The sequence below is a fragment of the Prochlorococcus sp. G4PB17 genome (genome assembly GCF_059772445.1).
Map to the genome: position 1 here is coordinate 1,803,597 of NZ_CM186288.1, position 54,840 is coordinate 1,858,436.

Below are 54,840 nucleotides of genomic sequence, written 5' to 3' on the forward strand. Positions count from 1 at the left end.
GCGAACGTGGATTCAAAATGGATCCTTTCAGCATATTTTGAAGTAATAATAGTAAGATACTAATCAAGTTAAAACAAATGGAAATAGTTTTCCAAGGTCGCTGCATTATTGGTAGTTGTTTCAGGTGGACTTTGTTTATTAGTTTTTTACAACTACTACGAAGTTAAAGAGATAATAAATTCATAAGGCCAACTAATACCCGAAAACCCTACCTTTGAGGAGCTATATTTTTGAGTTTTTGCTTTAGATTTATATTCCATTTGCGAAACATGATCAAATGACTCAACGAATCAATATTGCATTAAATTCAATTCCATCAGCATGTAGAGATTTTGCTGAATTTGCTTTCTTTTGTGGAGTTGGTTTTACGGCTGGGAGTTTGGGATTAATATGACTTCTATATTCTTTTTGATTTCTGCTGCTGGTTTTGTATATGTAATGGCTTGTTTGTGGAGAGACTTAAAAAGTAATCCAAGGTATTATTTTCTAAAAAACTGAGCATATTAGATCGAAAAGTTGACTCAACCCTTTTACTGAACTTTTTATTAGTTCTAAGTTTCAAAGTTTGTTGTAGATAGTTCGTTCTTATTTCTTGAATATGAGGTTGCTTTTCAGCTCGATTAACGGGCATTTTTCTTGAAACTTTTACTAGTTCGAAGGGATACCTATGTGTTTCTTTATTAGAATCCATAGTCGAAGTAAGGATTTATATAAATATTCTGACAATTTGGATCAGATTTTGTCTATTTAGAAAAAAAATGAGTATTAGCTCTGTTTGTTTGTCCTAGCTTATCGATTTGATATGTACGATTTATATCGTATATATCAACTATCTTTTCAGGCTTCATCTATAGCTTCAAAAACCTCTACGTAATGAATTTTTTATCTGTCTTATAACTGCTGCAATACTAGAGACCCATCTGCCGATGCGAGATGAAGAGGTAAGAGATTTAGTTAAGAGTTCTATTTGTTCTTGCCTTTCTTTGTGTTTAAGTTCCAGTTCGTTTTTTGCAATTTTAAGATTCTTGTGGTGAATAGAGCTATCCTTCTTTTCTTCCCAATTGTCTATATTTGACTTTAATTCTTCAATATCCATGGTCCTACACTGACTGATAAACATCTGTAGATCATCAGGTTCGGGACGCATGAAAAGTGATTGATTGACGTACGAAATCTAACGTACAATTAAAATATCAAAGATGGGTAAACCCACTCGTATTCCGGTTATTTGTACTTATAAGAGTTATTAATAGATCTAATAATTGGATGAATATCTTTCTAAAGAATTGCTGTATTTAGGTTTTGAGGCTTAAAGCTATTAAGGATTAGAAGAAGCCGTACCCGACCGTATCTATGCTCTATCAACTTAGTACTTTACATTACTTCACATAAATGCAATTCCATTCATGACAAGTTCTTCTTCTACTTCTCAGGTAATTACTGAGTACGGTAAGCAAAACATTTTTGGCCGTGAAACCCAGCCCCAGCTTGTCGAGGATTACACAAGTTATCCAGAAGAAGCAGAAAAAACAAATGGTCGTTGGGCGATGATTGGCTTTTTCAGTCTTCTAGTTTCTTACTTCACAACAGGTCAAATCATTCCTGGAATTTTCTAAACCAGTAACCACTAAAACAATGCAACCATCCAACAAAACAATCCTAGAAAGAAGCATCGGCAGACCAGCCATGATGGCATTCGTTCTGCTAACAGGTATCTACCTAACAACCGGTCAACTTATCCCAGGTGTCGTTTAATGAAAACTCCAACTACTGAAACTCCAAGAGTAGAAGAAGGCAAAGTAATTGCTGAAAGACTCAACGGCTACGCAGCATTTTTTGGATGCTGGGCACTTATCGGTGCATACATAACAACAGGTCAAATCATTCCAGGTGTTGTGTGATGAACAATAAAATTAGCTATTTTAAAATAGCAGAACAAATGAATGGTCGTCTTGCGATGATCGGTTTCTTTGCTGCAGTCATTAACTACGGATTCACTGGTTGGATTGTTCCGGGGATTGTTTAAGAGTCAAATATATACAATGTTTCTTTAACCTCTACCATTTCATGTCAAGGGAAGAGGTTTTTGATTTACCAAATTAAATAATTATTTTTAAGACATGATCGTCTACTTAAAAACGAATCTTTGTTTCTATTGTCAATCTTTTAATGTCTAGGAAATATTTAAACAATTTTAAAATCTTTCTTACAAAGTGGTTTAAGTCTGCGTAATTAGCCACAACACTATAGCTTTCTAGTACTGCAGTCATCCTCATTGGAGTTAATTATGCCTCTTCTGACGACTTATTCATGTCAATGAGTTGACTTTGACCTGGGGTTTAAGAGAAAAGGCTTTCATGACTTAGGTGTAGGTAGTCATTTGTTTCAGTAAAACTTTGGTATGACGACTTCTACTTTTTCTTTTTGTACCTAGATAGACGTTATGAGGCTTCAGAAATTTCTATTAAAAATTTTTGCCTTAATGTAATAATTAAGAATTAAGTTCGAGAATTAATCCGAGGTGTGTTTTTAGACTTTTGACTTGCTATTTGATGCCATAAAAGATTGGCTTCTTTCGCTAAATCAATATATTCATTTCTGCCTTCAGCCCTTTTCATTTTTAATAATGTGAATGCGTATCGATAGGTGAGTTTTTGGTCATAACCATCATTGTCGACTGACAAAAGGATCTATCAAGATACGAAACCAGAGTGTATTCGATGTCACAAGATGAACATTTTCTCCTGAAAAGCATTTAATAGTCTGATTGTTTATCCGTGCGTAGCTGGTTTGAGCTTTTGTCGAAACAGGATTAAGGCGAATGATTAAGCTTATTCTCTTTGGGTTTAGTTCAATCATCAATCTGAGTGAATATCAATATTTTCGCAGATTACTTGAATTGTCTTCTCCTCCTCCATTCTCCAAGGCGGGATTTAACTTAGCAACAACAAGGTTATATTCCAGATCGTTCCTCAAAAGGTTGTCTTTTTTGTTGGTTGGTTTCTCCATATTCATTTACAAGCTATAACCACAGTCCTTGAGGGTTTATTTAAGTTAAATATATGAATCTAAGTCAACGTATTACTATTCCATGGGCGGCTCAGAGGGTTCCTTATCTCGATAGCCTGAAGACATATCAAGACAGCTACGCTTTTAGCCAAGATTCTTTGAATGGACTACCTGTTTGAATGTCTATGCAGAGGCACTTAAGACTTCAACGCTAAAAGTTCCAGATCTCAAAAAGGAAAACCGTACTAGACAATCAACGCAATCCTAAAATCACTTAGCCAAAATACCAAAGGTTGGAATTAGCACCAACGAGAGAGAGGGAGACTGTACTAAAAGTAGCTAATCTTCCCCTTATCGCTAAGTAGTTATTGAAATTTAGAACAATGAGTCACCACAATGCCACCATTAACTTCTCCCATGCACCATATAAGCAGAAGACGTCTTTAAGTGAATTAGACCGAGAAATAGAAATGGGAGAACTAAGATTGAGATATATACAGCTAATGAGGGATGTTCATAAGACTCTTGGAAAGGAAGATGCTAACGAATTGATTAAAGAATTAGAGGGTATTTGGGAAAAATTCAATTCCTGACTAGGTTGTATTCCAAGTGACACATATGTGTTTTTTAATCTTAATTTTAACCATAACAGTCTTTCTTCGCCCTTTGAGTCCATGATCGATTCCCGTTAGCTCATTCGATTTTCTACCAATGTATAAGTTTGCGTAATAAGCATACTGAAATACTTTGTCCCACAAGCTTGGCTACGTCATAAATATCCTAACTTTGCAAAATCAAATTACAAATGTAAGTGCTTCCTATTCCCTGGGATTGGTTAAGGGTATAAGAAAATATCAGGAGCTCATGTGAAAGCCAAGACAACGTCTTTGCCTCCGAAAACTTTAGATTTCTCTGCAATATACGGCATGAAAAAAACTCTTGCCATACTGAAAGTAGCTTAGCAAGAGTTTGACTGAGGCCAAGAAAAGCTAGTAAGAGAAAAGTTCTAAACTTTTCTTGAGTAATACTCAACAACTAACAATTCATTTATTTCAATAGCAACCCATTCCCTATCTGTCTTTGCTGATATCTTTGCCGAGAGTTTGGTTTTATCAAGTTCAAGATGTGGAGGAACATTCGCAAGACCTGGGAATTCTAAGTTGGCTTGAGCCAATTGCTTACTAGCTTTGTTATCTCTTATGGCAATAACATCTCCAGCCTTGCATTGATAACTTGCAATGTCAGTTATCCTGCCATTAACAGTTACATGGCCATGGTTTACTAGTTGCCTTGCGCCTGGGATGGTAGGTCCAAATCCAAGCCTAAAACAAACATTATCAAGCCTATTTTCCAAAAGCTTTAAGAGATTTGTTCCTGTGGAACCCTCCTGAGCACGAGCTTTCTTTACGTAGCGAACAAGCTGGCGTTCGGAAATACCATAGTTGAATCGAAGTTTTTGCTTTTCTTCGAGTCGGATCGCGTATTCAGAGCGCTTGCGACGGGCTTGGCCGTGCTGACCTGGGGGATGAGACCTTTTTGCGGCCTTCCGGGTGAGACCAGGTAGGTCTCCCAAGCGTCGCGTGATCCTCAAGCGAGGTCCGCGGTATCTAGACATAGGGTTAACTTAGAAAATGTTTACTGGTAAGGGTAATCTGGACGTAAATCCATTTGCCCCTTATTCACCAGTCCATTATTCTATCTAAACATGCTTACAAAGATCAATAAAGCCATTGCTCTTGTTTTTGTTGGTTTAATTTCCTTTTATCAGAAGTGGGTTTCACCTTTGTTTGGACCTAGTTGCCGATTTATCCCTAGTTGCAGTGCTTATGGGATAGAAGCCGTTAATAAGCATGGCCCTTGGAGAGGTGGCTGGCTGACTTTGAAAAGGTTAAGTAAATGTCATCCTTTTACTCCTTGTGGGTGTGACCCCGTTCCCGAAAAATGAACTCAGAAGAATTGATTTTATATTCACGTAAAGGTTGCTGTTTGTGCCAAACACTGGAAAAAAAATTGTCTAATATATGTCTAAAAAATTTAAAACCTTCTATTGTACTTTCCATTATCGATATAGATAGCAAAAATGTGTCATTAGATATTCAAATGAAGTATACAAATGAAGTTCCAGTAATAATTCTCGACTCAACTAGATTATTAAAAAAGATTGAATTACCCCGGGTTCCTCCGCGTTTAAAAGAAGAGATGCTTTTGTCTTGGATACAAAAAAATTTGAATATTTTGTACAAAACATCTTAAGAAAATAATCATTAGCTCTTTTTATTTAATTACTTAATTGAATTCAAAGTGAAAAACATAATTTATTTATTTTCATTAATTAAAATCCTTTTTAATTGCTCAATAGTAAGTAGATTTATTTTGTGGTGAAAATTATGTGGGTCTTTTTATACTTGAAATGATCCTTAATTGATTTTTCATTATCAGAGGTTTATTTTGTCGCGTTATCTACACACTTTATTGAAAGCAATTGATTTTCAAGTCCCTTCAGGGTTAGCGAATCCAGAAATAAAAAATCTTTCATGCGATTCTAGAGAAATCCAAAAAGGTGATTTGTTCTTAGGTTTAGAAGGTGAAAAAGTTGATGGAGGGATTTATTGGGCAAACGCAATTGATAGAGGTGCTTGTGCGGCGATTATTAGTAAAAATGCTTCTCTTTTAAATCCACCAACTAATGATGACCCCGTAGTTATTATTTCGGATTCAGTATCACTATTTATGGGCAAATTAGCTGCCGATTTTTGGGGTAAACCCTCTAGTGAGATTTGTTTGATAGGTGTTACTGGTACTAACGGTAAAACGACTACATCATTTTTAATTGAATTTTTGATTGCTTCGCTTGGCCATCCATCGGCTTTGTTTGGAACATTAATTAATCGCTGGCCTAATTATGAGGAAACTTCAAAATATACAACTACTTTTGCGGCCCCTTTGCAGGCAAAACTTCGTCAAGCAGTTCAGGCAGGAGTTGAATATGCAGCAATGGAAGTAAGTTCACATGCTTTGTCTCAGAATAGAGTTGCTGGTTGTGATTTTAGTGGCGCAATATTTACAAATCTTTCAAGAGATCATTTAGATTATCACGATTCAATGGAATCTTATTTTGAGGCTAAAGCTAGTTTGTTCCGATCACATTTAATAGAAGATGATGGGCCTAGATCAGTAGTTAACATAGATGATGAATGGGGAGAATTATTAGCAAAAGAGCTCAACCAAAAATGTTGGACATGCTCCCTAAAAGAGATCTCTCAAACCAGGGAAAAACCAGATTTATATATTAGTAATATTCAAATTATGCAAGATGGGTGTAAGGGAAAATTGCATACGCCATTTGGGGCCGAAAACTTTTTTTCTCCACTAATAGGTGAATTTAATTTAATGAATATATTGCAAGCAGTAGGAATTTTAGTTCAAAGAGGATTTCCCTTAAATGATCTTTTGGCTGCGTTGAACAAGTTTCCTGGAGTGCCAGGAAGAATGCAACTGATAAACATGGATGGATTTAAAGTCAAAGACGGCTATCCACTAGTGATAGTAGATTATGCTCATACACCGGATGGCTTGCAAAATGCTTTGATTGCTTCGAGATCATTGACGAAAAAACAATTAATTTGTGTCTTTGGTTGTGGAGGTAATAGAGATAAAGGTAAAAGATCTAAAATGGGAGAAGTTGCTGCTAAGCATGCAGATTATGTGGTTGTGACATCTGATAACCCTCGGCAAGAAAACCCAATTGAGATTATTAAAGATATTAAAAAAGGTATGACTTTTGATTCTGAAATCTCTGTTGAGCCAGAGAGATCGATAGCTATTCAGCTTGCCATAGCAAAAGCCAAGAAAAATGATGTTGTTTTAATCGCAGGTAAAGGTCACGAAGATTATCAAATTTTAAAAGATCAGACAATTTATTTTGACGATCGTGAACAAGCTAGAAAAGCATTATCTTTAAAAAAGACTATCTTATAGACTCTTTATTCGAGATGAAATTTTTTAGACCAATAACAAGATTATCTATTTCGTTTAAATCTGTAGTTATATGAACGCAAGCACGAAGCCATTTAGGATCTTCGAGAACTCTTATCCATAAATTCTTTTGACCAAGATAGTTGACAACTTCTTCAGGAGAATTAATTCCATTAATTGTAAAACTAATAATTCCTGCAGGTGGAGGACTCTTTAAAACAAGTTCAATGTTTTTGATTTGGTTTAGTTTTTCCCAAAGAATAGAGCTGAGGCTTTTAATCTTACAAAAGCGCTCAGTGTCTTGACCTTCATTATTTAGCATTATTAGAGAGCTCCTGAGACCAGCTAAAAGAGGGACACAAGAAGTCGCTATCTCAAAACGTCTGCCATCAGAATGAAAAGGAGTTTTATTGTTGACATATATGCCTTCTTCAGCTTTTAAGCTTTTCCAGCCAATTAATGTTGGGCTTGACTCTTCTAGAACTCTTGTTGAAAGAGCAACAGCTCCGAGTCCCTCAGGCCCGTATGCCCATTTATGTCCTGTAAACGCATATATATCCGCATGATCACAAGCCCCTTTAATTGGTATGTGACAAAAACTTTGAGCAGCATCAACTAATAAATAAGGTTTACTTGAATGCTTTTTAAGTTTTTTGGAAATAAGTTCAATTGGCATAATTTGTCCTGTGTTCCAAAGGAGATGTGAGAGAACAACGAGCTTTGTATTGTTTTTTAGATTTTCATCTATCAATTTAAGTACTTCTTTATATGTCTCATCTTTCTTGCCGTTACAATTGCATAATTTTGATACGGGAAGTATGGCGATTGTTAGATTCTTTTTTTGAGCTAACTCTTTACATGCTGCGACTATCCCTGGATGTTCACAATCGCTAATTAATAAATTATCTCCATCAGAAAATGGCAAGCCCAGCAAAGGTAAGATACAACCGGAGGTGACATTTTCGGTAAAGGCAATTCTCTTAGGATTAATAGCGCAAATCTCTGCTATAAGATTTTTCGTGGTTATGAATTCTTTAGTAATGTATGGCCAAACGTTATTTGTGAATGGACCTAGGCTTTGAATTGTTTGCCAACTCGAAGTTATTGCATTTAAAGATTGAATTGGGAGTGGACCTTGACCTCCATAATTAAAATAGTCTTTATTTTGTAGAGCTGGCATATTGTCTTTGAACAATATTGGTGACATACCTTTTATCTTGTGGTGTGGAAATTAAGAATATCTTTTTTTATAGCAACTTACCAATTTAATTATGTCTTTTAGTTATATGAACCTAAACGTCTACCATTTTTATTGTATTCAGGGGTATTTAAAATCATTAAGCGCGCAACTAAAGTATAGTGGTTTTAATTTTAAATTGGTTTATGAATATCAAAAAAGAACAAAAAATCAAAGCTCAAGAATGGGTGGTCATGTTCGATGGGCAAATAAAAAAAAGTGAGAAAGAAATTGATGCTTATGAGCATCATTTGGAAATTAACAATCAAAAGAGTGAATAGTGATTAGACTTTGGTCCCGTCGGACAAATTAGTGACAATCATATTTCTGTTGAACTTTTCAATTACTTCCTAGTTAATCTGCTTCACTTTTTTCGGCTTTTTATATTAAGATGAAACTCCTAATTAGGTCTTAAGATGAAAATTGATTTTGGTCCTGTAACTTTTAGCAGGATTGCTAGCATCCTATTGATACTGGGTTTCTTTGGGCTTTTAGCTTATAACTCTACTCTCTAATAATTTTCTAATTATAAAACAATTTCATCTTATAACTAGAAATTAAATTGTTTCGTATGATTAGTTATCAATTTATCTTTAAAATATTTATCATTCAACAATTAGTTAAATATAGATTCTTTTGATTTTTTGATTAATGAAAATAAAAATTAATAGGACAATTTAATTAGTTTCCATTTTCAGCTCTCGTTGTCTTTATTCATAGAGTAGAATTATTTGCATCAAGTTTATTGCTAATGGAAACCTCAACTACTGATCCAACATTATTGATGCTCATAGGAGGAATAGTTGTTTTACTAGCTGGCTCAGTAGCCTATGGAGTTTATTCAACATTTGGTTCTGGCTCAAAGGAGCTCAGAGATACTATTGATGAACACGCAAAAATGAATGAATTAGGTATCGCTCATGGGCATGGTGGAAGTTCAGAGGCCTATGAGATGTCTGGAAAACTTCAAAAGGATCAAATATCCTAAAAACTAAGAAGTACTTATCAAATTTTGATAAAAATTTATGCATTTATTTGTGCATATAATTTCCTATCAAGATAATTAAACCTCTGGGATATAATAAAAGGTATTAATTAGGTTCGAGAATTGATCCCTATAGATGAAAACAATATCTATTTTTTTAAAAATACTTGTTCTGACCAGCGATCATGTTGATTAGTGTACTAACTGGTTTTGCTGCTGGGGCGGTACATGTGGTTAGCGGAGCAGATCATATGGTAGCAATGGCTCCCTCCTCTATCCGTGAGCCCAAAATTGCTTTAATTGATGGTTTGGCATGGGGGATTGGACACTCAACAGGGGTTTTGATTCTTTCAATATTAGGAATTTTAGCTAAAGATTTGATAAATATTGAATTAATGTCTTCCTATGCAGAGTTTCTTGTTGGTATTAGTCTTTTGATTGTGGGGTTCCTAGCTATTAGAACTTCTTTAAAAGTAAACATTCACATGCATCAGCATATGCATGGAGAAGAAAAGCCTCATAAACATTTTCATTTCCATTCGCCTGGAAATAAACTTCATAGAAGTCATACTCATGCCGCAACTGGATTAGGAGTTTTGCATGGGTTTGCTGGAGCTAGTCATTTGGTTGCAGTTATTCCTGCATTAGCATTGCCTTTGTTTGGAGCGTTGGCTTATCTTTTTGCATATTTACTTGGATCAGTCTTCGCAATGGGATGCGTTGTTTTAGGTATATCTTTTGCAACGAGTAAAGCGAATAAAATGTTTTATCCTTTCTTGATGCGATCAATAGGAGCATTATCAATTGTGATAGGAATATTTTGGCTTCAAAAGACTTCGATTCTAACTTTTTAAAAATCTTGCTTCATGGATTACACAGTTAGCCTTCTTGCTTTGGGTGGCTTCTTTTTATGGGTTGTAATTGCGACACTGATTTGGGCAAGAAGAATGAGAAAACTTAAAAAAGAATATTCTCTAAATAAATCAAAATTCAAAAATTAATTGATACATCATTTTTCATCTTTAGATACATATTCATCAGTGAAAATGATTAAAGATTATGTATGATCATTCAACTATAAATAAGATTGATGAAAGGTGTTTTGTTTTTCTTAGGTTCCATCTTTAGATGGCCAGTTCAAAATACTAAAGAATTTATGATTCTGCATGTTTATCTTTTAGGTATATATGGAATAACTTTTTTGCTAAGAAACTTAGGTTTAGAATTATCTAACCTTATTTTTACAGTTGGTCTAATAGCTCCAATCGGTTATCTCATTTATAATGGACTACCTTTAGATTGTCTTAACTATAAGTCTGCAATTAAAAGGGAATTAAGTTCTCTAAATTAAATAAAAAGGTTAATTTATAAAACTTGTATTACTTCGCTAACCTCTGGAATCATTTCCCTTAGCTTTCTTTCAATGCCCATTTTTAGAGTCATTGTGCTACTAGGGCAACTTCCGCAAGCTCCCTGAAGTCTAACTTTGACGATTGGTCCATCTATTTCAGCTATCTCTACATTTCCTCCATCAGCCATGAGGAATGGTCTTAATTCATCAAGGACCTTTTCAACGTTTTCTGTAGTAAGTGCAAGAGTTTCGTCGCTCATTTCGGTTTACTTGATTTAATTTTGCTTAGCTTAGTTAATTGCAGGATAGTCTGTATGTAATCTTGATAAAGATTTTGTTTAATACCAGTGCCTCAGAGTCAGAAAATACTTATGACGCAATATTAGTAGGTGCAGGAATTATGAGCTCAACTCTTGCAGTACTTTTGCATGAGCTTGAACCAGATTTACGGTTGCTGGTTGTTGAAAGATTATCTTCTGCTGGTTTGGAAAGTAGTTCCGCCAAGAATAATGCTGGAACAGGACATGCTGCTAACTGTGAGCTTAATTACACTCCAATCCAAGAGGATGGCTCTCTAAGTACCACTAAAGCTTTTGAAATAAATAAATCTTTTGAGCAAAGCTTAGAGTTTTGGGCATCGTTGGCAGAAAAAGGGAAATTGATACCAAAAATTTTTTTAAATAAGTTGCCACACATCAGTCTTGTCTTTGGAGATAAAGATATTTCTTTGCTTGAAAAAAGGTTTTCTGAACTTACTTCTCATGCCGCTTTTGCTCAAATGGAATTCAGCAAGGATCATGGTGAATTAAAAGATTGGATTCCATTAATTATGGATGGCAGGAAAAAGAGTGAAAAGATTGCTGCGACAAGAATTCAAAGAGGAACTGATATTGATTTTGGTAATTTAACTCGCTCATATATCAATCAAATTGAAGATTCAAAATCTATTGAGATTAATTACTCTACTAATGTTGAAAATCTTGAACAAGATAGAGAAGGAGATTGGTATTTATCTTTAAAAGGAGCAAAAAAAGATAGAGTTGTTAGATCAAAGTTCGTGTTCCTAGGTGCAGGAGGAGGAGCTTTATCCCTTTTGCAAAAATCGGGAATTCCAGAAGGATTGTCATATGCAGGGTTTCCTGTCAGCGGCAAATGGTTGATTTGTGATGAGGAGAAATCAACAAAAACACATAATGCAAAGGTTTATGGAAATGCAGCAGTTGGAGCACCACCAATGTCTGTCCCACACTTAGACACAAGATGGATAGATGGAAAAAGATCTCTTTTGTTTGGTCCTTTTGCAGGATTTAGTTCAAATTTTTTAAAACAAGGCTCAAAACTGGATTTGTTTAGATCTATCAAAACAACTAATCTTTTTTTTATGTTGCAAGCAGGATTAGACAATATAGATCTAGGGAAATACTTATTAGGTCAATTAATACAAACAAATGAGGATCGAATAGAAACTTTAAAAAGATTTCTACCGAAGGTTTCACCTAATGATTGGAAGCTTTCAATTGCAGGGCAGCGGGTTCAAATAATTAAACAAACATCTAAAGGCGGTATTTTGAAAATGGGGACAGAAGTTGTTACTGCATCAGATGGATCTTTAGCTGCTTTGCTTGGGGCTTCTCCTGGCGCAAGCACAGCAGTAACAATTATGATTGAAGTTTTAAATCGGTGCTGGCAGGAAAAAATGAAATCAAGTAAATGGAAAAATAAAATGTTAGAGCTTTTTCCAAGTATTGGGACTGATATTAATTCAAACCAAGAAGCTCTTTTGGCAATTCGCAAAAGAAACGATTTCTTACTTAAATTAATTTAAAACTTTAGGAATGTTGAGCTATATTTAATCTTTACTCAGAGTTGAATTGATAAAAGAAGATCTTTCTCCTTTGATTGCTTTCGTATGACTAATGTGTCCATTTCTCGTCTGAGGAACTTCTGCATAATTGCTCATATTGACCATGGTAAATCAACCTTGGCAGACAGACTTCTTCAGGACACTGGCACTGTCTCTTCTAGAGACATGCAAGAACAATTCTTGGACAATATGGACCTTGAGAGAGAGAGGGGAATAACTATAAAATTACAGGCTGCGCGAATGAATTATCAAGCGGATGATGGAGAGGAATATGTCCTGAACTTGATTGATACTCCTGGCCATGTTGACTTTTCTTATGAGGTGAGCAGATCATTGCAGGCTTGTGAAGGTGCCTTGCTGGTTGTTGATGCTAGTCAAGGAGTTGAAGCTCAAACTTTGGCTAATGTTTATCTTGCCTTGGAAAATGATTTAGAAATTATTCCTGTTCTTAATAAAGTTGATTTACCTGGTGCTGATCCTGAGAAAATCAAAAATGAAATTGAATCAATTATTGGTTTAGATACATCTAATGCAATTTCCTGTTCTGCTAAAACAGGGGTTGGTATCCCAGAAATACTTCAAGCAGTAGTAGATAGAATACCTTCTCCGAAAGATAATGCTGATCAAGCTACAAAAGCACTTATTTTTGATTCTTATTACGACCCTTACAGAGGGGTGATTGTCTATTTCAGAATCATGAGTGGTGGCATAAGTAAGAAAGACAAGGTTTTACTTATGGCTAGTAAAAAAAGTTATGAGTTAGATGAAATAGGTGTTATGGCTCCGGATCAAGTAAAAGTAAATTCTCTTCATGCAGGTGAAGTGGGATATTTAGCGGCATCAATTAAAGCAGTTGCTGATGCAAGAGTCGGGGATACTATCACGTTGCAGGATAGACCCGCTGAAGAAGCTTTACCAGGTTATACAGAAGCCAAGCCAATGGTTTTTTGTGGGTTGTTTCCAACTGATGCAGATCAATATCCAGATTTAAGAGAGGCTCTAGATAAATTACAGCTATCCGATGCTGCATTGAAATATGAACCTGAAACAAGTAGTGCAATGGGATTTGGCTTCCGTTGTGGATTTTTAGGTTTATTACATATGGAAATTGTTCAAGAGCGTTTAGAACGCGAATATGACTTGGATTTAATTGTTACTGCACCCTCAGTTATTTATAAAGTGAAAATGACTGATGGAGAAGTTTTGATGATAGATAATCCCGCTACACTTCCAGACCCTCAAAAACGTGAAACCATAGAAGAACCTTACGTCAGAATGGAAATTTATGCTCCTAATGATTACAACGGCACTTTGATGGGACTTTGTCAGGACAGAAGAGGAGACTTTATTGATATGAAGTACATAACAACTGATCGAGTCACTCTTATTTATGAAATACCTTTAGCAGAAGTAGTCACCGATTTCTTTGACCAGATGAAAAGTAGAACTAAGGGATATGCTTCTATGGAATATCACTTGATTGGTTATAGAGAAAATGATTTAGTCAGATTGGACGTTTTAATCAATTCAGAGCGAGCAGATCCTTTAACGACAATCGTTCATAAAGATAATGCTTACAGTGTCGGAAAAGGGCTTGTTGAGAAATTAAAAGAACTTATTCCAAAACAGCAATTTAAGATTCCTTTACAGGCTTCAATTGGGAGTCGGATTATTGCAAGTGAGGGTATTAGTGCCTTACGAAAAGATGTGTTGTCCAAATGTTACGGAGGCGATATCTCTAGAAAAAAGAAATTATTGAAGAAACAGGCAAAAGGAAAAAAACGAATGAAGTCTATGGGGAAAGTAGATGTTCCCCAAGAGGCTTTTATGGCTGTCTTGAAATTAAATAATGACTAAATGATATTTTTATGATCTGAGTTTGTTTGGATAGCTTATTTCACTTGCGTTATGTAAAAATATTGAGACTTCTTGATTCCCTTTCTCTTTGGTTAGGTTTGTCCATACAAAACCTATAATTATTAATGCTGCAATAGCTATTGAGAGCTCTCCTACAGTGAGACCATCATTTTTAAAATGCATCTTAAATTGTATGTATTCATTTATTTAAGCAATTTTTTTTTTAATTTCTACCTTTTATAGCTAAATTTAATTAGGTCTTATTATTTGATCATTGAATCTGAGAAATTTTTTAAGACGAAAGAATTTGTCGACACGGTTATTAATGGCTGGACTGATAATTTTATCCGTATACATAGGCATCTCTATTTTTATTCCACTACTAATATCTTTAAAGATTATACCTAATGGTGAATTTGGGCTAGGGAATCCTATTTTTTCAGGTCCCTCTATTGATCACTGGTGTGGGACAGATAGACTAGGAAGAGATGTTTGTATTAGAACTTTAGCTGCGAGTGGAGTTGCATTACAGGTTGTTTTTGTTGCGGTATCTCTTGCTGTTTTAATAGGAATACCTTTGGGACTTTTAAGTGGCTACATTGGAGGTTTTTTGGATAGGGTTTTGGTTCTTTTTATGGATACTCTCTATACCATTCCTGTCCTACTCCTGTCTGTTGTGATGGCCTTTTTATTGGGGAGAGGTATATTGAATGCTTCAATAGCATTGTGCGTTGTCTATATCCCTCAATATTTTCGACTTGTTAGAAATCAGACTTCACAGGTTAAATCAGAACTTTATATAGAAGCAGCTATATCAATGGGTGCTTCCCCTTTATGGATAATAAGAAAGTACCTCCTTAAAAATGTTCTTACTTCTGTTCCAGTGGTCTTAACACTTAATGCTGCAGATGCTGTTTTAGTTCTTGGGGGATTGGGATTTCTTGGACTGGGTCTTCCTGAGAATATTCCAGAATGGGGAAGTGATTTAAATATGGCATTAGTTGCATTGCCTACTGGCATTTGGTGGACAGCGATATATCCAGGGATGGCTATGTTTGTTTTAGTGTTGGGGCTATCTTTTATTGGAGAAGGCTTAGAGAAATTTATAAGTGAAATTAGTCTGCATGACTAAATCATTTGTGATATTTGTAATTTAGTACTTCATTTTTTTTGTTCTTGGGAGATCATCTATTATTTCACCTTTTTTATTAAGTTCTGGATATTTTCTTCCTTCGCTTTTGCACCATTGAGCAACTTCTGGGTAAGCCCACTCGAAGATCTTTTCTTTGTATGTTTCTTGGCTCATTCCTTCTCCAGATTCGGGAATTATATTGGCGACCTCTCGTTGTCTTAGCGCTTCAAATAATAATGCAGATGCTGCAACTGATACATTTAAAGATTCAACCATACCTCTCATTGGAATATGAATATGCTCATCCATTAGACTTGCGGCTTCTTCGCTGATGCCCCATTTCTCGGCACCAAGTACAAATGCTGTTGGTCCCTTGAAATTACATTTTCTATAGTCAATTGATTTGGGATTCAAGTTTGTGCCATATAATTTAAATCCCTTTTTTTTAAGAACTTTTATTGCCTCAGTTGTTTCTCTATATTGGTTGACTTGAACCCATTTTTGACTTCCTTGAGCCGTACTATTAAAAGTTAAAAATTTTTCTTTGTTGAAGATTGCATATGCCTCAAGAACACCAACTGCATCACAACTTCGTATTATCGCTGATAGATTGTGGGGTTTTTCAACATTCTCAATTAAGACTGTGAGATCGGAAATCCTCCTGTTTAGCACTGATTTTATACGTTCAAAACGTCTAGGTAGTAGAGGCATTTCTTATGATTTTTGGATCAGTTGGAGCTCTTTATGATGATAGTGGTATTTATTTCATGTATAAAAAATACCTTTCAGTTGTTTTAAACAATATTTGATAAATCTCCAAATAAAAAGCTCCTGCCTAATGGGCAGGAGCTTTTTATTTAACTAAAGGATTTAGGTTCTCTTAAATTTAGAAGCTAAATGCAGTTTCAACAACAACTCCTGTGTCGTCATCACCAGTACTTGTATCTTCAACAGTGAAGAAACCAGGAGTAAGTGTAACGTTGTCGTTCAATGAATAAGTGTAAGAAACTTCAAATCCAGTTGAATCTAAAGAATCACTACCATCAACATCAGTTGAGTTGTAAGCAGCACTTAATGTTCCTGGACCAACTTGGTAATCAACACCAAAGAACAAGTCAGTTGCATCAGCACCTGTTTCTGGATCTGTTGTATCATAAGCTACGCTGAATGTTGCATCAATTGATTCTGGGCTGTAGTAGATACCGCCACCGAATGTGTCATATCCGGCTGTTCCGCCTTCACCGTCGTTAGAAGCGATTACAAGACCGCCACCAAAGCCGTCGCCGTTATAGCCAAGTGTGAAAGTTGAAACATCATCACCATCATCAGCACCGATTCCTACTGTAGAAGAAGCACCACCAACAGAAACGAAACTTACAGAAGCAACTACGCCGTTGTCATTAGAGTAAGCAACACCAACTCCAGGACCAGTTTCGTTACCAGCTAAAGAGTAAGGCATAGCGCCTAGTCTGAAAGCGTCTGAATAAGCAGAAGTTGTTGCTGCAACAACATCATCCTGATCAACCAAGGGTCCAACAGTTACTGAAAGATCACCAACTGGGAAATTGTAGAAAAGAGATTGAACATTGAGGTCACCTGTCTCAGCACTATCCATGCTTGCAAGTGGACCACTAGCATTACCAGAAACAATACCTGCAGAGAATAAGTCTTCGCCTGTGAAACTAGAGTTCAAGTCAAGGCTGTATGCATACTGCATATAAAGCTCTTCTTCTGCATCTGATGTTCCGCCATCTGCAACTGAACCAGTTGTGAAAACCGCAGAACCAGAAAGAGTTGTTGTTGATGCAAATGCAGTGTCTGCATTTGCTGCGACTGGAGCCATTAGGCCCAAAGCTGCAGGAGCTACTAATAAACGTGAAAAAAGCTTCATAGTGTCCTCACACATTAAAGAAGATGTATCAAATTTTACTTTTCAGAGATAAGATTGAAAGTATCTTATGTTACACCTTTTGGGTTGGCCTAGCCTCGGTTATTCCTTTGAAAGTCATTGCAGTAAAGGACTTGGGGGGGGTTCGAGCTATGATTATTTAGATAAATACCTTGCTGTGAACTGAGTTTGTAAATGATTGCGTTTGAATGAAAACATGTCATCTATAAAAGGCTTAGATGCCAGAAAAGCTGCTTGGGAGGTTATTCAAGCAGTGGGTGGAGGAGCATTCGCAGATGTGGCTTTGGAAAGGATTTTTAATCTCTATTCTTTTAAATCTTTAGATAAAGCCCTGATAACTGAACTTTCTTATGGTGCAATTCGCCAAAGATATTTCTTAGATTGTTGGATTGATTCTTTAGGGAAAGTACCGGCGCATAAACAACCTCCTTTATTGAGATGGTTATTACATCTTGGGCTTTATCAAATTTTGAAAATGAAGCGGATACCTCCTGCTGCGGCAATCAACACAACTGTCGAGCTTGCGAAAACCCATCATTTAAAAAAGCTTGCCCCTGTTGTTAATGGGATTTTGCGATCTGCTCTTCGAAGCAAAGAAAAAGGTCTTCTGCTACCTAAATCAAATAATCCTACTTTGGAATTGGCAAAAAACGAGTCTCTTCCTATTTGGTTGGCAGAGGAATTGATTGCTTGGAAGGGACTCGAACATGCTAAGCAGATTGCTAAAGCATTCAACAGCGTTAGTCCTATTGATATCAGAGTGAATAAATTGCGTGCAGATTTAAATGATGTAAAAGAACTTTTTGATTCCTGCGGTATTCAAAATCAAGTAATCCCAAACTGTCCTTCAGGATTGGAAGTAAGAGCTGGTGTGGGTGAACCTAGGAACTGGCCTGGTTATGAAGAAGGTAAATGGAGTGTGCAAGATAGATCTTCACAGCTAATTGCTCCATCATTAGGTCCTTTGCCTGGAGAAAACATCCTTGATGCTTGTGCTGCTCCAGGTGGTAAATCAACACATATTGCTGAATTAATGAATAATGAGGGCAAGATTTGGTCGATTGACCGATCATCCCGAAGATCAAAAAGAATCTTAGATAATTCAGAGAGGTTAGGGACTAATTGTTTGCAACTATTGGTCGCTGATTCCAATGAATTATTAGTCAAACATCCAGAATGGAAAAATTTTTTTGATCGAATTTTAATAGATGCTCCATGCTCTGGATTAGGTACTCTTGCTCGTCACCCTGATGCAAGATGGAGGATGAAAAAGGATAATATTCAACAGCTTGTTTTGCTGCAAAGTCAGCTACTCAATTCATTATCTCCTTTATTAAAAAATGGGGGAAAATTGGTTTATTCCACTTGCACTCTTCATCCTGAAGAAAATTTCAATCAGATAAAAAATTTTCTTCAATTAAAGTCTGAGTTTATATTGGAATATGAAAAACAGATCTGGCCTGGAGATGAAGATAATGGAGATGGTTTTTATATTGCTGTTTTAAATAAATTAAAAACTTAAGAAAGGATATTGCGTATAAACACAGTTTTTAAAAATTTTTGATCTTTTATAAGATTCAATAATAAATTTTATAAACTTATTAATGAACTATGTCCTATAGCTATAGCAGTTACAAGCATTCCTAAGATTAGAAATGGTTGTGCACTTGCTTGATATTTAACATCAAAACTTAGTGGATCACGCAATAACCAAATGTCTTGAAATGTTATTTGAGGGATTATTAGTAAAACCAGAATGACAGATGCAAAATGTTGTCCTATCGCGATTAAAACTATTACCATTGCCAGCTGAAAGATATCTATCATTCCTGCGCTAATACGACTTGCATTTTTAATACCAAAAACAACAGGAAGTGATTCAAGACCAAGGCTTTTATCCCCTTCCACGCTTTTAAAATCGTTGATTACAGCAATACCTAGGCCTGACAAGCTATAGGCAAGAGTAAGCAGGGCAGTTGTCCACGTTAAATGTCCAAATAGAGCTTGTCCAGCCCACCAGGGAAGAGCTATGTAGCTTGCGCCAAGTGCATAATTCCCAAGCCAACCATTTTGTTTAAGTTTTAAAGGTGGTGCTGAGTAAATAAAACTTACAAATGAACCTCCCAATGCCAGAAGGAGGACGGAAGGAATTGTGTGATGTGCCCATAAATCCAATAAATAGGCAACTCCAAGACCAGCTACTAATAAAACCCAAATTTGACATTTTACTTGAAAAAGTGAAATTGCCCCTGACGGTATGGGCCTATTAGGTTCATTTATTGCGTCGATTTCCCTATCAAAGTAATCATTTATTGTTTGGGTGTATCCAGTTAAGAGTGGCCCGCTCATAAACATGCAACTTATTGAAGCAAGAACATTGCTTAATTCCCAGTGATAATTTCCACTGGCAGCTGCTCCACATATGACTCCCCATAACAATGGAATCCATGTGATTGGCTTCATTAATTGCAAACGAAGCTTCCAAATGTTTTTTGTTTCAGAACCTCCTTTTATTCCAAGGAGTTGCCTAGCATCACTCACTTTTTTATCTCTGGGTTAAGAAACTTCATCTTCGAAGAACCAATGTTTGCTTCCATCATTCATTTTAATTACCACACCAATGCCACCTCTTCCATCAGTCATCTTGTAATCGATTACAGTGCCTCTTGGATCTTCAGATAGTTGGTTGATCAAATAAGAAGGTATGCGATCTCTTACACGTTCAATATTGATCTTAATTTTTGAACCTATCCTTGAAAGGGAGGTTGGCTTAGCCATGGCATCAAAATGCTTAAGTTTGGGCAACCATAACAGTTCCCCTGTTTAAAAATCATGGTTGCTTTAAGATTGATCCCTTGTCTTGATGTTTCAAATGGACGAGTAGTGAAGGGGGTTAACTTTGTTGGATTGCGTGATGCAGGCGATCCAGTTGAGCTGGGATGCAGATACAGCAAGGCTGGAGCGGATGAATTGGTATTTCTAGACATTACAGCCACTTACGAGAAAAGATCAACTTTGGTTGATATGGTTAGGCGAACATCCGAGGCGGTAACCATTCCTTTCACTGTTGGAGGTGGGATAAGTTCTGTTAACGGAATGAATGAATTGTTACGAGCAGGAGCTGACAAAGTAAGTTTAAATTCGAGTGCTGTTAAAGATCCTTCTTTGATTTCTCAAGGGGCTAATCGTTTTGGATCCCAATGTATTGTGGTTGCAATAGATGCAAAAAAGAATAAAAATATTCCTAATAAGTGGGACGTTTATGTGAGTGGTGGACGTAATAATACCGGTTTGGATGCGATTGAATGGGCAGAAAAAGTATTTGAGCTAGGAGCAGGAGAAATCCTATTAACTTCCATGGACGGTGACGGAACTCAAAATGGGTACGACATAGAACTGACCAAATCTATTTCTGAAAAGGTTCCAATTCCTGTAATAGCTTCAGGAGGAGCTGGTTGCTTGAGACATATTAAAGAGGCTTTTACTCTTGGGAAATCCTCAGCTGCTCTCTTGGCATCCCTATTGCATGATGGCCGATTAACTATCAGCGAAATAAAAGAATATCTAATCAAGGAAAATTTACCTATCAGACCACTTGAATGATTAATATTTACACTAACAGGTGTAAAATAAATTCCCCACATTAAGTTTTTTGTGCGAGTAAAGAATTTCTTATATTCATATGAAACCTGGTAATACTAAAGCTATAGAAGAAATGTTTAATTCAATTTCTTCAAAATATGATTTTTTAAATGATATATTCAGCTTTGGATTACATAGGTTTTGGAAAAGAAAATTATTGGATATTCTCAATCCAACTTTTGGAGAAAAATGGATAGATCTTTGTTGTGGTACTGGAGATATGTCAATACTTTTGGCTAGATATATGGAGAGTTCTGCAAACATTATTGGGATGGATTCAGCTTCTCAAGCATTATTAGTTGCGAGAGAAAGATCTAAACGAAAATATTCTTCAATTGAATGGATAAATGGTGATGCTTTGAAGACAAATCTTACATCAAATCAATTTGATGGCTTTTTGATGGCCTATGGCCTAAGGAATCTTTCCAGTCCTTATGAAGGGCTTAGAGAGGCTTTTAGGATTTTGAAACCCGGTGGAAGAGCTGGAATATTAGATTTTAGATGTTTTGAAGGACGTTCCATTCGAGGTCTATTCCAAAAAATTTATTTAAGTCTTTATGTTGTCCCAATAGCATCACTCTTTGGCTTAGGGAAGGAATATTCTTATATAAAAAAGAGCTTAGTTAACTTCCCTTCAGGCGAAAAACAAATTCATATGGCACTTTCTGCAGGCTTTAAAAAGGCAAAATTCCAAACAATAGCAATGGGACAAATGGGGATTTTATTACTTGAAGCTTAAATCAAATCGTTTAATCTATTCTTAATTCTTTTCTTCTACAAAAACTACATTTACCCCATAATTTAATTTCTCCCCTGGGAGAAGGAACTTTGCAAAAAGGACAATTCGTGATTCCACTCTTATCAGTTCTACTTGGATGCTTTTCCCATATTTCTTTTTCACTGTCTCTAGTAACTACATCATTAGGGTAATGTTGCCTAATTCGAATTTCTTTTATTTGATACCCATATAATTTTAAAGACTCAATTAATTCTAAACGGTTGTACTGGAGAGCTTGTCTCCACTGCGGATGACTTGCTCCAATTGTCAAAACTTTATTTTGAATGTTAAGTGGTGTGCAATTCAATGCGAGTTGCTCCCCAGCTATTGCTACCCAATCTTGAATAAGCCCCCCTACGTTCCCTCTCCATGAAGACTTGATCTCTTCCAAGCATCTATAAATTGATTGCTCTCTTTTCCCTTTTGTCTGATGCTTTAAGTCTTCTAAAATCAATTTTAATTAGACACTATTGGTGAGTTGATGCTTAAATCTAGCTAATATTTTTTAGATTGCATAAAAGATCCTAATGGGAGTATTAGATAGATTAAGTCGATTGATAAAGGCAAATCTAAATGCTTTTGTCAGTGATGCAGAAGATCCAATAAAAATACTTGATCAGTCTGTTGCTGATATGCAAGAAGACTTGGTGAAGCTTCGTCAAGCAGTAGCGATGGCGATTGCAAGTCAAAAAAGATTAGAGAATCAGGCAAATCAAGCAAAAGAGCAAATAAAAAATTGGTTCTCTAGAGCTGAATTAGCCTTGAAAAAGGGAGAGGATGATCTGGCGAGAGAAGCATTAGGTAGAAAAACAACTTTTCAAGAAACTTATGAATCTTTATCGACTCAATTTCAAACACAAAATGGTCAAGTTGAAAAACTAAAGAAAAGTCTTTTGTTATTAGAGAGAAAGATTGCCGAGGCTAGAACTAAAAAAGACATGCTCAAAGCAAGAGCTCAAGCAGCCAAAGCTCAGCAACAAATTCAAAATACTGTTGGTGACTTAGGGAGCAAGTCCGCCATGGCTGCTTTTGAGAGGATGGAAGACAAAGTAGAGGCATTAGAAGCTTCTGGGCAAGCTGCATTAGAGTTGGCTGGAGAAGATCTAGAAAGTAAGTTCAAAGCATTAGAAGGAGGTGATGATATAGAGAAAGAATTAGAGATATTGAGGAGTCAATTGAAATTGGGAGTTGAGGCAATAGCGTTACCTCCATCTGATTTAGATGTCAATGAAGTAAAGACAGTAGAAATCAAAGAAGTCGAAGTTGAATTAGAGGAGATGAAAAAGTCAATAGATAATTCTTGATTCTTTTAAGATCACATTACGTTTGAAATATGAATAATCAAAAATTGGAGAGAGGAGTTGGATTGATCTATAGATATTACAAATTAAATCATTCTTCTCCCAGGTCTTGGAGATTAAGGCTGAAAACTATTTGTGCTAGTACAGAAATAGAGCTATCAAATTGGATCGCAGAGCAACCAGTAAAAAAAAATCAGCCAATAGCTATGTTTTCTTCTTGCCAAAGATTCGGTCAAGGTCAAGCTGGTCGAACTTGGCATGCACCAAAAGGAGGGGTTTGGGTTAGTGCAGCTATTAAGAGGGAAGGTTCGTGTGAAAATAATTCTCAGCTTTATGGGTTAGCGGTGGCATTAGCTTTGGTTGAAAGAATTGAACGTATAGGAGTTAATGTCAATATAAAATGGCCAAATGACGTATTAGTTGACGGCCAAAAATTGGCTGGAATCTTGCCTAGATTATTTTTTAGAGGAGGAAAACTTAGATTGTTAAGAGTAGGAGTAGGTTTAAATGTTTTTAATAATGTTCCTAAAGAGGGAATTTCACTAAAACAAATTATTGGAAATAAAACGATGAATATAAATTTTTGGTCTTCAGAAGTTTTACTTGCAATAGAAAGATCTCTAGATCTTTTAGAAAATAAAAATTTTCTGTGTAATCAAGTTGAACAAAGATTGTGGTCAAGAAAATATATTGATAAAGCAACTGGATTGAAATGGGATATCAAAGGTATAGATCCAAGTGGAGGATTGATCCTTTTTAAAGAAGATAAAGTGAAAGTCATGTCTACTTAGAAATGACTTTCTAAGTTAATTATTAGTAAGCTCTGTTACTTTGCCATCTCTAAACCTTGCTATTTTTTTTGCTCTTTGAGCAACATTATCTTCATGCGTAACTAACACAATTGTTATTCCTTGACTATGAAGTTGGTCAAAAAGATTTAAAACATCTTCAGTAGTTTTGGAATCAAGAGCACCAGTTGGTTCGTCTGCTAATAAGAGTGATGGTTGATTGATTATTGCCCTTGCTATAGCAACTCTTTGTTGTTGTCCTCCTGATAATTGATTAGGGAGATTGGTCATCCTATTCCCAAGCCCTACTCGGTTAAGAGCCTCTGCAGCGCGATTCTCTCTCTCTAAAGAGGGGATGCATGCATAAATCATTGGAAGCATGACATTCTCAAGGGCTGAAACTTCTTGAAGAAGATGAAATTGCTGAAAAACAAAACCGAGTTCTTTGTTTCTAATATCTGCCAGCAAATCGTCATCAAGCTTTTCTACAGCAGTTCCATTTAATTCATAAGTCCCATTAGTAGGACGATCAAGACATCCAAGTATATTCATTGCAGTACTTTTACCTGAACCACTTGCACCCATGACAGCAAGGTAATCTCCCTGGTAAACCTCAAGGTTTAGTTCGTCAAGAGCTTTCACTTTGACTGAGCCTTCCCCATAAAATTTATTTACATTTGTTAGACGTGCTACAGATTTTTTCAATGATTTTAATTGGGTTAGCCAATTGTACTTTTACTCGCAAGAGTAATGGCTTCGCGAAGTAATGGAGTTCCGTTTACCGCACTATCTGCAAAATTAAATAGAGGGTTTGAAATGATTCCACCAATAGCAGTTACGAGAACACAAAAAATCAAAGCCACTTTGAGAGATGACATCCCAGGAATTGACCACTCTATGGATGGATATGCTTTTACAACATCTGAGGCTTCTTTAGGTTCCGTTACTACCATCATTTTTATAACCGAGATGTAATAGTAAATTGAAATAACAGAAGTAACTAGACCAACACTAACTAGTAAATATTGCCCGTCAGCCCATCCTGCAAAAAATAAATAAATCTTTCCGAAGAATCCCAACATTGGAGGAATGCCTCCCAAAGAAAGCAAGCATAAACTTAATCCCAAGGTGATTAATGGATCTTTTTGGTACAGTCCCGCATAATCTGAGATTTGATCACTCCCTGTTCTAATTGAGAAAAGAATTATGCATGCAAAAGCTCCAAGATTCATAAACAAATAAGCTGCCATATATAAAACCATCGCGGCGAAACCATCTTCGGTTCCGCAAACTAATCCAATCATTACGAATCCAGCTTGGCCAATCGAGCTATAAGCGAGCATCCTTTTCATTGATTTTTGAGCTAGCGCTACAACATTTCCTAGTGACATACTTAGAACAGCTAAAACAGTAAATAGCAATTTCCATTGTGTGTCAAAAGCACTAAAACATCCGACCAAAATCCTTATTGCTAGTGCAAAACCTGCTGCCTTGGATCCAACTGATAAAAAGGCAACTACTGGTGTAGGAGAACCTTCGTAAACATCAGGTGTCCATTGATGGAATGGAACTGCTGCAATTTTGAAAGCTACCGTGGATAATACGAAAACGAGGGCTAATGCAGATAAAGGAGTGGGAGCACTTAATAGAGTTATTCCTATTTCTTTTAAATTTGTGGATCCACTTATTCCATAAAGTAGAGATGCTCCATAAAGAAATACAGCGGCTGCTGCCGAACCTACAAGCAAATATTTCAAAGCTGCCTCTGAACTTCTTGAGTCTCTTTTGAGATATCCAGAAAGTAAGTAGCTAGCAACTGAAAGTGTTTCCAGTGAAACAAAAACACTTACTAGATCAGTTGAACCACATAGAAGCATTGCTCCAAGAGTGGCAGCTAATAATATTGCAGCAAATTCACCAATAGGACTTCCATTTTGTTCAGCATATCTCCAACTAATTAGCAGAGAAATAAGAGTTGATAAAGCGATAACCCCTCTGAAAGCAATAGCAAGGTTGTCTGCGACAAATGCACCTAAGAAAGATTCTTGGTTTTCTCCATTCCATTGTATTGCTAGCAAAATCAAAGCAGTGCCAAGGCCTGCGTAACAAATAGGCGGGGACCATCGGGCTGAAATCTTTTCACCAGCCAAATCAACCAAAAGAGTCCCTAGCATTGCCATTAGGACCGCAGCCTCTGGAAGCACAGCTTTGGCATTCAAAGAGAGATTTAAAAGCTCTACAGGCTCGTTTATGAATATTTGAAAAGACAAAAGTTCTCCCATTTATGTATTGTTTTGAGGCTGCATCTCATTTTATAACTTTAGCGAAGTTATGAAATATGCCTTTTTTATCATTTTGGGCTATGCATTTTACTATTCAGTACGTTAGATAAGAAGGAGGGAAATTGAGCTGATGCCCACTGACCATACTCTGGTAATTGTTGAAAGTCCCACAAAGGCAAAGACTATTAAGGGGTTTTTGCCTAAGGATTTTCAAGTGCTTGCGTCAATGGGTCATATAAGAGACTTGCCTAATAATGCCTCTGAGATCCCTGCGAAGCACAAAGGGGAAAAGTGGGCAACGATTGGAGTTAATACAACTGCTGACTTTGACCCTTTGTACGTGGTACCCAAAGATAAGAAAAAAATTGTCAAGGAATTAAAACAATCTTTAAAAGGTGCTAGTGAATTGTTGCTTGCTACTGATGAAGACAGAGAAGGTGAAAGTATAAGTTGGCATTTGATGAATGTGCTTGATCCCAAAATCCCTGTGAAGAGGATGGTTTTTCATGAGATAACTAAGGAAGCTATTGCTAAAGCGTTATCGAAAACAAGAGAAATTGATATGGAATTAGTTCATGCCCAAGAAACAAGGAGGATTTTAGACAGATTAGTTGGATATACTTTGTCTCCTCTTTTATGGAAAAAAGTTTCTTGGGGTTTATCTGCGGGAAGAGTTCAATCAGTTGCTGTAAGATTGCTAGTCCTAAGAGAGAGAGCAAGAAGATCTTTTAAAAGTGGAAGTTATTGGGATTTAAAAGCAAAATTAGAAAAAGAAGGCAGTGAATTCGAGGTGAAAATGACCTCAATTGGTGGACAAAGAATTGCTACTGGTAATGATTTTGATGAGTCAACTGGATTATTAAAATCTGGTCGCAATGTCCAATTACTCAATGAAGAAGAATCTAAGAAACTTGCTAAACAATTAACTACTGATGAATGGAAAGTAATTAATGTCGAAGAAAAACCGTCAATTCGTAAACCAGTTCCACCTTTTACAACAAGCACATTACAACAAGAAGCTAATAGAAAACTTCGATTATCAGCTAGGGAAACCATGAGATGTGCCCAGGGTTTATATGAAAGAGGTTTTATTACATATATGAGAACAGATTCTGTTCATTTGTCCGATCAGGCAGTTAATGCCTCACGAAAGTGTGTTGAATCAAGATATGGTGTTGAATATTTAAGTAATAAGCCACGCCAATTTTCTAACAAGACGAGGAATGCTCAAGAAGCTCATGAAGCAATCCGTCCTGCTGGTGAGAGCTTTAAAACACCTAAAGAATCTAACTTGCAAGGAAGAGATCTTTCTTTGTACGAGTTGATTTGGAAACGAACAGTTGCTAGTCAAATGGCTGACGCAAGGTTGACCATGTTAGGAGTTGAGTTACAAGCATCGGATGTGTCTTTCAGGGCAAGTGGTAAAAGGATAGATTTCCCTGGTTTTTTTAGAGCTTATGTTGAGGGCACTGATGACCCTGATAGTGCGCTTGAAGGTCAAGAAGTGCTGTTGCCTAAATTAGTAGTAGGAGATACTCCCACCGCTAATAAAGTTGAGGCATTAGGCCATCAGACTCAGCCTCCTGCTAGATATAGCGAAGCTTCTTTAGTGAAAACCCTTGAAAAAGAAGGTATAGGACGTCCTTCAACCTACGCAAGCATTATAGGAACAATCGTAGATAGAGGGTATTCAGTGCTCAACAATAATTCTTTGACTCCAAGCTTTACAGCATTTGCCGTTACAGCCCTTCTTGAAGAACATTTCCCTGATCTTGTAGATACCAGATTTACTGCTCGAATGGAATCTACACTCGATGAGATTTCAACTGGCAAAGTGAGTTGGCTTCCATACCTAAAAGGTTTTTATAAAGGTGATACTGGTCTAGAGAATCAAGTTCAACAACGAGAAGGAGATATAGATGGAGGGGAATTCCGGGCCATTTCCTTGGAAGGACTATCGTCTCTTGTGAGGTTGGGTAAATTTGGAACATATCTAGAATCAAAGCAACTTGGTGAAAATGGTAAGCCTATAACAGCTACTCTTCCTCAGGAAATCACTCCTGCAGATTTAGATGAAGATATTGCAGAGATGATCTTAAAACAAAAAGCTGATGGACCTGAATCACTTGGAATTGATCCTGATACTGGACAGAATTTATATCTATTAAATGGTAGATATGGTCATTTTATTCAAAGAGGCTTAGTAGTTGAATTGAAAGATCTTGGTATTCCAAAAGGTAAGAAAAAGCTTGGGAATCTTCGCTTGTTCAAAAGCAGTCAATATGGACTCTATTTGAAGCAGGATTCATCAAAGGTTCAGATTTTGTTGCCAGAAAATACTAAAGAGGAAGAAATTGATGTTGATAAGGCACTTGAATATCTAGATGATAAATCATTAAAAAAAGCTCCAAACCCAAAAAGAACCTCGTTACCTAAGAATTTAAAACCAGAGAACTTGACCTTTGAGGAGGCTCTTGGATTGATTCAATTACCAAGACTGCTTGGGGAGCACCCAGAGGGAGGAAGAGTTCAATCAAGTTTGGGTAGATTTGGACCTTATGTGGTTTGGAGTAAAACTGATGGTGAAAAAGATTATCGCTCAATCAAGGGTGAAGACGATGTCCTTAAAATAAGCCTAGATAGAGCTCTTGAGCTTTTGGCTATCCCTAAACGAGGGAGAGGGGGAAGAACTGCTTTGAAGGAATTAGGTATTCCAGAGGGAGATAAAGATGTTATCCAAGTATTTAATGGCCCTTATGGCTTGTATGTTAAACAGGGAAAAGTAAATGCCTCTCTTCCAGAGGGTAAAGGCGCGGAAGATATCTCGATTGAAGAGGCTATTGAACTATTGGCAGCCAAGAAGTCAAGTAAAAAAACAACTTCAAAGAAAAAAAGTGCTACCAAAAAAACAACAAAGTCAACCAAGGCAAGTTTGACTTCATCGGCCTCAAAAAAAAATAGTTCTAAAGGGACCTCTACAACCAAAACGGGACGTCCAAGAGCTAGTAAAGTAAGGGTGATTAAAACCAAATAAGATTTTGAATATTCTAAGATTAGTTGAGAAAATGTATATTAGATTATTTATTATTGTCGCCTTTATTCCATTACAATCTTGTTCCAATACACTAATTGGTGAGAAATTAGAAAAGAGTTTTAATACTATCGATAATCAACCTATTTCGGCATCTCCTGCGAAAGATAATAAGCAAAAAAAATCAAAGGAAATAAAAAAAATCAAGTATAATCAAAGTGATGATGAGAAAAAAAATAAAAATATTAATGGGAATATTTTAAAAGAAAATTCAATATTTAATAAAGATAGATTTAGTCAAAAATCAACTAAATCAATTAAGAAAGTTTTCTTTAATCCACAGCCATATAGAATTATTTTAAAACTTTCAGGCGCAAATCCCTCAGCGCCAGCTGAGACTGTGACCAATGCTTTAAGAAAAGCAGGAGTACAGTTTGAGGTTGAAAAAATTGAACGTTTTGATGAGGGAAAATTAATAAAGGATATAAATATGAAAAAATAAGAATTTTGGACTTAGATAAACCAAACTATTTAAGAAATAGATCTGTTTTTAAAGCTTCTCTTAGTAAAAGGAATGCTTTGAAAATTGTTGAATCCTCCTATTTGGCTGCCGCGACTGCTTTGATTTGGATAGCTCTTTATTATTTGCCAATTGGTGGAGCTATTTTTCGACTTGCATTGCCTTTGCCTCTGGCGCTTCTTCAGATTAGAAGAGGCGTTAAAACTGGCATTGAAGGAGTGATAATTTGTGTAATGTTATTAACTGCTCTAATGGGTCCGCTAAGAGGACCTTTATTGCTTTTCCCGTATGGTTTTCTTTCCTTATGGTTGGGGTATAGTTGGCAAAAAAGATGGAATTGGTGGTTAAGTTGGAGTGTTGGAGTCTTAATTGGAACTATAGGGTTTCTTGTGAGGGTAATTGTTTTATCTACTTTGGTTGGTGAGAATTTATGGGTTATTATTACTCGTGCAGGAGCAGCATTGCTTGAGAGAGGAATAAATATTTTCAATCTTTCTTTTACCCCGGATATGAACCAAGTTCAAATAGTTGCTCTTTTTCTAGTCATAACTCAAGAAATAGTTTACGTGCTTTGCTTGCATGCTTTGGCTTATTGGATTTTTCCTAGACTCAAATCCTCTATGCCTGAGCCTCCTGCTTTACTAGAGAATTTAATTTCTCTAGAATCAAATTGATGAACAATGATTAGAGATAATTACATTTTATTGCCTTCAGGTGTATGGGCTTTTGGAAAAGGGATGTTAGAGCAAAATATTAATGAAAGAGTGACAAGTTGGAATAAGAATATTACGAATACAGCTTTCTTCTTAATTCTTGCAGGATCTCAAACTGCAGAGATTGAGGGAATTTCTTCTGCTGGTTCGACTCCTGTTGCTAGACGTTATACAGCTGTTGCAGATGCTGAACTTTTGTTAAGAGGGCCTATTTCCCCAGTGAAATGCCCTTTGCCTCCTTTGCCCGCAGGTGTATCTCCAGCATTGATTAGCTACGTTGCTTCAAGGTTTTTAAAAATTAAACCAACTATTATTTCAGCTGGGTTGCTACAAAGCCCCTCTTTTAGTCATATGTCCCTTGAGTCGCCTGAAAGAGGTCCTGCTAGATGCTTAAGTTCAGGGAATGCCATGGACATAAATAGAGTAAAACCTTTAATTGATGCCGGTTTTAAAATAGGGAAAAAGTTAAAAAAATCTCTTTTGATTACGGAGTGTGTTCCAGGAGGAACATCTACTGCTTTTGCAGTTCTTTCCGGATTAGGAATAAATGTTAATGGGCTTATAAGCGGAAGTCATAAAAATCCGCCTTCAGAATTGAAAACAAAATTAGTTAATCAAGGATTAAAGGCAGCAAAATTAAATAAGAACCCATCTTCAATTGATCTTATGGCTGCGGTTGGTGATCCATTTCAACCAATTGCAGTTGGTCTCTTAATTGGAGCGAGCGAGTCTGGTCAGGAGATTTTATTAGGAGGAGGTTGTCAGATGTTGGCAGTTTTGGCTTTGGCCTTAAACGAAATTAAACCTGAGTTACGTTCTAAGTTTGTCGAAAAGATTGTAATAGGAACTACATCATGGTTAGTGGATGAGTCGCTGTCTTCTTCAGAAAAAAGAAATTCTTTTATTCATTTAATGAATCATGTTGCTCAGCACTTTAAAGTTAATATTCTGGGATTGGCTAGTGGTTATAGATTTAATGATAGTAATCATAAGGTCCTTCGAGATTATGAGCTTGGCTACATCAAAGAGGGCGTTGGGGCTGGTGCCTTATCATTACTTGCTCAAATTAAGGGGTTGACTCAGAAAGAAATGATTGAAATATGCGATAGAGAAGTTGTTAATTTATTTAAGGTACAAAATGAGAAGACTTTTTGAGATTTAATTAATATGAAAATAAATAAATTTGGAAGAAGAGAGTTTATTAAATATGGATTGATCTCTTCTTTATATCTTTTATCAGGCTGTTCAAAATCTAAAGAGAAATTAGCTTTGAGGGGAATCTCTAGCTGCTTTCCTAGTGAATTTCTTAATAGTTTATCTACAGATTGGGAATTTCTTCCAATCAAACAGATTGAATCAAAGAGCATTTCTTACAATTCTACTTTTCAAGAAAAAACAGATTTATTAGTCCTAAATGATGGTTGGATTTCTCAATTACCTTTCGGTTCACTTCAAGAAATTAACGCATCTAAACTTAGAGATGCTTTTAGTAATAAGGCTACTTCTTTTTTGGACGGCTTAGGTGAGGATTATAAAAATAGAATTTTCCCTTTAGCGGTTAGTCCTTGGGTAATACTTTTTAGAAATGAAGACTCATTAGATTTAATAAATAAGAATTCTTGGGAAGTTCTCTATTCAAGTTCACTCACAAATCAAGTAATCTTTCCTAATAGTCCTTATCTTCTAATTTCTATTTCCCAAAAACTTGGTGCTGTAGATGATTTCTCAAAGATAAAGAATCAAGCCAGGTCATTTGATGATCGCAATGCTTTGAATTGGGTCGTTTCAGGTAAAGCTAATGCAGCAGTTCTACCTTTATCTAGCTGTGTTGATAGCCTTATTAAAGATCCTCGTTTATCAGTTCTTTTACCGCAAGAAGGAAGCCCATTAAATTGGACAGTTCTTGCTTCTCCCTCTATTTCTTCAGAGCCTTTCCCCACTGATTGGTTTGATGTGTTGTGGGGGTCAACTTATTTAAGACGTGTAATAAGAAAAGGTTTTTTACCACCAACAATCTTTTCAAATTTAAGGAATAAAAATATAAATGTCTCTCAGAGAAATCAATCTATCTTTATTCCAGAAGAAAGTGTTTGGAATAAATGTTGGTCATTACCTATGCTGAGCGACGAAGATAAAAAAAATTTAGCTTTGAATTGGAATAGTTCATAAATCCATAAGTAAACTTCATCTGGAATTAAAATAAACTTTTTACAGACATTTTTAATTACCATAACTAGCATTCTAAAAGTTGTAGGTTCAATATGTTTACTGGTTTAATTCAGTCTATTGGGACTATCAAAAAAAATAATCTTGGGGTAGTTATTGATGGATGTAAGCCTTTCTCTCCTGTTAAACTTGGTGATAGTGTCTCTGTGGATGGGGTATGTCTAACAGTCTCTGAATTAATGAATGATTCTTTTGTTGCCAATATAAGTGAAGAGACTCTTAAAAGAACAAATCTTGCGGAAAAAGCTCAAAAAAATGGTTATGTAAATCTAGAGCCAGCTTTACGTCTCTCGGACCGTTTAGGTGGACATATCGTTAGTGGACATATTGACGGAATGGGTGAAATAGTTTTAATTGAAAATTTGAGAAACTCGTGGAATCTAAAAGTATCTTGGGATGATTCGGATTTTTGTAGATATATGTGCGATAAGGCGAGTATTAGTATAAATGGAATAAGTTTAACTATTGCAGAGATATATGATGATGGATGTAAATTTTCAGTAGCTGTAATACCTCATACTTGGACAAATACTTGCTTACAGTTTTTAACAATTGGCGAAAAGGTTAATTTGGAAGTTGATTTGATGGCTAAATATGCAGAAAAGCTTCTAAAAGTAAATCAAAATAATAATTATCTTACGAAAAGAAACCAATTAATTAGTTCCCAGTGGCTTAATGAGCAAGGTTGGAATTGAGCGACTTTAATTTGTTTTGAGAGACTTATTCTTAAAAAATTATTATTTCTTGAGTGGCAATAAACTGATTGCACCTGATTCTTTTCGTACATCAATACGAAATTCTTGCCCAGGTTCAAGACCTAATTTTTTGGTATACGCATGGCCGATAAGAAGATTGCCATTCCCATGAACTTTAGTTCGGAATTCTGCTTGCCTTCCTCTTGAAGATCTATTTCCTGCTCTTCCTGGTCCATTTGAGCGGAGTTTATAACCTTTAGCTTCAACCAGGGCACGATAGAAATTTTTACGTAAAACTCTTCCACTTGGCCCTACGTAACCACATCCTTTAGCAATTTCGTCTTCTGGACGATTGCTCAAAGATCTTGCTTTGTCTAGGAGTTCTTTTCCAACAAGCATTTCAGACTGTTTTAATTAACTGAATTCTGACCAATAAGTGGAATTGTGGCAACAAATTAATTGAAAGTTTCTTTCTTAGTGTCATTATTTACCGCTCAAAGCAGATAAAGGATGATGAATAAAATCACCCAGATCCCATCTACAAAGTGCCAATAGAGTTCTACTGCTTCAAATGGAAACTTATTTTCTCTATTTACTCGACCATTTGGGATACGAGTTTGCCACCAAATAATCATTATCATTATTGATCCAAGCGTTACGTGAAGCCCATGAAAACCTGTTAATGCATAAAAAGTACTTGCAAACAGGTTGTCAGTTAATCCAAAAGGCAAAGTAAAGTATTCAAACATTTGGCTGATTAAAAATGCCACTCCCAACGCACCTGTAATAAGAAGCCATTTTTGACATTGATTCGCTTCTTTTTTTTCTAGAAATTTCCCGGCTCGATGAAAAGTAAAACTACTTACTAGGAGCAAAATTGTATTTAAAGTAGGTAAAGGTAGTTCTAATTCATAAATGGCATCAGGACCTATTGGGTTGACAGCTTTAAAAGTAAGGTATGCCGCAAAAAAACCTGCAAATGTCATTCCGTCAGCAATTAAAAAGGCTATTAACCCAAACAAACGGAAATCTTCATGTTCTTCTTCTAGGTGAATTTTCTCGTTTTCGGAAGATTGCTCTTTTGGTGCTATTGAGGTCATTCTTTTTGCTCCTTAGTTTCATTTGAATCTTTTCTTCCATAACCATATGGTTTAAGAACAAGTGGGGCCTCTCCTTTCCAATTCTCAACAGGAGGAGGCGAACTTGTTAACCACTCAGGAGTAAGTGCATTCCAAGGATTATCACCAGCCTCATCACCATATAGAAAGCTTTGAAAGATATTCCAAAGAAAAGGTAAAGTACTTACAGCCATTATTAAGGCCCCTACGCTACTGATTTGATTGATTATTTGAAATTGTGGATCATATTCAGCAACCCGTCTAGGCATGCCATTTAAGCCTAGCCAATGTTGAGGAGCAAAACAAAGATTAAAGCCAATAAATGTAATGATGAAGTGAAATCTTCCCAAATTTTCATTTAGCATTTTCCCGGTAAATTTTGGGTACCAATGATAAATTGATGAGAAGATAACAAACACAGAGCCTCCATAGACTATGTAATGAAAATGAGCGACCACAAAATAGGTATCGTGTACATGCACATCAAAAGGAACTTGAGCTAATGCAACTCCTGTTATTCCACCTAAAACAAAGTTAATAATAAATCCGCATGAAAATAGCATTGCACCATTAAGTGATATTTTCCCACCCCATAAAGTTGCAACCCAATTAAAAAATTTTATACCTGTTGGTACTGCTATAAAAGCAGTAGCTATTGTGAAAAATAAGCGCATCCATGGAGGAGTTCCACTAGTAAACATATGATGGGCCCATACGACGAGACCTAAAACAACTATTCCCATAATTGAGAAGACCATAGTTGTATAGCCAAAAAGTGGCTTTCTACTATGTATTGGAAGTATTTCACTTACCAGACCAAATGCAGGGAGAACCATGATATAAACAGCTGGATGAGAGTAAAACCAAAAAAGATGTTGATAAACAATTACGTTCCCTCCAAGACTTGGATTAAAGAAACCGGTATGAGCAACTATGTCAAAGCTTAAAAGAATTAGAGTACCAGCAAGAACAGGAGTTGAAAGAACGACAAGAATACTTGTACCAAGCATTGCCCAGCAATACATAGGCAATTGCATTAATTTAAGGCCAGGTCTCCTTAATTTAAGAATGGTTGCTATAAAATTAATACCACCAAAGATTGAGCTCCCACCTAAAAGTAAGACACTTAATATCCAAATAATTTGACCAGCCGCTGGAGTCGTAATGCTTAAAGGGGGATAGGCTGTCCATCCAGATTGCGCAGCACCATTTATGAAATAGCTAGATATCAGCATTAAACCGGAAGGAGGTATTAGCCAAAAAGCAACTGCATTAAGTCTTGGGAAAGCCATGTCTCTGGCCCCAACATAAAAAGGTATTAAATAGTTTCCAAAGGCACCATTTACAACAGGCACGATCCATAAAAAAATCATGATTGTGCCGTGGAGAGTTAGAACTTGGTTGTAGACCTCTCTTGGCATAAAATCTGAGAGTGGACTGATTAGTTCTACTCTTATTGCGCCTGCTAAAGATCCTCCAATCAAATAAAACAAGAAACCACAAACTAAATATTGAAGACCTATGACTTTATGATCAAGGCTAAAACTTAGATATTTGAGCCATCCAGTTGGTTGAAGTTTGTCTGGAGTTGAGTTGTTTGGTTTAAGTGAAATAGTCATGGAATTAAATTGTTTCCTTTGAGTTTTCTCTTAACCAGGTGTCAAAGTCTTCTTGTTCATCAACAACTACGTTAGATCGCATACCACCGTGGTATGGACCACACAATTCTGCACACACAATTGGAAAATTACCTGCTTTTGTTGGCGTAAAATTTAAAATTGTTGGTTGGCCAGGTATGACATCTTGTTTAAGTCTAAATTGAGGCACCCAAAAAGCATGGATTACGTCTTTGGATTCCATTTTTAAACTAATTTCTCTTCCAACAGGAACGTGAAGTTCGCCAGAAATAATATCTTCTTTTGGATAATGAAAGATAAAAGCAAATTGCATTGCAGTTAACTCAATTGGTAATGAAGATGAATTATTTGAATTTTCAATTGGACCAGAACCAATCCCCCCCCAAACCCTTTCTTCTTGATTTCTCATATGAGCACTATGATCGTTCATTAGAGGTTGCATACCACCCATACGATCATAAATATCGTAGCTATATAAACCCACAAATAAAACAACGATTGCAGGGACTGCTGTCCAAAAAATTTCTAGGGTAATATTACCTTCTAAATCTATGCCATCTCCAGTTTCATCAGTCCTTCGACGGAATTGAATGAGACTGTAAATTACTAAAGCGGTCATACCTATGAAAAGTATGGAGCCAATAATGAATAGAACTCGATAAAGTTCATCATAAATAGGAGCATTCAAGCTCGCGCTTGAGGGAAGCATATCAACGTTGTAAGCAATCCAAACCCCTCCTACGCCAAGAATTAAACTTGAAACAAGAGTTAGGATGGCCGAAATTTTCGGCAAGTAGATCTCCCTATCTATTTATAGGTTATGGGTAAATGTAATTAATGTATTCACTAATTGTTAATTCAAGATGAATAATTTTTTTTTAAGAGAATTTTTATGTTGCAGTCCGCTTATTCAGGTGACGTGTGTGAAGTAATCGCTACGTTGGATAAATAATTGTTTTGATGGATCTTTGCCTTCGTGCGGGTTATTTATCAACCAAAGCCTCGATTTAGATTGGGTCAGCTTGCTGCTCACGTGGTCGTTGCACTGATAGCTCTTGTTGTTATTGGAGGGGCAACGAGAGTAATGGAGGCTGGCCTCGCTTGCCCTGATTGGCCTCTTTGTTACGGATCTCTTTTGCCCGGTAGGCAAATGAATTTACAAGTATTCCTCGAATGGTTTCATCGCTTAGATGCTTTTTTTGTAGGAATTATTTTAATTACTCAATTTGCTCTTTCTTTATTTTGGGCAAAATTTTTACCTAAATGGCTTCCTTGGACTTATGGATTCCTAACTCTTTTGGTTGCTTTTCAGGGTTTCTTGGGTGCTTTGACAGTACTTCAGTTATTACCTTCTTTAGTAGTAGTTGCTCATTTAGCTGTCGCATTGACTCTTGTGGCGATCATGAGTGGTGTCACTCAACAATTACTTAATCCTGGAAACTCGATTTTTCCACCTTGGCTGCGTGCACTTGGACTGCTATCTCTTTTTTCTGTAATAAGTCAATCTTTACTTGGTAGCAGGGTGGCAACATCATGGGCTGCTAGAAGATGTTTGGATTTTGGAGATTCTTGCAATCTGTTAGGACTTCATCGAACCAGTGCTATCCCAGTGAGCCTTTTGGTCATTTTATTCGTAATGATTTCATTTACTCAAAGAGATGTTTTTTTTAATCAATGGCCTTATTTTGCCTCGATCATCTTTTTGATACTCTTGCAAATCTTTTTAGGAGTTTTTTCAATTCAACTAGGAATGAGTGAACCTACTCTCATTGTTGGACATCAACTGGTTGCCTGCTTGTTAGTAGCAGTTATATCTGCATTGAATTTTAAAGGCAAAGGAATTGATGGATCTTCGCAATCACTTTTTATAACCGAATCAAATTTGGAGACATGTCATGGTTAGCTCAACATCTGATGCAATAGCACAGCCAATTAATCGTGAGGAAATTGTTCCATCCAGGAAGCGGATTAAATTACCAGCTTGGCTGGAGGTCGCCAAACCAAGATTAATCCCTCTTTTACTTGCTACGACTGTTGGTGGCATGGCTCTTTCGGAGGAATGGCCATTACCCTCTCCTAGATTGGCATGTACTTTAGGTGGAGGCGCACTTGCAGCTGCAGCTGCAGGTGCTCTGAATTGTTTGTGGGAGCAAGATCTTGATAAAAGAATGAAACGTACGAGTGATCGAGCATTACCTTCTGGTCGCCTTTCTCCTTCATCTGTTTTTATTGGAGCAATTGCTTGTACTCTTGCTGCCTCAGTACTTTTGGTAAGTGGCGTTAACTGTTTAGCAGCAGGACTTACTCTTTTGGGACTTTGTAGTTATGTACTACTTTATACAGCTTTCTTAAAACCTCGTACATCTCAAAATATTGTTTTTGGAGGTGTCGCTGGAGCAATTCCTCCATTAGTTGGGGCCTCAGCTGCGGCAGGGCATATCGGATTAGGAGGTTGGTGGCTATTCTCTTTGGTCATGGTATGGACCCCAGCACATTTTTGGGCTCTGGCCATATTGTTAAAAGAGGACTACCGATCTGTAGGGATACCAATGCTTCCAACAGTAAGTGGACCTTTCGTGACTGCTAAAGCTATATCTGTTTATGGTTATCTAACTGTCTGTTTAAGTTTTTTAGGGTGCTTTGTTTTACCTGAAGGAGGTTTGTTGTATGGAATGTTATTACTACCTTATAACTCAAGACTTCTTCAATTGGTTTCAAGATTAAGAGATAATCCAGAGGATTTAGATCGGGCTAAGGGTTTGTTTAGGTGGTCTATTCTTTATATGTTTGGAGTTTGTTTTTTGCTTGTTATTAGTAGATTGCAAGTGTCAATTGTTTTCAATGATCAGTTATTAGAATTAATTCGTCATTTCTACGTAAATCTATTTTAGGTCTGAAAAAAATAAAAATAAAAACTTTATAAACTTATTCTATTCTATTAATTAGAATTTTATTTGAGATATTAGTTTATTTTTTAGGCAGTTCCTTTCTAGATGTTTTTCATTCAACTGAAAGAATTATTTAAGTCGTATGGTCCTGTTAGGGCTTTAAATGGACTTAACCTTAGAGTACCTAAAGGGTCTTTGTATGGTTTATTGGGCCCAAACGGGGCTGGCAAAAGTACTGCTCTTAGAATTATTTCTACTCTTCTTGAGCCTGATTCAGGTGATGTTGAGGTCGCAGGACATAATGCATTACTTGAGGAAAAGGAAACTAGACAAATCTTGGGTTATGTAGCTCAAGAGGTCGCGATCGATAAAATCCTTACAGGAAGAGAGTTACTCCAGCTTCAAGGAGACCTTTATCATCTTGATAAAAACTATAAGAAAAGGAGAATTGAAGAATTAATAGAGAGACTGGAAATGCATGAATGGATTGACAGAAGATGTGGTTCTTTTTCTGGAGGTATGAAAAGAAGACTTGATCTTGCTTCAGGATTGTTACATGAACCAGAATTGCTGATTCTTGATGAACCTACTGTTGGGCTGGATATAGAAAGTCGATCAGTTATTTGGGGATTATTGAAGGAACTTAGAAATAACGAAACGACAATCTTGTTAAGTAGTCATTATCTCGAGGAGGTGGATGAATTGGCAGATGAGATGGCTATTATAGATAAGGGAAAAGTTATAGCTAATGGGAAACCAGATGATTTGAAAAAAGAGCTTGGAGGAGACAGAGTAACGCTTAGGGTTCGGGAGTTCAGTGATGAATTAGAAGCTGAATCAGTAAGGAATTTAATAAAAGATATTCATGGAGTTTCAAATGTTGTTATAAATAAAAAACAAGGATATTCTTTAAATTTTTTAGTTACAAGAAATGAGGTTATATCGAATTTGTCGGATCATCTTATAAAAGAAAATTTTGAAGTATTTGCCCTTTCCCATAGTCGTCCTAGTCTAGACGATGTTTATTTGCAAGCAACTGGAAAAACTCTTATGGATGCAGAATTAGAATTAGCTGGAAAAAGAGATTTTAAGCTTGAGAATAAAAAATCGATGCGTTAATTCTTTGCTTTACTTTTAAATTGCTAAACAAATGACTACTACTAATTCATCACTTCATCAAAAAAAGCAGTCTAGAGATGATTTAAATGAAATTTTTCAAGAGATTTATGCTTTAACTTGGAGGCTTTTTATTCAATTAATTCGACGCCCTTCAACGTTATTGGCAGGTGTTCTTCAACCTTTGATATGGCTTTTACTTTTTGCAGCATTATTCTCTAAAGCTCCAATAAATTTTTTACCTGGGAACAGTAGCTATGGGGAGTTTCTCGGCGCAGGCTTAATTGTATTTACTGCCTTTAGTGGAGCTCTTAATGCTGGACTCCCAGTGATGTTTGATAGAGAATTTGGTTTTCTTAATCGACTTTTAGTTGCCCCATTGAGGAGTAGAAGTTCAATAGTAATTTCTTCTGTGATCTACATTACAACGATTAGCCTTTTTCAGAGTTTTGCAATAATGGCAACTTCAGCCCTCTTGGGTTATGGCTGGCCAAGTCTGGGTGGCTTTGTTCTCATAGCCATAACCTTATTGCTGTTGGTATTTGCAATAACTGGCTTAAGTCTTGGCTTGGCATTTGTATTGCCAGGACATATAGAATTAATTGCAATTATTTTTATTGCTAATCTTCCAGTACTTTTTGCTAGCACAGCATTGGCCCCTATCTCTTTTATGCCTGAATGGCTTGGATGGATAGCATCAATCAACCCACTAACATTTGCGATTGAACCAATACGCATGGCTTACCAAGATTCTGTTGATCTGAAAGCTGTTTTAATTACTGCTCCTTATGGGGAAGTAAATGGATATACTTGCCTTGCTATTTTATTTATTCTTACAGTTGGATTGTTTTTTCTTATCAGACCTCTTTTAAATCGCAAACTTGCTTGATAATCTTAATTTAGCGATCTGAAGAATCTTGGAGTCTCGAAAGTATCAATTACAAAAACAAATTATAGAGGCTTTAGAGGCTAATGATAATGATCTATATTCTCTATTGAAATCTCAATGGGCACATCGCTTTGGAGTGGAAAGTTTGGAAGAATTGAAAAATCTAGATTTAAACCAGGTTAATCAAAATCCGGGCAATGAAGATAACCAAAAAGTTGATCAAGGAGCTGATTGTATTTTGGAGGGGGTTCAATCAATTTCAAAAAAAGAAGATGATAATCAGAAAAAAGAAATCACAATAGAAAATAATCAAGTAATTGAGTCAGTTGAGGTTGGTAAAAAAGAATCTTTTGAGAATCAATCATATGAAATACTTGATACAAAAAATAATATGAATACAAATAGTATTCCTCACCCAGCAATAGAATACAAAAAAACACCAGAGGTAAAAGCTTTAATTCCTTTACCCCCTAAACCCAAATATAGTTACCTCAAGAAGTGGTTGTTTAGAAATTAATTCATAACTTTTTTAAGAATTTTTATACATCTTATTTACAAAGAGTAGAAATTATATTTTTACTTTTACATCATTCCTGGCATACCCATTCCACCCATTCCACCCATTCCACCCATTCCACCCATTCCACCCATTCCACCCATTCCACCCATTGGGTCTCCACCTTCGCCACCAGGAACAGATGGTGGCTCAGGTTTGTCGGCTATAACAACTTCAGTTGTGATTAGCAGAGAGGCTATTGATACAGCATCTTGAAGAGCAAGTCGTATTACTTTTGCAGCGTCTAAGATCCCAGCTTCGAGTAAATCTTCATACTCCCCAGTTTGTGCATTGAAGCCTTTTCCTAAACGCTTAATATCTGACACAACCACATCCCCATTAAATCCAGCATTTATTGCTATTTGTTTAGTTGGCGCAGTTAAAGCTCTTTTTATAATTTCAATACCAGTTTTTTGATCACCCTCTAAATTTTTAGCTAAATCTTCAAGTCCCTCACTGAGTTCTAAAAGAGTCGTTCCACCACCTGCAACAATACCTTCCTCAATAGCTGCACGAGTTGCATTAAGAGCATCCTCAATTCTTAGCTTTCTATTCTTTAATTCAGTTTCAGTTGGCGCACCAACTTTGATGACAGCAACTCCCCCAGCAAGCTTCGCTATTCTTTCATTTAATTTTTCTTGATCATATTCCGAATCTGTTTCGTCTAGCTCTCTTTTGATTGAAGCGATTCGATTAGCTAATTCGGAATTTTGATTGTCATTTGCAACTATTGTTGTGCTGTCTTTTGTGATTGTAACTCGTCTCGCTTGTCCTAAATCGGATATTTGTACTTTTTCGAGACTCATAGCTTTATCTTCGCTAATTAATGTGCCTCCAGTAAGTACTGCAATATCTCCCAAAGCAGCTTTTCTTCTCTCTCCGAAGGAAGGTGCTCTAACTGCGGCCACTTGGAGCACACCACGGTTTTTATTAACTACCAAAGTTGCTAATGCCTCCCCCTCTACTTCTTCGGCAAGAATTATCAGGGGTGTTCCGTTCTTTTGAACAGTTTCAAGAACAGGAATAAGATCAGCAATAGATGAAATCTTTTTATCAGTAATTAATATTGATGGATTTTCAAATTCACAAATTAATCGCTCTTCATCGGTAACAAAATATGGTGAGCTATAACCTCTGTCAAATGCCATACCTTCTGTGATATCTAATTCAGTAGCAAGAGATTTGGACTCTTCTACTGTTATTACCCCGTCAAAACTTACTTTTTCGATAGCATCTGCAATCATTAAACCTATTTCTTCATCACCACCTGCGCTGACAGTCGCTACTTGTTTGATAGCGTCACCACTCACTGATTTACTTCTTTTCTTGAGACTATCAACTATTTGGGCTACAGCCTTTTCCATACCTCGTCTTAATTCTATTGGACTTGCTCCCGCTGCAGTATTTCTAAGTCCTTCTTGAACCATGAATTGAGCTAGAACAGTTGCTGTTGTAGTACCATCTCCAGCTTTTTCCTTTGTTTTTGAGGCAACTTGTTCAATGAGCTTTGCGCCTATATTTTCAAAAGGATCATCGAGTTCTATTTCTTTAGCGATAGTTACTCCATCATTGACAATATCTGGGGCCCCGAATTTCTTTTCAATTACTACATTTCTTCCTTTAGGTCCAATCGTGACTTTTAGAGCATTTGCTAAATTGTTAACTCCTTTTTCTAGAGCGCCGCGAGATTCGTCTGAAAAACTTAGTAGTTTGGCCATATTTAATTTGAATTAAACTTAATCTCCCACAAGAAACACACATTAGGGGAGGCTGAATAAGTGGGGAAAGCCGAATGATAATTGAGGAATTTTTCCCAATTTTTCTAGAAGGTAGTTAGTGTCAACTTATGAATGATCCAGGAGCTTTATTTTTTATTCTCATGGCTGGGTTGGCCGGAACTATGACCTTGATTTATTTCCCTTTGAGGATATTTCTTACAGCCACAGCAAGAAGTAGAAGATTAAAACTTTTACAACGTATTCGTAGATTGAGAGATGAATTAGGTCAACCTATTGAAAATTGATATTCTCTCAATTCATTAGTTACCACTCTGGCGACATGAAAAGTAAATACCAAAAACAAGAATTGATTTTGGATTAAAGTTATTGATCGAGTTAGCAATCCAATCTTTTGTATGAGTTATGTCAGGGTTTAAATATCGCTTAGTGACTACCATAAAGATTAAAAAATGTTCCTTATCAGTTCATCTAATTAAAATTTGTTTTTTGCCTAGGATCAAAGTAAGGGCTGACGTCTTTTCCCAAGCTTTTGCTGGATTATTTGATGTTTCTTCCGTGGGGATTAGCTCATTACCATTCCACCATCAACTTGAATTGTTTGACCTGTGATGTAAGCAGCCGCTGGATCTGCGGCTAAAAATCTAACTGCTCCTGCAACGTCTTCTGGTTTCCCAAATCTTCCAAGTGGTATGGCAGATAGTATTGCGTCGCTATTTAAATCCTTTGTCATATCTGTGGAAATAAAACCTGGAGCGACTGCATTGACAGTTATGCCTCTACTTGCAAATTCCTTAGCAGCACTTTGTGTTAATCCAACTACTCCTGCCTTGGCTGCAGAATAATTAGCCTGTCCTGGGTTACCCATTAATCCAACTACAGAAGTTATATTGATAATCCTTCCACTTTTTTGTTTTAACATTTGCCTAGATACTGCTCTTGTGCAATAAAAAACACCGCTCAAGTTCAGGTCCAATACATTCTGCCAATCTTCAGTTTTCATTCTCATAAGAAGACCATCTTTAGTTATTCCTGCGTTATTAATCAGAACATCAATTTTATTATTTTTATCTAAAACTGTTTTTATTAATTCATTTACTGAGTTTTCATTAGAAATATCTGCTTGAAGAGGGTATGCCTTGCCCCCAAAAGAGCTTATTTCAGAAACTACTTTATTCGCGCTTTCTAGGGAGGAAGAATAATTTACGATTACTTCTGCTCCTTCCTGTGCTAAAGATATTGCAATTGCCTTACCAATCCCTCTACTAGCGCCAGTTACAAGTGCAGTTTTTCCTTCTAATGATTTTGATGATTTCATAATCATATGATTTTTAAATAGTTAGAGTCGATACTGAATTTATTTAACTTACTATTTATTTACTTGATTTTTGAAAAGACTTTAAGTTCAGGTATGAAAATAGTTATTTCTACTGGTCGAATATATTAAATAAATAATCGATGTAGAGGAATCAGTCGTGCATTTGTTAATTGCTGCTGCAGGAAGTGGAAGTCGAATGGGTGCTGATAGAAACAAGCTCCTTTTAAAGGTTGCAGGTAAAACGGTTTTAGAGTGGACTTTGAAAGCAGCTTTTGCCTCTAAATCAATAAATTGGATTGGAATTATTGGACAGCCCAAAGATAAAAGATCTATTTGTTCAATTATTAGTGACCCATTGAAGTCAGTTACATGGATAAATGGAGGATCAACAAGACAGCAGTCTGTTCAGTTAGGACTGTCAGCGCTTCCCGATGATGCTCAGTCTGTGCTGATTCATGATGGGGCAAGATGTTTGGTGAGACCTGTTGTTTTTGATGATATTGCGAAGATTGTTTCTAGTGGACAGGCAGTTATTGCAGCTTCACAAGTTACTGACACAATAAAAAAGGTTGATAAAGATGGAAAGATTATTGAGAGCCCTCCTCGCTCAGATCTATGGGCAGCGCAGACTCCACAGGGCTTTTCAGTAAATAAACTTAAGCATGCACATAACGAAGCAATTGCTAAAGGATGGAATGTAACCGATGATGCATCTTTATTCGAAAGAGTGGGATTACCAGTAAAAATTTATGATGCAGGAGCATCAAATATTAAAGTGACAACTCCATTCGATCTCATAATTGCGGAGTCTTTGCTGTCTTCTACAAAAGACTAAGTGTTCCTTTGTTACCATTTAAGATCGCTTGGCTGCCTAGTGGAAGGGATGCATTCCCGTGACAGTGACCAATTGGTAAATTTGAGATTATCGGGATTTTAAGATCTTTTGTTCGATCTTTGAAAATATCAATTAGCTCAAATGATTTTCTCTTATCTAGGTCATTATCGTTTTCACAATAAGAAAATGAACCGAAACCTAATCCAGATAATTGTTGTAGAATCCCCGCCAATCTTAAGTGAGTTAGCATCCTGTCAATTCTGTAGGGAGCTTCTCCAATGTCTTCGATGATTAAAATTGATTTTTTAAAAATTGGGAGATGTACTGTACCAATTAAGTGAGTCAGAACAGTTAGGTTGCCAACAATTAGGTGCCCCTTAGAGATCCCTCCTCCCCATGGGTCTCCATAAATATCTGGTACACAATTGCCAAACAAAATTGATTTAAGCCTATCTTTACTCCAGTCTGGTTCAGAACCCAACGTTGTAATAAGTGGACCATGCACTCCTCCTTGAAATCCACCTGCTAGCCGTGCAAGAAGTATTGAAGTTAAATCAGAAAAACCTATCATCCAACCTTCCTTCCATGGTTGTCTTTTCTCTAGTAATCTTGCTGATCCCCACCCACCTCTAGCAAAAGCCAAGAGAGGGTAATGGTTTTTTGGGTGCAATTCATTAAATCTAACTTCATCATTACCCGCTAAATAGCCCCATGACCTATCTATTAAATTGATTTGATTGCATATTAATCCCCACTCCTCAAGGACTTTGACCCCAGAGTAAAGATCATCTTTGTTACTTATTGGCGAACTTGCGGCAACTATGTGAAAAAGATCACCTTTTTTTAAAGGATCAGTCATTTGCAAATCTTCCTAAAGAAATTGTCATCGCTTAAAAAAGTTTGCTTAAGATCATGCCTAGAAGTAATAAACTGCTAAGTCTCACTTGATTGCTGAAATGTAAACCTGAAGTCTTAATACCTTTTGATCTTGAACTTAATAAGAAAACCTCTCGTTGCATTCCTGCAGAAGTTATCAACCAAAAAGGCCAAAATATTAATTCTAAATTTGCGTTGAAAGCTGCAAGAGCTAGAAAAAAACATGTTAAAACATAGCAAAAAGAAACTGTTTGTATTGATTTTTTTCCAAGACTGATCGCACTACTATTTAGACCAATTCTTTTGTCTTCAATTTCATCTGCCATTGCATACACAGTATCAAAACCGAAAGTCCAAAAAATAGTTGCAAGCCAACAAAATAATAATGGTACGCCTCCTGCTAAAGAAGATTCGCTTGCTGCCCAGGGGATGAGAACTGAAAACCCCCAGCAAATAGAAAGAATAAGTTGGGGATATTTATACCATCTTTTTGCTGAAGGATAAAAGAGAATAAAAGGTAATGATAATGAGGCAAGTAGAAGGCATAAATTTCTACTTTCATGTGGGATTGAAAGAACTATAAAAAGACTAAAAAATAACATTAAAATAAGTATTATCCATGCAGCTTTTGCAGATAGTTTGCCATTTGCCAATGGTCTCTCTTTTGTCCTTATTACTTTCTTGTCAAACTTTCTGTCCCAAATATCATTAGCGATACATCCTGCACCGCTTACAAATAATCCACCTAGGATTGTGATTCCCAAAATGAATAAAGAAGGTGGGGCTGTGGGAGTTAACCAAAGAGACCAGCCAGCTGGGATAAGAAGAATCAATCTTCCGCTGGGTTTGTTCCATCTAAGAAGTTGAAAACAATATCTAATTTTTTGGATAAGAAGATTATTCACGAAAATTCAAATTGATAATGATTTATAAGGCCTTCTCAATGGGGTGCTGAGAGTGTCAGAGTATTGAGGTTCAACCTATTCATTTATGTTAGGTGACTCAATAAATAATTCCTTTGAAAGGAATTCTATTGAATTGGATCTTGGCGAAAATCAAGATGCTGAATTATGCCGTGTTGCAACAATTGACATTGGCACCAACTCAACTCATTTGTTAATTGCAAGGCTTGAGCGAAAATTAAATACTTTTAGTATTGAACTTGCAGAGAAATCAACAACACGATTAGGAGAAAGAGATCCTCAGACTGGAGAACTTACCTCCCTAGCGATGAACAGAGCTTTTTTAACATTAAAGAGGTTTAAGGATTTATCAGAGAGTTATAAGGTTGATAGTCTTATTACTGCTGCTACAAGTGCGGTTAGAGAAGCACCAAATGGGAAAACCTTTATTTCTGAAATAAAAAAGAAGATAGGATTAGATGTTGAATTGATAAGCGGAGCAGAAGAAGCAAGATTGATTTATCTAGGTGTACTTTCAGGGATGCAATTTGGAAATAAACCTCATCTCGTTCTAGATATTGGAGGAGGTTCTACAGAATTAATCCTTGCTGATAGTTCTGAGGCCAGAGCATTAACAAGTACAAAGATTGGAGCAGTAAGATTACAAAGAGAATTTATTAAAAAAGATCCAATATCCTCTCAAACTGAATTATTTCTCCGGTCTTTTATCAGAGGCTCCATGGAGTCTGCAATTGATAAAGTATCTAAGAGGATTGAAGTAGGAGATACACCAGTTTTAGTCGCAACTAGTGGAACTGCCATGGCTATTGGTGCATTGATATCTAATAAAGAAAATCATATGCAATCAAAATTACAAGGATATAAAATTCAAAAAAATAATCTGGATATGATTGTTAGTCAATTAGTAAAAATGACACCTTCCGAACGGAGTGAATTATCGTCATTAAGTGAAAGAAGATCTGAAATAATTGTCCCCGGGGCATTGATTTTACAAACAATAATGAATATGGTTAATGTTAATGAAATTATTTTAAGTGAGAGAGCTCTTAGGGAAGGATTAGTTGTTGATTGGATGTGTCGAAATAATTATTTAAAAGATCAGTTGAGCTTTCAAGGCTCAATAAGAGAAAGAACAGTTATTCATCAATCAAAAAGATTTGGTGTTAATCCAAAACGATCAAAAAGTGTATCAGAATGTGCCCTTGTTTTTTATGATTATACTAAAGGGATTTTGCATAATGATAATGGGGAAGGTAAAGAACTTTTGTGGGCAGCAGCTAGACTTCATGCCTGTGGAAAACATATCAATATAAGTGCCTATCATAAGCATTCGTGGTATTTAATTAAAAATGGAGAACTCTTAGGTTATTCCCAAAGTGAGCATTTGATGGTGGCGGCTATTGCAAGGTATCACAGGAAAAGTTTTCCAAAAAAAAGACATGAATCTTGGCAATTATTAGTCGATGATAGTCAAAGAAACTTGGTTGCAGACATGTCTTTACTTCTTCGTCTCTCATGCTCTTTGGATAGAAGACCAGAACCTTTGATATCAAAGATAGTTATTGAGGCTAATAATAAAAAAGTTAATATAGAGCTAATTCCTAAGGACTTAGGTCAAAATTTGGATCTTGAGAAATGGAGCTTAAATAAGGCAATTTCACTAATTAAGAAAATTAAGGATGTTGATATAAACATCCTTTAAGAAGAAACCTTTTTGTCTAATAAAAAGATATCACTTCGCTGCGGATTAATCGAATTATCTTGCACTCCTTGAATATATTTTAATAGCATAATTGAAGTAAATAATCCTAAAGCACCCGATACAATTACCATGCTCAGTGGATTGAAATCTCTATTTTTTCTAGTATTTTTCTTCTTAATCACAGCACTAAGTTTAGGGGCATTGTTTTTCTTTTCATTAAGTTCTTCAAGAATAAAACTTGTATCTAAGTTCAATTTCTCGGCAATTCTTCGAACCATTGCTCTAATAAAAACTTTTTCAGGAAGTGCGCTTTCATCACCTGATTCAAGTGCAATCAATTGTTCTTGCCCAATTCTAAGCGAGGAAGATAGATCCTCTACTGAAAGATTTCTACCTTGTCGGGCTTCCTTGAGAAACTCACCAACAGTTCGTAATGCGGATTTTTTATTTGCGATATGAGAACTATCGCTTTTTCTTTCATCACTTTTTTCCAATTAAAAACCTTTTGGTTATTAAATTTATTCTAAAGGATCTGTAAAGTCATTTGTCTCTAAAAGATAATTTATCTATGGCTTTAATGATTGTTAAAATTTATTCCTTGTCTTTTCTTTTTAACTCGACCTAAATAAATGTGAATGAGTAGGATTATAAAGCTTTGATCTATTATTACCTATTTTTAATGTTGGACTAATTATATATAAAGTTGTTCTGATTAAATTTTGTTCTAAAGATGTTTTTGCCATCTCACTTAAAGGTATAACTTTTATCCATTCATCTGGCCAAGTTACTCTATATGCAATTGCTACAGGAGTATTCGCAGGATAGTACTTTATAAGTATGGATTGAACTTCTTCTACATGTCTTGCACTTAGGTAAAGACATAAAGAAGATTGAATAGATGCTAGTTTTTGAAGACCTTCCCTCTCTGGTTTCCCTGTTCTACCATCAGCTCTGCTAAGTATTATTGTTTGGGTTAAATCTGGAATTGTTAGTTCGAACCCTAAAGTTGCTGCTGTTGCTTGATAGGCACTTACTCCAGGAACCACTTCTACCTCAATTCCTTCATCATTTAATCTACATATTTGTTCTGATATTGCTCCATATAAGCAAGGGTCACCATCATGAAGACGAACAATTTTTTTACCTTCCTTATGTTTTTTAATTAAAATTAAAATGATCTCTTCTAGAGTTAATGAACTTGTCTTTATCTTTTCACAATCATTTTTAACAAGTTTTGTTATTTGTATAGGGATTAGAGAGTCAGTCCAAACAAGAACATCAGCTGTTTTTAGTCTTTGTTGAGCTCTTATAGTAATTAAATCTAAAGCGCCGGGACCTGCTCCGACAATTGAAATCGGATTCATTGATTTCTCCCATTAGTTAAGGAAGGATCGGGTAGTGGTTTCTTAGAAATATAAATTCTCCATAGTCCTAATAATCCTGTGCTAATTAAAAATAAACTAATCAATTGTGCTATTCGTAGTCCTCCCTCACAAAAAGGTGGAAACCCACCCAAGCAGAGAGGGTCGGTTCTTAAGGCTTCTATCCAAAACCTTCCTAAGCTGTAAGTGATTAAATATAAGCAACTTAAACTGCCCGATGGTAGATTAAGTTCTCTTTTATTTGCTTTTCTAAAAAGAAAAATCAGTATACCAAAAACTAAAATATTCCATACTGATTCATAAAGAAAGGTAGGGTGAAAAAAATCTTGCATTGAGAATATTTCTGGCCTAAATCTATAAGGTATAAATAATTTCCAGGGTAAATTTGTAGGTATCCCAAAAGCTTCATTATTAAAAAAATTCCCCCATCTACCTATTGCTTGGCCTAAGGCAACTGAGGGAACCAAAACATCTAAAACATCCCAAAAAGGCTCTTTTCTCCAGCGGCAAAAAAATATAATAGATAATGAGCCCATAATCATGGCCCCATGAATTGCAATACCTCCTCCCCAAATTTCTATCGCACTGGGAATAGGAATATTTAAGTTCAGGAAATTAATAGAACTCCAGAAGTTTTTTCCAGTGTAGTTTCTCCATTCAAATACAACATAATAAATTCTTGCACCAATCACAGATGCGAAAACTAAAATAGGAAGTAAATCGTTAATAACGCTTTTTTTTAATCCTTTTTTTAAAGCTAACTCACCTGATAAATTTAAACCTAATAAAACTGAAATAGCTATTAGTAATCCATACCACCTTAATGAAAAAGGCCCCAGTTGAAACAACTCAGGCCCAGGTGATCTAAGCGCTAAAAATATATGTTCCATCAACTATTTGATTTTATATTCCTTCAGCAGCTTGAACTTTTTCTACTTGTTTCTTTTTAAGAACTAGCATTATTTGGGATAATCCAACTCCTATAAAGAAAATTATCATTCCAATAACCCTTGCCTTACTTTGTAAAACTATTTCCTTGTCAAGTTGACCAAAACCCCCAACATTTGGGTCTTCAGTTAATTTTGCACCTTTCTCAATAGTGTCACCTTCTTTTATTAATAATGAAGTCCCAGCAGGAAGGTTTTCAGTAAAACTTTCTCCTTCTTCATTGTTTAGATTAATTATTTGTGTTCCATCTTCGTTGGTTTCTATTGAAGTTATTGTGCCTGAATTTGTTGCCGTAAACAAATTGTTATTGCTTTTTTCACCAGTTGGATAAACTTGACCTCTTCCTCTGTTACCTCCTACATGAATTGAATACTTTCCAAAATTATAATTGCTGTCTTTTCTAGGATCAGGAGATAATACAGGGAAAACAATCTCTTTGTTTTGATCCCCAGGTAAAGGACCTACTAAAATAATATTTTCTTGTTCCTCGCTGTATTGGGTGAAGTAAACACCTTGAGTCTCTTCTTTAATTTCATCAGTCCATCTTTCTTGAGGAGCAAGCTTAAATCCATCTGGAAGCATTACAACGGCTCCAACTTGGAGAGGAACTTTGCTTCCATCAGCTCCAATCTCTTGTAGGTCCTTTTTATAAGGTATTTCTACTACTGTTTTGAAAACACTATCAGCAGCAACTGCCTGAGGCACTTCAGCTCTTGTTGGCATACTTGCTACATGACAATTAGCGCAAACAATTTTTCCTGTTGCCTCTCTAGGATTTTCAAATTTTTGTTGAGCCCAAAATGGGTATGCCCAAGTTGGTTGAGGAATTACAAATATTGAAAACCCTATAAAAACTGAAAAGAGAAAAAGTTTTAATGAACGACTCATGGTTTTTAAAATGGTATTGAAGTGTTTTGTCATTTATTTATCATCCCCACCAAGGATCAGTACCAGTTCGGAAATCAGTTTCTGTCCACTGACTTACTAGAACTTGATCATCCTCAACTGAGACATGAGCTATCGCTAGAGATAGAGGGGCTGGACCTCTTACAACTTTTCCTGTGGAATCGTATTGACTTCCATGACATGGACACATGTATTTATTTGCTCCACTATTCCATGGAACTACACAACCAAGATGAGTACAAATCGCATTAATTCCGTAACTAGTAATTGCATCTTCGCCTTCAACTATTAGATAGGTTGGATCACCTTTAAGTCCTTGGACCAAACTTCTATCACCAACTGGATGGGTGGATAGCCAACCACTTGCACTTACATTATTTCCTAACTCATCTTTTGCATTTGTTCCACCACCACCTCCGCCTGCTCTATAGGGAGTAAAGTATTGAGCTACTGGATATAACGCTCCTAACGCAACCCCTGTAACTGTTCCAAATGTAAGCAGATTCATGAACTGCCTTCTGCCCATTGAGGGCACATCTGCAGTTGTCATTTGTGTCATTACAGACGTTCACCTATACATGGATATTAGACCAGAATGGACACATAACGGGTTATTAATCTCTGCTAAGACTAGGTTTTGAAATGAGTTTTGAATTTAATGCGTCAAATTCTGGTCGTTACTCTTCTTCAACTCCATTGGAAGCAGAAGAAGTAATGAAGTGCTTAAGAAGGCGCTGGGGCGTAACATATGATTTGCGTTTGTTAATAAAAAGAGACCGTATATATTTGCAAATGATGTGGGGATTCCTAGAGCAACAGTCTTTTCCTATCGATGAAGACACCTTTAAAGAAAACTTAAATCGAACCTTAGAAATAATTAACCGTGCTGGCCAATCAAATTTTGTTAGAAATTGGCTGGAAAATGTTCAGGCCAAACCAAGACTAGGTAAAGCGATTACATTGGCTTTGCCTAAGGATCAAAGGATGGACGAATTTGTTGTTTGAGATTTGTTGTTAATGCAACTAAACCAATTCCAACAAAAAACAAAAAAGTTATCGATGTTGATAAAAGGAGCATAGTTATGGGATCAGTTGATGGAGTTAAAACTGCTCCTGCAATGGCTGATGCCATAACTACCAATCTCCATGCAGATAACATCTTTTTCCAAGAAATTATTTCAAAGAAACCTAAAATTAATTGGAGTATTGGTAGTTGGAAGGCTAAACCAGTTGAAAGCATAAGTAGAAGGACAAAATCTAAATATTTTTCTATTGACCAGATTGGTTCAACCACATCGGCCCCATAATTTATTAGAAATCCCAAGGCTGCAGGTATCAAAGCCTTCCAAGCAAAGAAAATTCCTAAGAAAAATAAAATTGCTGAACCTGCAACTGATGGTGCTATCAAAACCTTCTCTTTTTTAGTTAATCCTGGAAGGATGAACTTTAAAAATTGGTAAAGTATGAAAGGAAGAGACAGAGTAAGCCCTCCATAACCTGCAACTTTTATTGAAGTAAATAAAAATTCACCAGGTGCTACTTGTAAAAATTGTATTTTTCCCGCTGGAATCTCTAATGCTTGTACAAGTTTCTTGATAAATAACAAACAAAAACCTGATGAAAGAAGAATTGCTATAAGACTTTTTAGGATCCTCTGACGAAGTTCTTCAAGATGATCAACTAAAGGCATCTCAAAAGATTGAGATGCCTCTTTTGAATTAGCTTTTCCCTCGATCCTTATAGGAGGAGGAGCTTTTAAAATATTTTTGTTTTTGTTAGAGCTATTCAGGTTGATTTGGCTTATTAAGATTATTTTAATAGTAAATTGAGTTTGTAAGTAGTTAGTAAGAAATTTTGCTAGATATTTTTGGAAGAGATAAATTATTGATTAATAATAAATTAGGATATGATTTTTACTTGTTTTTTGTTGGGTCAGGCAAAATAAAAGGAGGACAATCATTTAGTGAAGATTCACCATAACTAGCATATTCTTTGTAGCCACCCATTTTTCCGTTAGTTTTCATTAATGCGCTTGTAAATGCTAATAAAAGAAAGACTGTGGGAGCTCCAATAATTAAGGCTGCTCCAAATGCATATCCAATTAAAAATTCTGGGAAAGTGTGATTACCAAGAAACTCATGCGTGCCTAGCAAAAAATCAATCATTTTAAACTGGTCTAATCAAGATGATAGTAAGTCATTGAAGTTCACTTCTGGTGGAAATATTTCGCAGCTCTCTCAGCTTTTCCCCATAGGACCTTCCCACCCCTATGACTAACTGTCCCTGGTAACGACCCTGATATCCTTTTTAGATTCTCAATTGGAACCATAATTATTGGTGTAAGCTTGTTGCCTTTCGCACGGCTAAAGAAAGAAGCAAGATCAGCAGCTAATTCAATATCTTTATCATCAACAAGTCCATTGGATGATTTAAGTACAACATGGCTTCCAGGTGTCTCTTGAGCATGAAACCAGAGATCTCCTTTTTTCCCTTGCCTTAGACTAATGAATTCGTTTTGCCTGTTATTAGAACCTATTTGAATCTTTAGACCACTAGGACTTTGAATCTCTTTTATAGTTGAAGTCTGTTCTTTTTTTCTATTTGATTTAAATTTGGATGAATTTTTTTTAATGCAAATATATTCTTCTACCTCTTCTTTAAGTTCAATTAGTGAATCTAGTTTATTTTTATTAGACTTATGATACTCAAACATTA

Annotated in this window: 66 protein-coding genes and 1 pseudogene (1 of these 67 cut by a window edge); 37 read left to right on the forward strand and 30 right to left on the reverse strand. The window is 36.1% G+C overall.

Translation table 11 applies throughout. The features are described from left to right. Positions 1-856: 856 nt before the first annotated feature. The gene (locus AC6EJB_RS10230) at positions 857-1,147 is read right to left on the reverse strand and encodes a hypothetical protein (RefSeq protein WP_498491360.1); all 291 of its coding nucleotides are present in this window, start codon (positions 1,145-1,147) and stop codon (positions 857-859) included. A gap of 259 nt (positions 1,148-1,406) precedes the next feature. On the opposite strand from AC6EJB_RS10230, the gene AC6EJB_RS10235 reads away from it, so the two are divergent. The 4 genes and pseudogenes from AC6EJB_RS10235 to AC6EJB_RS10250 form a co-directional block, all read left to right on the forward strand. Further along, entirely contained in the window at positions 1,407-1,616 is a 210-nt protein-coding gene (locus tag AC6EJB_RS10235; protein WP_498491361.1) for a high light inducible protein, read from the forward strand. 19 nt (positions 1,617-1,635) lie between these two features. Beyond that, positions 1,636-1,755 carry a high light inducible protein gene (locus AC6EJB_RS10240; protein ID WP_011294968.1) on the forward strand — a complete coding sequence of 40 codons (120 nt, stop codon included), beginning with the start codon at positions 1,636-1,638 and terminating at the stop codon, positions 1,753-1,755. Further along, complete coding sequence (locus AC6EJB_RS10245) at positions 1,755-1,901, forward strand: high light inducible protein (protein WP_498491362.1); 147 nt, start codon at positions 1,755-1,757, stop codon at positions 1,899-1,901. The genes AC6EJB_RS10240 and AC6EJB_RS10245 overlap by 1 nt, the downstream gene beginning before the upstream one ends. A 17-nt stretch (positions 1,902-1,918) precedes the next feature. Then, positions 1,919-2,026 (forward strand): annotated as a pseudogene (locus AC6EJB_RS10250) (high light inducible protein); the annotation flags it as partial. A 472-nt stretch (positions 2,027-2,498) separates the two neighbouring features. Here the strand turns inward: AC6EJB_RS10250 and AC6EJB_RS10255 are convergent. Both AC6EJB_RS10255 and AC6EJB_RS10260 read right to left on the reverse strand, forming a co-directional pair. Beyond that, a complete protein-coding gene (locus AC6EJB_RS10255; RefSeq protein ID WP_498491364.1) occupies positions 2,499-2,684 on the reverse strand; it encodes a hypothetical protein in 186 nt (61 codons plus the stop codon). 190 nt (positions 2,685-2,874) lie between these two features. Beyond that, positions 2,875-3,009, reverse strand: a complete 135-nt coding sequence (locus tag AC6EJB_RS10260) for a hypothetical protein (protein WP_498491365.1) — start codon at positions 3,007-3,009, stop codon at positions 2,875-2,877. A gap of 53 nt (positions 3,010-3,062) precedes the next feature. On the opposite strand from AC6EJB_RS10260, the gene AC6EJB_RS10265 reads away from it, so the two are divergent. Both AC6EJB_RS10265 and AC6EJB_RS10270 read left to right on the forward strand, forming a co-directional pair. Then, on the forward strand, positions 3,063-3,188 hold the full coding sequence (locus AC6EJB_RS10265) for a DUF8673 family protein (RefSeq protein WP_498491367.1): 126 nt from the start codon (positions 3,063-3,065) through the stop codon (positions 3,186-3,188). 204 nt (positions 3,189-3,392) lie between these two features. Then, entirely contained in the window at positions 3,393-3,602 is a 210-nt protein-coding gene (locus AC6EJB_RS10270) for a hypothetical protein (RefSeq protein ID WP_498491369.1), read from the forward strand. A gap of 413 nt (positions 3,603-4,015) precedes the next feature. On the opposite strand, the gene rpsD is transcribed toward AC6EJB_RS10270, so the two are convergent. Next, on the reverse strand, positions 4,016-4,624 hold the full coding sequence (gene rpsD / locus AC6EJB_RS10275; protein WP_413677393.1) for a 30S ribosomal protein S4: 609 nt from the start codon (positions 4,622-4,624) through the stop codon (positions 4,016-4,018). A gap of 90 nt (positions 4,625-4,714) precedes the next feature. On the opposite strand from rpsD, the gene yidD reads away from it, so the two are divergent. From yidD to AC6EJB_RS10290, 3 genes are all read left to right on the forward strand, one after another. Continuing rightward, the gene (yidD, locus tag AC6EJB_RS10280; RefSeq protein ID WP_498491372.1) at positions 4,715-4,954 is read left to right on the forward strand and encodes a membrane protein insertion efficiency factor YidD; all 240 of its coding nucleotides are present in this window, start codon (positions 4,715-4,717) and stop codon (positions 4,952-4,954) included. After that, positions 4,951-5,262 carry a glutaredoxin family protein gene (locus AC6EJB_RS10285; RefSeq protein WP_498491374.1) on the forward strand — a complete coding sequence of 104 codons (312 nt, stop codon included), beginning with the start codon at positions 4,951-4,953 and terminating at the stop codon, positions 5,260-5,262. The genes yidD and AC6EJB_RS10285 overlap by 4 nt, the downstream gene beginning before the upstream one ends. 195 nt (positions 5,263-5,457) lie before the next feature. Continuing rightward, a complete protein-coding gene (locus tag AC6EJB_RS10290; RefSeq protein WP_498491376.1) occupies positions 5,458-6,987 on the forward strand; it encodes a UDP-N-acetylmuramoyl-L-alanyl-D-glutamate--2,6-diaminopimelate ligase in 1,530 nt (509 codons plus the stop codon). On the opposite strand, the gene AC6EJB_RS10295 is transcribed toward AC6EJB_RS10290, so the two are convergent. Beyond that, entirely contained in the window at positions 6,977-8,191 is a 1,215-nt protein-coding gene (locus AC6EJB_RS10295; protein WP_498491378.1) for an aminotransferase class V-fold PLP-dependent enzyme, read from the reverse strand. The genes AC6EJB_RS10290 and AC6EJB_RS10295 overlap by 11 nt on opposite strands. 176 nt (positions 8,192-8,367) lie before the next feature. Here AC6EJB_RS10295 and AC6EJB_RS10300 point away from each other — a divergent pair, with 176 nt between their 5' ends. From AC6EJB_RS10300 to AC6EJB_RS10320, 5 genes are all read left to right on the forward strand, one after another. Continuing rightward, on the forward strand, positions 8,368-8,502 hold the full coding sequence (locus tag AC6EJB_RS10300; RefSeq protein WP_498491380.1) for a hypothetical protein: 135 nt from the start codon (positions 8,368-8,370) through the stop codon (positions 8,500-8,502). 470 nt (positions 8,503-8,972) lie between these two features. Further along, a complete protein-coding gene (gene psbN, locus AC6EJB_RS10305) occupies positions 8,973-9,209 on the forward strand; it encodes a photosystem II reaction center protein PsbN (RefSeq protein ID WP_498491381.1) in 237 nt (78 codons plus the stop codon). 182 nt (positions 9,210-9,391) lie between these two features. Beyond that, positions 9,392-10,060: a hydantoin utilization protein A gene (locus AC6EJB_RS10310; protein ID WP_498491383.1), complete on the forward strand. Its 669-nt coding sequence runs from the start codon at positions 9,392-9,394 to the stop codon at positions 10,058-10,060. A 12-nt stretch (positions 10,061-10,072) separates the two neighbouring features. Beyond that, the gene (locus AC6EJB_RS10315; protein ID WP_498491384.1) at positions 10,073-10,207 is read left to right on the forward strand and encodes a hypothetical protein; all 135 of its coding nucleotides are present in this window, start codon (positions 10,073-10,075) and stop codon (positions 10,205-10,207) included. Positions 10,208-10,296: 89 nt separating this feature from the next. Continuing rightward, positions 10,297-10,557 carry a hypothetical protein gene (locus AC6EJB_RS10320; protein WP_498491385.1) on the forward strand — a complete coding sequence of 87 codons (261 nt, stop codon included), beginning with the start codon at positions 10,297-10,299 and terminating at the stop codon, positions 10,555-10,557. 14 nt (positions 10,558-10,571) lie between these two features. On the opposite strand, the gene AC6EJB_RS10325 is transcribed toward AC6EJB_RS10320, so the two are convergent. Further along, positions 10,572-10,817: a NifU family protein gene (locus AC6EJB_RS10325; RefSeq protein WP_011294385.1), complete on the reverse strand. Its 246-nt coding sequence runs from the start codon at positions 10,815-10,817 to the stop codon at positions 10,572-10,574. 74 nt (positions 10,818-10,891) lie between these two features. Here AC6EJB_RS10325 and AC6EJB_RS10330 point away from each other — a divergent pair, with 74 nt between their 5' ends. Next, positions 10,892-12,382, forward strand: coding sequence for a malate:quinone oxidoreductase (locus AC6EJB_RS10330; protein ID WP_498491386.1), 1,491 nt, complete (start codon positions 10,892-10,894; stop codon positions 12,380-12,382). Positions 12,383-12,466: 84 nt separating this feature from the next. Continuing rightward, entirely contained in the window at positions 12,467-14,278 is a 1,812-nt protein-coding gene (lepA, locus tag AC6EJB_RS10335) for a translation elongation factor 4 (RefSeq protein ID WP_498491387.1), read from the forward strand. A gap of 9 nt (positions 14,279-14,287) precedes the next feature. On the opposite strand, the gene AC6EJB_RS10340 is transcribed toward lepA, so the two are convergent. After that, positions 14,288-14,461: a hypothetical protein gene (locus AC6EJB_RS10340; protein WP_498491388.1), complete on the reverse strand. Its 174-nt coding sequence runs from the start codon at positions 14,459-14,461 to the stop codon at positions 14,288-14,290. A gap of 142 nt (positions 14,462-14,603) precedes the next feature. On the opposite strand from AC6EJB_RS10340, the gene AC6EJB_RS10345 reads away from it, so the two are divergent. Continuing rightward, positions 14,604-15,410 carry an ABC transporter permease gene (locus tag AC6EJB_RS10345; protein ID WP_498491390.1) on the forward strand — a complete coding sequence of 269 codons (807 nt, stop codon included), beginning with the start codon at positions 14,604-14,606 and terminating at the stop codon, positions 15,408-15,410. A 21-nt stretch (positions 15,411-15,431) separates the two neighbouring features. On the opposite strand, the gene trmH is transcribed toward AC6EJB_RS10345, so the two are convergent. After that, a complete protein-coding gene (trmH, locus tag AC6EJB_RS10350) occupies positions 15,432-16,121 on the reverse strand; it encodes a tRNA (guanosine(18)-2'-O)-methyltransferase TrmH (RefSeq protein ID WP_498491392.1) in 690 nt (229 codons plus the stop codon). Positions 16,122-16,296: 175 nt separating this feature from the next. Then, positions 16,297-17,301, reverse strand: a complete 1,005-nt coding sequence (locus AC6EJB_RS10355) for a porin (RefSeq protein WP_498490500.1) — start codon at positions 17,299-17,301, stop codon at positions 16,297-16,299. A gap of 214 nt (positions 17,302-17,515) precedes the next feature. On the opposite strand from AC6EJB_RS10355, the gene AC6EJB_RS10360 reads away from it, so the two are divergent. Continuing rightward, positions 17,516-18,841, forward strand: a complete 1,326-nt coding sequence (locus tag AC6EJB_RS10360; protein ID WP_498491393.1) for a 16S rRNA (cytosine(967)-C(5))-methyltransferase — start codon at positions 17,516-17,518, stop codon at positions 18,839-18,841. A 68-nt stretch (positions 18,842-18,909) separates the two neighbouring features. Here the strand turns inward: AC6EJB_RS10360 and chlG are convergent, their stop codons facing one another. Next, entirely contained in the window at positions 18,910-19,860 is a 951-nt protein-coding gene (gene chlG / locus AC6EJB_RS10365; RefSeq protein ID WP_498491394.1) for a chlorophyll synthase ChlG, read from the reverse strand. Positions 19,861-19,875: 15 nt separating this feature from the next. Continuing rightward, positions 19,876-20,097 carry a cytochrome b6f subunit PetP gene (petP, locus tag AC6EJB_RS10370; RefSeq protein ID WP_498491395.1) on the reverse strand — a complete coding sequence of 74 codons (222 nt, stop codon included), beginning with the start codon at positions 20,095-20,097 and terminating at the stop codon, positions 19,876-19,878. A gap of 54 nt (positions 20,098-20,151) precedes the next feature. Between petP and hisF the strand changes: the two genes are divergently transcribed. Both hisF and ubiE read left to right on the forward strand, forming a co-directional pair. Further along, positions 20,152-20,922: an imidazole glycerol phosphate synthase subunit HisF gene (gene hisF / locus AC6EJB_RS10375; RefSeq protein WP_498491396.1), complete on the forward strand. Its 771-nt coding sequence runs from the start codon at positions 20,152-20,154 to the stop codon at positions 20,920-20,922. Between the two features lie 79 nt (positions 20,923-21,001). Then, on the forward strand, positions 21,002-21,700 hold the full coding sequence (gene ubiE, locus AC6EJB_RS10380; RefSeq protein WP_498491397.1) for a bifunctional demethylmenaquinone methyltransferase/2-methoxy-6-polyprenyl-1,4-benzoquinol methylase UbiE: 699 nt from the start codon (positions 21,002-21,004) through the stop codon (positions 21,698-21,700). Positions 21,701-21,710: 10 nt separating this feature from the next. Here the strand turns inward: ubiE and AC6EJB_RS10385 are convergent, their stop codons facing one another. Then, positions 21,711-22,193 (reverse strand): DciA family protein, encoded by a 483-nt coding sequence (locus AC6EJB_RS10385; protein ID WP_498491398.1) that lies wholly within the window; start codon positions 22,191-22,193, stop codon positions 21,711-21,713. 73 nt (positions 22,194-22,266) lie between these two features. Between AC6EJB_RS10385 and AC6EJB_RS10390 the strand changes: the two genes are divergently transcribed. Continuing rightward, on the forward strand, positions 22,267-23,043 hold the full coding sequence (locus tag AC6EJB_RS10390) for a PspA/IM30 family protein (RefSeq protein WP_498491399.1): 777 nt from the start codon (positions 22,267-22,269) through the stop codon (positions 23,041-23,043). 29 nt (positions 23,044-23,072) lie between these two features. Further along, positions 23,073-23,831, forward strand: coding sequence for a biotin--[acetyl-CoA-carboxylase] ligase (locus AC6EJB_RS10395; RefSeq protein WP_498491400.1), 759 nt, complete (start codon positions 23,073-23,075; stop codon positions 23,829-23,831). Between the two features lie 15 nt (positions 23,832-23,846). Here the strand turns inward: AC6EJB_RS10395 and AC6EJB_RS10400 are convergent, their stop codons facing one another. Both AC6EJB_RS10400 and AC6EJB_RS10405 read right to left on the reverse strand, forming a co-directional pair. Next, entirely contained in the window at positions 23,847-24,533 is a 687-nt protein-coding gene (locus tag AC6EJB_RS10400) for an ABC transporter ATP-binding protein (protein WP_498491401.1), read from the reverse strand. Positions 24,534-24,547: 14 nt separating this feature from the next. Beyond that, entirely contained in the window at positions 24,548-26,110 is a 1,563-nt protein-coding gene (locus AC6EJB_RS10405) for an NAD(P)H-quinone oxidoreductase subunit N (RefSeq protein WP_498491402.1), read from the reverse strand. A gap of 130 nt (positions 26,111-26,240) precedes the next feature. On the opposite strand from AC6EJB_RS10405, the gene topA reads away from it, so the two are divergent. The 6 genes from topA (at position 26,241) to AC6EJB_RS10435 (ending at position 33,295) form a co-directional block, all read left to right on the forward strand. After that, positions 26,241-29,144 (forward strand): type I DNA topoisomerase, encoded by a 2,904-nt coding sequence (gene topA, locus AC6EJB_RS10410; RefSeq protein WP_498491404.1) that lies wholly within the window; start codon positions 26,241-26,243, stop codon positions 29,142-29,144. A 4-nt stretch (positions 29,145-29,148) separates the two neighbouring features. Continuing rightward, a complete protein-coding gene (locus AC6EJB_RS10415) occupies positions 29,149-29,643 on the forward strand; it encodes a hypothetical protein (protein ID WP_498491405.1) in 495 nt (164 codons plus the stop codon). Between the two features lie 5 nt (positions 29,644-29,648). After that, a complete protein-coding gene (locus AC6EJB_RS10420; RefSeq protein WP_498491407.1) occupies positions 29,649-30,335 on the forward strand; it encodes a DUF2232 domain-containing protein in 687 nt (228 codons plus the stop codon). Between the two features lie 6 nt (positions 30,336-30,341). Further along, on the forward strand, positions 30,342-31,529 hold the full coding sequence (locus AC6EJB_RS10425; RefSeq protein ID WP_498491408.1) for a nicotinate-nucleotide--dimethylbenzimidazole phosphoribosyltransferase: 1,188 nt from the start codon (positions 30,342-30,344) through the stop codon (positions 31,527-31,529). A 12-nt stretch (positions 31,530-31,541) separates the two neighbouring features. Continuing rightward, on the forward strand, positions 31,542-32,543 hold the full coding sequence (locus AC6EJB_RS10430) for a type 2 periplasmic-binding domain-containing protein (protein ID WP_498491410.1): 1,002 nt from the start codon (positions 31,542-31,544) through the stop codon (positions 32,541-32,543). A 92-nt stretch (positions 32,544-32,635) separates the two neighbouring features. After that, positions 32,636-33,295 (forward strand): riboflavin synthase, encoded by a 660-nt coding sequence (locus AC6EJB_RS10435; RefSeq protein ID WP_498491412.1) that lies wholly within the window; start codon positions 32,636-32,638, stop codon positions 33,293-33,295. 42 nt (positions 33,296-33,337) lie between these two features. Here AC6EJB_RS10435 and AC6EJB_RS10440 read toward each other — a convergent pair whose 3' ends face one another. From AC6EJB_RS10440 to AC6EJB_RS10455, 4 genes are all read right to left on the reverse strand, one after another. Then, positions 33,338-33,694 carry an AbrB family transcriptional regulator gene (locus tag AC6EJB_RS10440; RefSeq protein WP_498491414.1) on the reverse strand — a complete coding sequence of 119 codons (357 nt, stop codon included), beginning with the start codon at positions 33,692-33,694 and terminating at the stop codon, positions 33,338-33,340. A gap of 95 nt (positions 33,695-33,789) precedes the next feature. Further along, the gene (locus AC6EJB_RS10445; RefSeq protein WP_498491415.1) at positions 33,790-34,395 is read right to left on the reverse strand and encodes a cytochrome c oxidase subunit 3; all 606 of its coding nucleotides are present in this window, start codon (positions 34,393-34,395) and stop codon (positions 33,790-33,792) included. Beyond that, a complete protein-coding gene (gene ctaD, locus AC6EJB_RS10450) occupies positions 34,392-36,032 on the reverse strand; it encodes a cytochrome c oxidase subunit I (protein ID WP_498491416.1) in 1,641 nt (546 codons plus the stop codon). Before ctaD ends, AC6EJB_RS10445 begins: the two co-directional genes overlap by 4 nt. Before the next feature lie 4 nt (positions 36,033-36,036). Then, positions 36,037-36,843, reverse strand: a complete 807-nt coding sequence (locus AC6EJB_RS10455; protein ID WP_498491418.1) for a cytochrome c oxidase subunit II — start codon at positions 36,841-36,843, stop codon at positions 36,037-36,039. A gap of 183 nt (positions 36,844-37,026) precedes the next feature. Between AC6EJB_RS10455 and AC6EJB_RS10460 the strand changes: the two genes are divergently transcribed. The 5 genes from AC6EJB_RS10460 (at position 37,027) to AC6EJB_RS10480 (ending at position 41,460) form a co-directional block, all read left to right on the forward strand. Continuing rightward, entirely contained in the window at positions 37,027-37,953 is a 927-nt protein-coding gene (locus AC6EJB_RS10460) for a COX15/CtaA family protein (RefSeq protein WP_498491420.1), read from the forward strand. After that, positions 37,946-38,941: a heme o synthase gene (locus tag AC6EJB_RS10465; RefSeq protein ID WP_498491421.1), complete on the forward strand. Its 996-nt coding sequence runs from the start codon at positions 37,946-37,948 to the stop codon at positions 38,939-38,941. The genes AC6EJB_RS10460 and AC6EJB_RS10465 overlap by 8 nt, the downstream gene beginning before the upstream one ends. Positions 38,942-39,043: 102 nt before the next feature. After that, a complete protein-coding gene (locus AC6EJB_RS10470) occupies positions 39,044-40,057 on the forward strand; it encodes an ABC transporter ATP-binding protein (protein ID WP_498491422.1) in 1,014 nt (337 codons plus the stop codon). Between the two features lie 31 nt (positions 40,058-40,088). After that, complete coding sequence (locus AC6EJB_RS10475) at positions 40,089-40,943, forward strand: ABC transporter permease (protein WP_498491423.1); 855 nt, start codon at positions 40,089-40,091, stop codon at positions 40,941-40,943. A gap of 28 nt (positions 40,944-40,971) precedes the next feature. Then, a complete protein-coding gene (locus tag AC6EJB_RS10480; protein ID WP_498491424.1) occupies positions 40,972-41,460 on the forward strand; it encodes a hypothetical protein in 489 nt (162 codons plus the stop codon). Between the two features lie 65 nt (positions 41,461-41,525). Here AC6EJB_RS10480 and groL read toward each other — a convergent pair whose 3' ends face one another. Beyond that, positions 41,526-43,217: a chaperonin GroEL gene (gene groL, locus AC6EJB_RS10485; protein ID WP_498491425.1), complete on the reverse strand. Its 1,692-nt coding sequence runs from the start codon at positions 43,215-43,217 to the stop codon at positions 41,526-41,528. Between the two features lie 128 nt (positions 43,218-43,345). Between groL and AC6EJB_RS10490 the strand changes: the two genes are divergently transcribed. After that, positions 43,346-43,522 (forward strand): hypothetical protein, encoded by a 177-nt coding sequence (locus tag AC6EJB_RS10490; protein ID WP_498491426.1) that lies wholly within the window; start codon positions 43,346-43,348, stop codon positions 43,520-43,522. 278 nt (positions 43,523-43,800) lie between these two features. Here AC6EJB_RS10490 and fabG read toward each other — a convergent pair whose 3' ends face one another. Next, positions 43,801-44,553 (reverse strand): 3-oxoacyl-[acyl-carrier-protein] reductase, encoded by a 753-nt coding sequence (fabG, locus tag AC6EJB_RS10495; protein ID WP_498491427.1) that lies wholly within the window; start codon positions 44,551-44,553, stop codon positions 43,801-43,803. 157 nt (positions 44,554-44,710) lie between these two features. On the opposite strand from fabG, the gene ispD reads away from it, so the two are divergent. Continuing rightward, positions 44,711-45,388, forward strand: a complete 678-nt coding sequence (gene ispD, locus AC6EJB_RS10500; RefSeq protein WP_498491428.1) for a 2-C-methyl-D-erythritol 4-phosphate cytidylyltransferase — start codon at positions 44,711-44,713, stop codon at positions 45,386-45,388. Here ispD and AC6EJB_RS10505 read toward each other — a convergent pair. Next, positions 45,375-46,247 (reverse strand): S66 peptidase family protein, encoded by an 873-nt coding sequence (locus AC6EJB_RS10505; RefSeq protein ID WP_498491429.1) that lies wholly within the window; start codon positions 46,245-46,247, stop codon positions 45,375-45,377. The genes ispD and AC6EJB_RS10505 overlap by 14 nt on opposite strands. A 31-nt stretch (positions 46,248-46,278) precedes the next feature. Next, positions 46,279-47,145 carry a 4-hydroxybenzoate polyprenyltransferase gene (locus AC6EJB_RS10510; RefSeq protein WP_498493042.1) on the reverse strand — a complete coding sequence of 289 codons (867 nt, stop codon included), beginning with the start codon at positions 47,143-47,145 and terminating at the stop codon, positions 46,279-46,281. Between the two features lie 109 nt (positions 47,146-47,254). Between AC6EJB_RS10510 and AC6EJB_RS10515 the strand changes: the two genes are divergently transcribed. Beyond that, positions 47,255-48,889 (forward strand): Ppx/GppA phosphatase family protein, encoded by a 1,635-nt coding sequence (locus tag AC6EJB_RS10515; protein ID WP_498491430.1) that lies wholly within the window; start codon positions 47,255-47,257, stop codon positions 48,887-48,889. Here the strand turns inward: AC6EJB_RS10515 and AC6EJB_RS10520 are convergent. The 5 genes from AC6EJB_RS10520 to petC form a co-directional block, all read right to left on the reverse strand. Beyond that, positions 48,886-49,383, reverse strand: coding sequence for a helix-turn-helix domain-containing protein (locus tag AC6EJB_RS10520; RefSeq protein WP_498491431.1), 498 nt, complete (start codon positions 49,381-49,383; stop codon positions 48,886-48,888). The two genes, AC6EJB_RS10515 and AC6EJB_RS10520, sit on opposite strands and share 4 nt — an antisense overlap. A gap of 117 nt (positions 49,384-49,500) precedes the next feature. Further along, the gene (gene cobM / locus AC6EJB_RS10525; RefSeq protein ID WP_498491432.1) at positions 49,501-50,253 is read right to left on the reverse strand and encodes a precorrin-4 C(11)-methyltransferase; all 753 of its coding nucleotides are present in this window, start codon (positions 50,251-50,253) and stop codon (positions 49,501-49,503) included. Further along, positions 50,250-51,161, reverse strand: coding sequence for a prolipoprotein diacylglyceryl transferase (gene lgt, locus AC6EJB_RS10530; protein ID WP_498491433.1), 912 nt, complete (start codon positions 51,159-51,161; stop codon positions 50,250-50,252). Before lgt ends, cobM begins: the two co-directional genes overlap by 4 nt. Before the next feature lie 13 nt (positions 51,162-51,174). Further along, positions 51,175-52,140 carry a cytochrome f gene (petA, locus tag AC6EJB_RS10535; protein ID WP_498491435.1) on the reverse strand — a complete coding sequence of 322 codons (966 nt, stop codon included), beginning with the start codon at positions 52,138-52,140 and terminating at the stop codon, positions 51,175-51,177. 7 nt (positions 52,141-52,147) lie between these two features. Further along, positions 52,148-52,684 carry a cytochrome b6-f complex iron-sulfur subunit gene (petC, locus tag AC6EJB_RS10540; protein ID WP_269604750.1) on the reverse strand — a complete coding sequence of 179 codons (537 nt, stop codon included), beginning with the start codon at positions 52,682-52,684 and terminating at the stop codon, positions 52,148-52,150. An 83-nt stretch (positions 52,685-52,767) separates the two neighbouring features. On the opposite strand from petC, the gene AC6EJB_RS10545 reads away from it, so the two are divergent. Then, positions 52,768-53,130 (forward strand): DUF3067 family protein, encoded by a 363-nt coding sequence (locus AC6EJB_RS10545; RefSeq protein ID WP_498491437.1) that lies wholly within the window; start codon positions 52,768-52,770, stop codon positions 53,128-53,130. Here the strand turns inward: AC6EJB_RS10545 and tatC are convergent. From tatC to AC6EJB_RS10560, 3 genes are all read right to left on the reverse strand, one after another. Next, positions 53,096-53,815 carry a twin-arginine translocase subunit TatC gene (tatC, locus tag AC6EJB_RS10550; RefSeq protein ID WP_498491438.1) on the reverse strand — a complete coding sequence of 240 codons (720 nt, stop codon included), beginning with the start codon at positions 53,813-53,815 and terminating at the stop codon, positions 53,096-53,098. The genes AC6EJB_RS10545 and tatC overlap by 35 nt on opposite strands. A 223-nt stretch (positions 53,816-54,038) precedes the next feature. Beyond that, on the reverse strand, positions 54,039-54,290 hold the full coding sequence (locus AC6EJB_RS10555) for a hypothetical protein (RefSeq protein WP_413389984.1): 252 nt from the start codon (positions 54,288-54,290) through the stop codon (positions 54,039-54,041). 41 nt (positions 54,291-54,331) lie between these two features. Beyond that, on the reverse strand, positions 54,332-54,840 hold the final stretch of the coding sequence (locus AC6EJB_RS10560) for an Rqc2 family fibronectin-binding protein (RefSeq protein WP_498491439.1). It continues 1,195 nt past the right edge of the window; the window shows 509 of its 1,704 coding nt (coding positions 1,196-1,704); its start codon lies off the right edge, out of view — the gene reads right to left on this strand; the stop codon is at positions 54,332-54,334.

Excerpts from the sequence above, each read along its gene's own strand:
- AC6EJB_RS10320 (WP_498491385.1), top strand. The coding sequence starts at position 10,297 with ATGAAAGGTGTTTTGTTTTTCTTAGGTTCCATCTTTAGATGGCCAGTT.
- AC6EJB_RS10555 (WP_413389984.1), bottom strand. The coding sequence starts at position 54,290 with ATGATTGATTTTTTGCTAGGCACGCATGAGTTTCTTGGTAATCACACT.
- AC6EJB_RS10470 (WP_498491422.1), top strand. The coding sequence starts at position 39,044 with ATGTTTTTCATTCAACTGAAAGAATTATTTAAGTCGTATGGTCCTGTT.
- trmH (WP_498491392.1), bottom strand. The coding sequence starts at position 16,121 with ATGCCTCTACTACCTAGACGTTTTGAACGTATAAAATCAGTGCTAAAC.
- AC6EJB_RS10360 (WP_498491393.1), top strand. The coding sequence starts at position 17,516 with ATGTCATCTATAAAAGGCTTAGATGCCAGAAAAGCTGCTTGGGAGGTT.
- yidD (WP_498491372.1), top strand. The coding sequence starts at position 4,715 with ATGCTTACAAAGATCAATAAAGCCATTGCTCTTGTTTTTGTTGGTTTA.
- AC6EJB_RS10465 (WP_498491421.1), top strand. The coding sequence starts at position 37,946 with ATGGTTAGCTCAACATCTGATGCAATAGCACAGCCAATTAATCGTGAG.
- AC6EJB_RS10340 (WP_498491388.1), bottom strand. The coding sequence starts at position 14,461 with ATGCATTTTAAAAATGATGGTCTCACTGTAGGAGAGCTCTCAATAGCT.
- lepA (WP_498491387.1), top strand. The coding sequence starts at position 12,467 with ATGACTAATGTGTCCATTTCTCGTCTGAGGAACTTCTGCATAATTGCT.
- AC6EJB_RS10515 (WP_498491430.1), top strand. The coding sequence starts at position 47,255 with ATGTTAGGTGACTCAATAAATAATTCCTTTGAAAGGAATTCTATTGAA.
- AC6EJB_RS10355 (WP_498490500.1), bottom strand. The coding sequence starts at position 17,301 with ATGAAGCTTTTTTCACGTTTATTAGTAGCTCCTGCAGCTTTGGGCCTA.
- AC6EJB_RS10230 (WP_498491360.1), bottom strand. The coding sequence starts at position 1,147 with ATGCGTCCCGAACCTGATGATCTACAGATGTTTATCAGTCAGTGTAGG.
- AC6EJB_RS10260 (WP_498491365.1), bottom strand. The coding sequence starts at position 3,009 with ATGGAGAAACCAACCAACAAAAAAGACAACCTTTTGAGGAACGATCTG.
- AC6EJB_RS10310 (WP_498491383.1), top strand. The coding sequence starts at position 9,392 with ATGTTGATTAGTGTACTAACTGGTTTTGCTGCTGGGGCGGTACATGTG.
- AC6EJB_RS10265 (WP_498491367.1), top strand. The coding sequence starts at position 3,063 with ATGAATCTAAGTCAACGTATTACTATTCCATGGGCGGCTCAGAGGGTT.
- hisF (WP_498491396.1), top strand. The coding sequence starts at position 20,152 with ATGGTTGCTTTAAGATTGATCCCTTGTCTTGATGTTTCAAATGGACGA.
- petP (WP_498491395.1), bottom strand. The coding sequence starts at position 20,097 with ATGGCTAAGCCAACCTCCCTTTCAAGGATAGGTTCAAAAATTAAGATC.
- lgt (WP_498491433.1), bottom strand. The coding sequence starts at position 51,161 with ATGGAACATATATTTTTAGCGCTTAGATCACCTGGGCCTGAGTTGTTT.
- AC6EJB_RS10425 (WP_498491408.1), top strand. The coding sequence starts at position 30,342 with ATGATTAGAGATAATTACATTTTATTGCCTTCAGGTGTATGGGCTTTT.
- AC6EJB_RS10395 (WP_498491400.1), top strand. The coding sequence starts at position 23,073 with ATGAATAATCAAAAATTGGAGAGAGGAGTTGGATTGATCTATAGATAT.
- petC (WP_269604750.1), bottom strand. The coding sequence starts at position 52,684 with ATGACACAAATGACAACTGCAGATGTGCCCTCAATGGGCAGAAGGCAG.
- AC6EJB_RS10300 (WP_498491380.1), top strand. The coding sequence starts at position 8,368 with ATGAATATCAAAAAAGAACAAAAAATCAAAGCTCAAGAATGGGTGGTC.
- AC6EJB_RS10315 (WP_498491384.1), top strand. The coding sequence starts at position 10,073 with ATGGATTACACAGTTAGCCTTCTTGCTTTGGGTGGCTTCTTTTTATGG.
- fabG (WP_498491427.1), bottom strand. The coding sequence starts at position 44,553 with ATGAAATCATCAAAATCATTAGAAGGAAAAACTGCACTTGTAACTGGC.
- AC6EJB_RS10345 (WP_498491390.1), top strand. The coding sequence starts at position 14,604 with ATGGCTGGACTGATAATTTTATCCGTATACATAGGCATCTCTATTTTT.
- AC6EJB_RS10285 (WP_498491374.1), top strand. The coding sequence starts at position 4,951 with ATGAACTCAGAAGAATTGATTTTATATTCACGTAAAGGTTGCTGTTTG.
- AC6EJB_RS10445 (WP_498491415.1), bottom strand. The coding sequence starts at position 34,395 with ATGACCTCAATAGCACCAAAAGAGCAATCTTCCGAAAACGAGAAAATT.
- AC6EJB_RS10475 (WP_498491423.1), top strand. The coding sequence starts at position 40,089 with ATGACTACTACTAATTCATCACTTCATCAAAAAAAGCAGTCTAGAGAT.
- groL (WP_498491425.1), bottom strand. The coding sequence starts at position 43,217 with ATGGCCAAACTACTAAGTTTTTCAGACGAATCTCGCGGCGCTCTAGAA.
- AC6EJB_RS10405 (WP_498491402.1), bottom strand. The coding sequence starts at position 26,110 with ATGGGAGAACTTTTGTCTTTTCAAATATTCATAAACGAGCCTGTAGAG.
- AC6EJB_RS10505 (WP_498491429.1), bottom strand. The coding sequence starts at position 46,247 with ATGACTGATCCTTTAAAAAAAGGTGATCTTTTTCACATAGTTGCCGCA.
- AC6EJB_RS10270 (WP_498491369.1), top strand. The coding sequence starts at position 3,393 with ATGAGTCACCACAATGCCACCATTAACTTCTCCCATGCACCATATAAG.
- AC6EJB_RS10325 (WP_011294385.1), bottom strand. The coding sequence starts at position 10,817 with ATGAGCGACGAAACTCTTGCACTTACTACAGAAAACGTTGAAAAGGTC.
- AC6EJB_RS10490 (WP_498491426.1), top strand. The coding sequence starts at position 43,346 with ATGAATGATCCAGGAGCTTTATTTTTTATTCTCATGGCTGGGTTGGCC.
- AC6EJB_RS10440 (WP_498491414.1), bottom strand. The coding sequence starts at position 33,694 with ATGCTTGTTGGAAAAGAACTCCTAGACAAAGCAAGATCTTTGAGCAAT.
- AC6EJB_RS10430 (WP_498491410.1), top strand. The coding sequence starts at position 31,542 with ATGAAAATAAATAAATTTGGAAGAAGAGAGTTTATTAAATATGGATTG.
- cobM (WP_498491432.1), bottom strand. The coding sequence starts at position 50,253 with ATGAATCCGATTTCAATTGTCGGAGCAGGTCCCGGCGCTTTAGATTTA.
- psbN (WP_498491381.1), top strand. The coding sequence starts at position 8,973 with ATGGAAACCTCAACTACTGATCCAACATTATTGATGCTCATAGGAGGA.
- ctaD (WP_498491416.1), bottom strand. The coding sequence starts at position 36,032 with ATGACTATTTCACTTAAACCAAACAACTCAACTCCAGACAAACTTCAA.
- topA (WP_498491404.1), top strand. The coding sequence starts at position 26,241 with ATGCCCACTGACCATACTCTGGTAATTGTTGAAAGTCCCACAAAGGCA.
- AC6EJB_RS10245 (WP_498491362.1), top strand. The coding sequence starts at position 1,755 with ATGAAAACTCCAACTACTGAAACTCCAAGAGTAGAAGAAGGCAAAGTA.
- AC6EJB_RS10240 (WP_011294968.1), top strand. The coding sequence starts at position 1,636 with ATGCAACCATCCAACAAAACAATCCTAGAAAGAAGCATCGGCAGACCA.
- petA (WP_498491435.1), bottom strand. The coding sequence starts at position 52,140 with ATGACAAAACACTTCAATACCATTTTAAAAACCATGAGTCGTTCATTA.
- ubiE (WP_498491397.1), top strand. The coding sequence starts at position 21,002 with ATGAAACCTGGTAATACTAAAGCTATAGAAGAAATGTTTAATTCAATT.
- AC6EJB_RS10545 (WP_498491437.1), top strand. The coding sequence starts at position 52,768 with ATGAGTTTTGAATTTAATGCGTCAAATTCTGGTCGTTACTCTTCTTCA.
- AC6EJB_RS10390 (WP_498491399.1), top strand. The coding sequence starts at position 22,267 with ATGGGAGTATTAGATAGATTAAGTCGATTGATAAAGGCAAATCTAAAT.
- rpsD (WP_413677393.1), bottom strand. The coding sequence starts at position 4,624 with ATGTCTAGATACCGCGGACCTCGCTTGAGGATCACGCGACGCTTGGGA.
- AC6EJB_RS10295 (WP_498491378.1), bottom strand. The coding sequence starts at position 8,191 with ATGTCACCAATATTGTTCAAAGACAATATGCCAGCTCTACAAAATAAA.
- tatC (WP_498491438.1), bottom strand. The coding sequence starts at position 53,815 with ATGCCTTTAGTTGATCATCTTGAAGAACTTCGTCAGAGGATCCTAAAA.
- AC6EJB_RS10435 (WP_498491412.1), top strand. The coding sequence starts at position 32,636 with ATGTTTACTGGTTTAATTCAGTCTATTGGGACTATCAAAAAAAATAAT.
- AC6EJB_RS10235 (WP_498491361.1), top strand. The coding sequence starts at position 1,407 with ATGACAAGTTCTTCTTCTACTTCTCAGGTAATTACTGAGTACGGTAAG.